45 protein-coding genes and 7 pseudogenes (1 of these 52 running past the window's edge) are annotated in these 57671 nt (G+C 70.1%); 14 read left to right on the plus strand and 38 right to left on the minus strand.

Annotation, left to right across the window (positions count from 1 at the left end; all coding sequences use genetic code 11):
- Positions 1-84 precede the first annotated feature (84 nt).
- Together ABT114_RS26105 and ABT114_RS26110 are read left to right on the plus strand one after the other, a co-directional pair.
- Positions 85-1263 (plus strand): HupE/UreJ family protein, encoded by a 1179-nt coding sequence (locus ABT114_RS26105; RefSeq protein ID WP_351145298.1) that lies wholly within the window; start codon positions 85-87, stop codon positions 1261-1263.
- Between the two features lie 735 nt (positions 1264-1998).
- A complete protein-coding gene (locus tag ABT114_RS26110) occupies positions 1999-2136 on the plus strand; it encodes a hypothetical protein (protein WP_351145299.1) in 138 nt (45 codons plus the stop codon).
- 75 nt (positions 2137-2211) lie between these two features.
- Here ABT114_RS26110 and ABT114_RS26115 read toward each other — a convergent pair whose 3' ends face one another.
- Positions 2212-2694, minus strand: a complete 483-nt coding sequence (locus ABT114_RS26115) for an SAM-dependent methyltransferase (RefSeq protein WP_351145300.1) — start codon at positions 2692-2694, stop codon at positions 2212-2214.
- Between the two features lie 267 nt (positions 2695-2961).
- Between ABT114_RS26115 and ABT114_RS50615 the strand changes: the two are divergent.
- A pseudogene (locus ABT114_RS50615) lies at positions 2962-3067 on the plus strand (IS5/IS1182 family transposase); the annotation flags it as partial.
- A 151-nt stretch (positions 3068-3218) separates the two neighbouring features.
- On the opposite strand, the gene ABT114_RS26125 reads toward ABT114_RS50615, so the two are convergent.
- Positions 3219-4646, minus strand: a complete 1428-nt coding sequence (locus ABT114_RS26125) for an MFS transporter (protein WP_351145301.1) — start codon at positions 4644-4646, stop codon at positions 3219-3221.
- Positions 4643-5908: a M20 metallopeptidase family protein gene (locus ABT114_RS26130; RefSeq protein WP_351145302.1), complete on the minus strand. Its 1266-nt coding sequence runs from the start codon at positions 5906-5908 to the stop codon at positions 4643-4645. The genes ABT114_RS26125 and ABT114_RS26130 overlap by 4 nt, the downstream gene beginning before the upstream one ends.
- 235 nt (positions 5909-6143) lie before the next feature.
- Here ABT114_RS26130 and ABT114_RS26135 point away from each other — a divergent pair, with 235 nt between their 5' ends.
- Positions 6144-7235, plus strand: a complete 1092-nt coding sequence (locus tag ABT114_RS26135) for an Lrp/AsnC family transcriptional regulator (protein WP_351145303.1) — start codon at positions 6144-6146, stop codon at positions 7233-7235.
- Between the two features lie 39 nt (positions 7236-7274).
- Here the strand turns inward: ABT114_RS26135 and ABT114_RS26140 are convergent.
- Positions 7275-7652: pseudogene (locus tag ABT114_RS26140) on the minus strand (transposase); the annotation flags it as partial.
- 41 nt (positions 7653-7693) lie between these two features.
- On the opposite strand from ABT114_RS26140, the pseudogene ABT114_RS26145 reads away from it, so the two are divergent.
- Positions 7694-8172 (plus strand): annotated as a pseudogene (locus tag ABT114_RS26145) (DUF899 family protein); the annotation flags it as partial.
- A 31-nt stretch (positions 8173-8203) separates the two neighbouring features.
- Here ABT114_RS26145 and ABT114_RS26150 read toward each other — a convergent pair.
- Positions 8204-8530 (minus strand): hypothetical protein, encoded by a 327-nt coding sequence (locus ABT114_RS26150; RefSeq protein WP_351145304.1) that lies wholly within the window; start codon positions 8528-8530, stop codon positions 8204-8206.
- Between the two features lie 262 nt (positions 8531-8792).
- A complete protein-coding gene (locus ABT114_RS26155; RefSeq protein WP_351145305.1) occupies positions 8793-9401 on the minus strand; it encodes a TetR/AcrR family transcriptional regulator in 609 nt (202 codons plus the stop codon).
- A gap of 121 nt (positions 9402-9522) precedes the next feature.
- Between ABT114_RS26155 and ABT114_RS26160 the strand changes: the two genes are divergently transcribed.
- Positions 9523-10293: an SDR family NAD(P)-dependent oxidoreductase gene (locus tag ABT114_RS26160; protein WP_351145306.1), complete on the plus strand. Its 771-nt coding sequence runs from the start codon at positions 9523-9525 to the stop codon at positions 10291-10293.
- A gap of 508 nt (positions 10294-10801) precedes the next feature.
- Here the strand turns inward: ABT114_RS26160 and ABT114_RS26165 are convergent.
- The 13 genes and pseudogenes from ABT114_RS26165 to ABT114_RS26235 form a co-directional block, all read right to left on the minus strand.
- Positions 10802-11128 (minus strand): hypothetical protein, encoded by a 327-nt coding sequence (locus ABT114_RS26165; RefSeq protein ID WP_351145307.1) that lies wholly within the window; start codon positions 11126-11128, stop codon positions 10802-10804.
- Between the two features lie 389 nt (positions 11129-11517).
- Complete coding sequence (locus tag ABT114_RS26170) at positions 11518-13281, minus strand: MOSC domain-containing protein (protein WP_351145308.1); 1764 nt, start codon at positions 13279-13281, stop codon at positions 11518-11520.
- 52 nt (positions 13282-13333) lie between these two features.
- Positions 13334-14203, minus strand: coding sequence for a DUF427 domain-containing protein (locus tag ABT114_RS26175; RefSeq protein WP_351145309.1), 870 nt, complete (start codon positions 14201-14203; stop codon positions 13334-13336).
- 18 nt (positions 14204-14221) lie between these two features.
- Positions 14222-14452 (minus strand): SDR family oxidoreductase, encoded by a 231-nt coding sequence (locus ABT114_RS26180; RefSeq protein WP_351145530.1) that lies wholly within the window; start codon positions 14450-14452, stop codon positions 14222-14224.
- Positions 14453-14465: 13 nt separating this feature from the next.
- Positions 14466-14975 (minus strand): annotated as a pseudogene (locus tag ABT114_RS26185) (SDR family oxidoreductase); the annotation flags it as partial.
- Positions 14972-15838, minus strand: a complete 867-nt coding sequence (locus tag ABT114_RS26190) for an alpha/beta fold hydrolase (RefSeq protein ID WP_351145310.1) — start codon at positions 15836-15838, stop codon at positions 14972-14974. The pseudogene ABT114_RS26185 and the gene ABT114_RS26190, both read right to left, overlap by 4 nt.
- A 309-nt stretch (positions 15839-16147) precedes the next feature.
- Positions 16148-16423: a dihydrofolate reductase family protein gene (locus ABT114_RS26195; protein WP_351145531.1), complete on the minus strand. Its 276-nt coding sequence runs from the start codon at positions 16421-16423 to the stop codon at positions 16148-16150.
- Positions 16424-16933: 510 nt separating this feature from the next.
- Positions 16934-18211: an MFS transporter gene (locus tag ABT114_RS26205; protein WP_351145311.1), complete on the minus strand. Its 1278-nt coding sequence runs from the start codon at positions 18209-18211 to the stop codon at positions 16934-16936.
- Positions 18212-18723: 512 nt separating this feature from the next.
- The gene (locus ABT114_RS26215; protein ID WP_351145312.1) at positions 18724-19113 is read right to left on the minus strand and encodes a hypothetical protein; all 390 of its coding nucleotides are present in this window, start codon (positions 19111-19113) and stop codon (positions 18724-18726) included.
- Between the two features lie 509 nt (positions 19114-19622).
- Positions 19623-19777 (minus strand): annotated as a pseudogene (locus tag ABT114_RS26220) (IS630 family transposase); the annotation flags it as partial.
- Between the two features lie 16 nt (positions 19778-19793).
- A pseudogene (locus ABT114_RS26225) lies at positions 19794-20702 on the minus strand (MFS transporter); the annotation flags it as partial.
- Positions 20703-20724: 22 nt separating this feature from the next.
- The gene (locus tag ABT114_RS26230; protein ID WP_351145313.1) at positions 20725-21462 is read right to left on the minus strand and encodes a hypothetical protein; all 738 of its coding nucleotides are present in this window, start codon (positions 21460-21462) and stop codon (positions 20725-20727) included.
- 120 nt (positions 21463-21582) lie between these two features.
- Positions 21583-21729 (minus strand): hypothetical protein, encoded by a 147-nt coding sequence (locus ABT114_RS26235; protein ID WP_351145314.1) that lies wholly within the window; start codon positions 21727-21729, stop codon positions 21583-21585.
- A gap of 245 nt (positions 21730-21974) precedes the next feature.
- Between ABT114_RS26235 and ABT114_RS26240 the strand changes: the two genes are divergently transcribed.
- The gene (locus ABT114_RS26240) at positions 21975-22118 is read left to right on the plus strand and encodes a hypothetical protein (protein ID WP_351145315.1); all 144 of its coding nucleotides are present in this window, start codon (positions 21975-21977) and stop codon (positions 22116-22118) included.
- 115 nt (positions 22119-22233) lie between these two features.
- Here ABT114_RS26240 and ABT114_RS26245 read toward each other — a convergent pair whose 3' ends face one another.
- Positions 22234-22995, minus strand: coding sequence for an SDR family oxidoreductase (locus tag ABT114_RS26245; RefSeq protein WP_351145316.1), 762 nt, complete (start codon positions 22993-22995; stop codon positions 22234-22236).
- Positions 22996-23178: 183 nt separating this feature from the next.
- Here ABT114_RS26245 and ABT114_RS26250 point away from each other — a divergent pair, with 183 nt between their 5' ends.
- On the plus strand, positions 23179-24048 hold the full coding sequence (locus tag ABT114_RS26250; protein ID WP_351145317.1) for a helix-turn-helix transcriptional regulator: 870 nt from the start codon (positions 23179-23181) through the stop codon (positions 24046-24048).
- 249 nt (positions 24049-24297) lie between these two features.
- Here the strand turns inward: ABT114_RS26250 and ABT114_RS26255 are convergent, their stop codons facing one another.
- On the minus strand, positions 24298-25179 hold the full coding sequence (locus tag ABT114_RS26255; protein ID WP_351145318.1) for a helix-turn-helix transcriptional regulator: 882 nt from the start codon (positions 25177-25179) through the stop codon (positions 24298-24300).
- An 89-nt stretch (positions 25180-25268) separates the two neighbouring features.
- On the opposite strand from ABT114_RS26255, the gene ABT114_RS26260 reads away from it, so the two are divergent.
- Positions 25269-25967 carry an SDR family NAD(P)-dependent oxidoreductase gene (locus ABT114_RS26260; protein ID WP_351145319.1) on the plus strand — a complete coding sequence of 233 codons (699 nt, stop codon included), beginning with the start codon at positions 25269-25271 and terminating at the stop codon, positions 25965-25967.
- A 374-nt stretch (positions 25968-26341) separates the two neighbouring features.
- Here ABT114_RS26260 and ABT114_RS26265 read toward each other — a convergent pair whose 3' ends face one another.
- A complete protein-coding gene (locus ABT114_RS26265; RefSeq protein ID WP_351145320.1) occupies positions 26342-26818 on the minus strand; it encodes an iron chaperone in 477 nt (158 codons plus the stop codon).
- A gap of 1010 nt (positions 26819-27828) precedes the next feature.
- Between ABT114_RS26265 and ABT114_RS26275 the strand changes: the two genes are divergently transcribed.
- The gene (locus ABT114_RS26275; RefSeq protein ID WP_502988387.1) at positions 27829-29223 is read left to right on the plus strand and encodes a hypothetical protein; all 1395 of its coding nucleotides are present in this window, start codon (positions 27829-27831) and stop codon (positions 29221-29223) included.
- Between the two features lie 300 nt (positions 29224-29523).
- Here ABT114_RS26275 and ABT114_RS26280 read toward each other — a convergent pair whose 3' ends face one another.
- The 5 genes from ABT114_RS26280 to speB form a co-directional block, all read right to left on the minus strand.
- On the minus strand, positions 29524-30972 hold the full coding sequence (locus ABT114_RS26280; protein ID WP_351145321.1) for a gamma-aminobutyraldehyde dehydrogenase: 1449 nt from the start codon (positions 30970-30972) through the stop codon (positions 29524-29526).
- A 98-nt stretch (positions 30973-31070) separates the two neighbouring features.
- Positions 31071-31460 (minus strand): YybH family protein, encoded by a 390-nt coding sequence (locus ABT114_RS26285; RefSeq protein WP_351145322.1) that lies wholly within the window; start codon positions 31458-31460, stop codon positions 31071-31073.
- Positions 31461-31514: 54 nt separating this feature from the next.
- Entirely contained in the window at positions 31515-32168 is a 654-nt protein-coding gene (locus ABT114_RS26290) for a cyclase family protein (RefSeq protein WP_351145323.1), read from the minus strand.
- Positions 32169-32175: 7 nt separating this feature from the next.
- On the minus strand, positions 32176-33717 hold the full coding sequence (locus ABT114_RS26295; RefSeq protein ID WP_351145324.1) for a purine-cytosine permease family protein: 1542 nt from the start codon (positions 33715-33717) through the stop codon (positions 32176-32178).
- On the minus strand, positions 33714-34679 hold the full coding sequence (speB, locus tag ABT114_RS26300; RefSeq protein ID WP_351145325.1) for an agmatinase: 966 nt from the start codon (positions 34677-34679) through the stop codon (positions 33714-33716). Before speB ends, ABT114_RS26295 begins: the two co-directional genes overlap by 4 nt.
- Positions 34680-34791: 112 nt before the next feature.
- Between speB and ABT114_RS26305 the strand changes: the two genes are divergently transcribed.
- Positions 34792-36252: a PucR family transcriptional regulator gene (locus ABT114_RS26305; RefSeq protein ID WP_351145326.1), complete on the plus strand. Its 1461-nt coding sequence runs from the start codon at positions 34792-34794 to the stop codon at positions 36250-36252.
- A gap of 240 nt (positions 36253-36492) precedes the next feature.
- Complete coding sequence (locus ABT114_RS26310; RefSeq protein WP_351145327.1) at positions 36493-37236, plus strand: dienelactone hydrolase family protein; 744 nt, start codon at positions 36493-36495, stop codon at positions 37234-37236.
- Between the two features lie 122 nt (positions 37237-37358).
- On the opposite strand, the gene ABT114_RS26315 is transcribed toward ABT114_RS26310, so the two are convergent.
- From ABT114_RS26315 to ABT114_RS26345, 7 genes are all read right to left on the minus strand, one after another.
- Entirely contained in the window at positions 37359-38690 is a 1332-nt protein-coding gene (locus tag ABT114_RS26315; RefSeq protein ID WP_351145328.1) for a cytochrome P450, read from the minus strand.
- 214 nt (positions 38691-38904) lie between these two features.
- Positions 38905-41904 (minus strand): carbohydrate binding domain-containing protein, encoded by a 3000-nt coding sequence (locus tag ABT114_RS26320; protein WP_351145329.1) that lies wholly within the window; start codon positions 41902-41904, stop codon positions 38905-38907.
- A 423-nt stretch (positions 41905-42327) separates the two neighbouring features.
- Complete coding sequence (locus ABT114_RS26325; protein WP_502988388.1) at positions 42328-42885, minus strand: DoxX family protein; 558 nt, start codon at positions 42883-42885, stop codon at positions 42328-42330.
- Positions 42886-43208: 323 nt separating this feature from the next.
- A complete protein-coding gene (locus tag ABT114_RS26330; protein ID WP_351145331.1) occupies positions 43209-43523 on the minus strand; it encodes a hypothetical protein in 315 nt (104 codons plus the stop codon).
- 105 nt (positions 43524-43628) lie between these two features.
- Positions 43629-44039: a hypothetical protein gene (locus tag ABT114_RS26335; RefSeq protein ID WP_351145332.1), complete on the minus strand. Its 411-nt coding sequence runs from the start codon at positions 44037-44039 to the stop codon at positions 43629-43631.
- A 267-nt stretch (positions 44040-44306) separates the two neighbouring features.
- A complete protein-coding gene (locus ABT114_RS26340) occupies positions 44307-44879 on the minus strand; it encodes a hypothetical protein (RefSeq protein WP_351145333.1) in 573 nt (190 codons plus the stop codon).
- 18 nt (positions 44880-44897) lie between these two features.
- Entirely contained in the window at positions 44898-45860 is a 963-nt protein-coding gene (locus tag ABT114_RS26345) for an NAD(P)H-dependent flavin oxidoreductase (RefSeq protein WP_351145334.1), read from the minus strand.
- Positions 45861-46441: 581 nt separating this feature from the next.
- Between ABT114_RS26345 and ABT114_RS26350 the strand changes: the two genes are divergently transcribed.
- Positions 46442-47266 carry an alpha/beta hydrolase family protein gene (locus tag ABT114_RS26350; RefSeq protein WP_351145335.1) on the plus strand — a complete coding sequence of 275 codons (825 nt, stop codon included), beginning with the start codon at positions 46442-46444 and terminating at the stop codon, positions 47264-47266.
- Between the two features lie 6 nt (positions 47267-47272).
- Here ABT114_RS26350 and ABT114_RS26355 read toward each other — a convergent pair whose 3' ends face one another.
- The 4 genes from ABT114_RS26355 to ABT114_RS26370 are packed head-to-tail and all read right to left on the minus strand — an operon-like array spanning position 47273 to position 57279.
- Positions 47273-51748 carry an AAA family ATPase gene (locus tag ABT114_RS26355; protein WP_351145336.1) on the minus strand — a complete coding sequence of 1492 codons (4476 nt, stop codon included), beginning with the start codon at positions 51746-51748 and terminating at the stop codon, positions 47273-47275.
- Positions 51745-54708: an SAV_2336 N-terminal domain-related protein gene (locus tag ABT114_RS26360; RefSeq protein WP_351145337.1), complete on the minus strand. Its 2964-nt coding sequence runs from the start codon at positions 54706-54708 to the stop codon at positions 51745-51747. The genes ABT114_RS26355 and ABT114_RS26360 overlap by 4 nt, the downstream gene beginning before the upstream one ends.
- Complete coding sequence (locus tag ABT114_RS26365) at positions 54708-55721, minus strand: AAA family ATPase (protein ID WP_351145338.1); 1014 nt, start codon at positions 55719-55721, stop codon at positions 54708-54710. Before ABT114_RS26365 ends, ABT114_RS26360 begins: the two co-directional genes overlap by 1 nt.
- Positions 55722-55752: 31 nt before the next feature.
- The gene (locus tag ABT114_RS26370; RefSeq protein WP_351145339.1) at positions 55753-57279 is read right to left on the minus strand and encodes a VMAP-C domain-containing protein; all 1527 of its coding nucleotides are present in this window, start codon (positions 57277-57279) and stop codon (positions 55753-55755) included.
- A 240-nt stretch (positions 57280-57519) separates the two neighbouring features.
- On the opposite strand from ABT114_RS26370, the pseudogene ABT114_RS26375 reads away from it, so the two are divergent.
- Positions 57520-57671, plus strand: a pseudogene (locus tag ABT114_RS26375) (aminoglycoside phosphotransferase family protein); its annotated part runs 787 nt beyond the window's last position; the annotation flags it as partial.

Consider the following 57671-nt stretch of genomic DNA (forward strand, 5'->3'; position numbering starts at 1 on the left):
GCCGCCCCGCACCCGCCCGGTCCGGGGCGGCGGGCCATGCCCTCCGTCCCTCCCTGATCACCAGACAGGAGAACCGAGCCCGCCATGCGTCCCACCGTCCCCGCGCCCGCTCCCCCGTTCCGGTCCGGCCGGCTGCGCGGCGCCCTGCTCACCGTCCTCGCCGCCGTGGCCGCGGTGCTCGGCGTCTGCCTCGTCCGGGCGGCCCCCGCCGCCGCGCACGACGCCACCTCGAACGCCTACGTCGAAGTCACCGGCAGCGCGACCCACCCCGAGGCCACCCTCGACCTCGAGTACGACCTGCTGATGAAGTCGGCCTGGCTGTACGCCGAGGCATACGACGCGAAGGGCCGCACCGAGCAGCTGCGTCAGCTCAAGCTGAACGCGGACGCGGTGTCCGAGTACGCCACCGGGCACTTCTCGATCGCCCGCGACGACGCTTCCTGTACCGCCCACACCGAGGGCGACGCGGACGTCCGCACCCGAGGCAAGCGTCCGTACGCCGTGATCACCCTCGCCTACACCTGCCCGGGCGGCGCCGATGGGCCGGTCACCATCAGCAGCGCACTGTTCCCGAGCGTCGAGAACTTCGTACACACCACGAAGACGATCGTGCACTACGACATCGACGGACAGCGAGGCTCCCAGATCCTCACCCCCACCGACCCCTCCGTGACCGCCGCCGCGGCGGACGGCCAGGAGACCCACCAGGTCTGGGAGTTCTTCCTCCTGGGCACCGAACACCTGCTGTTCGGCCTGGACCACATCCTCTTCCTGTTGTCGCTGCTCATCAGCGCCCGCGGTCTGCGCGACATCGTGCTCACCGCGACCACTTTCACCGCCGCACACAGCGTCACGTTCCTGCTGGCCGCGTGCGGCGTCGTCGACGTGCCCGCGGCGGTCGTGGAACCGCTGATCGCCGCGTCCATCGCCGTCGTCGCGATCGCGGGCTTCCTGCTGCGCGACCGCGAGGACAACGCGCGCTGGCGGCTGCCCACCGTCTTCGTCTTCGGCCTCGTACATGGCCTGGGCTTCGCGGGATCGCTCGGCATCGACGAAAGCTGGTCCGGGGAACTGCTGTTGTCGCTGCTCAGTTTCAACGTCGGTATCGAGGCGGTGCAGTTGGGCATCATCGCAGTGCTGTTCCCACTGCTGCTCGTGCTGCGTCGGTCCCCTGTCCACCGGTGGGTCCTGCCGGCGCTGACGGTGCCCGTCGTCGTCGTCAGCCTCTACTGGCTCTGGGACCGGGTGGCGGTCAGCGCCTGAGCTTGCCGTTCAATCCGTGACCTCGCACGGCGCCTCGCACACAGTCCCTCACCTGGGGATTCACCGGAGGTGAGGGTGGCCTCCGCCAGTCTGTTGGGGTGGGGAGCCGGGGTATTGAGGTTCCCCTTGCGCGGGAGGCGCTGATCAGCTGGCCGGGAGTCACCGGCAGTAGGTGGAGGAGGAGGAGGGGACGTGCAGTTCCCGGAGGACAGGCTCGTCCCCCAGGTGCGGATGGCGTCACCTGGGCCGGGTCGGGTCCGAGCTGCGCGGCGAAAGAAGCCGAGGCGGTCCGAAGCACCTCGTTCGCCGCTTGAGCTGCGCGTTCTCCTTACGCAGAGATGCGAGCTCCTCGGGGTCGGCGGTGGTCAGCCGGTCGTCGCGCTCGCCGGCATCGGCCTCGATCTGGCGGATCCAGGCCCGCACGCCTCTGGGTGGACCCCGGCGTCGACGGCCGGCCGCTTGGTCTGCGGCCTTGGCTCGGTAGTGCGGTACAGCCGCACCGCACGCTCACGCAACTCCAGCGGGTATTTGCTGGGGGCAGCTATGGTCACCGGTCCTCTCACGAGTTCCATCTGACCCACTGTCAACACCCTCAGCATCCCGGGGAGCCTCAGAGGGCGTTCAGCTCGTGGCCATGACTATCGGCTTCTCGGAGGTCATCACCGAGTACTGGGCCTGCGGATCGGTGTTCATTGCTCCGACCCATCCGTTGTAGAAGGGGTCGGCACGAAGTTCTTGGCCGGGAAGACCACCCGTACCGACCAGCAGCACCCTGAAGGGATCAGCACGGAGGACCTGGCCCGGGAGACAGAGCTGTCATCTGGGCAGATCGAACTCGGGATGATGTGGAAGAACCTCGACTTCCCGTGCTGACGCCAGCAGTTCGGTGAGGACGACGGACCGGAGTCCGCCGAGTGGAACCACCGTCAACTGGCGGCCGCCAGGTCGTCAGTAGTAGCGCTGCATGATGTCGGTTGCCCAGTCCGGCTGGGCGGTAGGGCCCTGCGGCCCGAACTCGTCCATGTAGGGCTTGATGTCGAGGACGGGGGTTCCATCAACGGCGTCCAGGCCCCGCACATGCACGTCAAGCCCGTCGACCCGCAGCAGACGGCATCGGGAGACGCCGAGGCGGTTGGGACGGTTCTTGCCACGCTGGGCGAAGATGCCGACCAGGGGCCACTCGGGGTTGCCGCGGGGTCGGCGGGCACCGGTCTCGATCCGGTCCACGGGAACACGGTCGAAGTGGTAGACGACCTCCAGGTGGGAGAAGGCATCGAGCCCGGCCAGCGCGTCCGGACCGAACTGCTCTCCGTCCAGCCGGATGACGGCCGTCTCCTCGCCCCACTCGTCGTCCCGGACCTCTGCGCGGCCGCCGACGACGTGGGCGACCGGGACCACGACCACTTGTTCGAGGGTGCTCTTCTCGGGCATGGATCACACCTTTTGGTTTGGAGACCGGGAGATCGTCGCCACCGTACCGGAGCCGTCCAACAGGCGCTGCGGTCAGGTGACTTGGGCACGACCGGCGGCATAGAGGGTGCCGTCGGAAATGCAGCTGCCCACCTCGCCGGCACTGGTCGACCTCCCTCCGCTGATCCACCCCCGGCAACCAGGTGACAGCCGGACAGGGGCGGACTCTCCCCGGGGTCTTCGGGGGCAGATCCGGCGCCTTTTTGGGCATGTCAGGTGGTGGGTTGCTCAGGCGTCACGGCCTGGCGCCGCCTGCGGGACGGGACCAAAGCCGGCGTCCGGTCTCGGCTGCACGTCGCCTTGCTCGCCGAGTTCCGAGCCGCTGGCCTGTTGGTGATGGACGACTGCGCCATCGACGGCTCGCACCTCCGCGCCCTCAAAGGGGGCTCCACACCGGCCCGTCGACCGTGGCCGTCCCGGCAGCAAGCACCGCCTGATCGGCTGCTCACTCCGGCCCCGCCGCCCGGTCCGCCGGGCCGGTCGGTTCAGTCGTTCTCGGTGCGACGGGCGATGCCCACTGTGGCCACCGCTGCGACCCCGGCCAGCGCGCAGAGCGCCCAGACCACGACGTAGCCGTTCTCGTCGGGGCTGGCCGAGGGACCGGTGGTGAACTCCGAGAGGAGCGCGGCCACCACGCCGCCGGTGACGGCACCGCCGACGGTCTTGACGTTGTTGTAGAGCGCCGAGGCCACCCCGGTGCGCGCCGGGTCGGTGGCCTCGACGATGACGGTGGGCATGGCGCCGAGCGCCGCGCCGATACCGGTGCCGGACACCAGTAGCGCCACCACGACCTGCCACACCGCCCCGTGGAAGCAGGCCAGCGCCGCGAAACCGGCCGTCATCAGGGCGAAGGCCGCCATGAGGGCGCGCCGGTAGCCGAGCCTGCGGGCGATCACCGCGGTGGCGCTGGAGGTGATCATCGCCGCCAGCGTCGCCGGCAGACTTACCAGGGCGATGCTCAGTGCGGGCAGAGCGAACCCGTAGCCGTCGGTGTCCGGGTCGGCCGCGAGGAACGTGGAGTTGGGGGCCTGGCTGCCGAAGTACATGACGCCGAAGAGGAACGACGTGAGGTAGAAGGGCGCCACCTGGCGCCCGCGCATCGCGCGCAGGTCCACCAGCGGGTCGTCGCTGCGCAGTTCGTGCCGGGCCCACACGGCGCCCGCGACCAGAGCGACGGCCACCGGGACCAGCACCCCGGCGGACAGACCGCCGTCCTCCTCCATGCGCGAGACGCCCACGAGGAGACACACCAGGGTGAGACCGAGAAGCACGGCGCCGGACCAGTCCAGGCGTCCGGCCGACTTCGGCACGCTCTCGGGGATGAAGAGGAAGCTCACCGGCACGCACAGCGCGGCGAGGGCGGCGGGCACGAGCAGCGCGAGCCGGATGTCCCCGACGGCCCTGGCGAGCGCCCCCATGACCACGGCGCCGAGCAGGGAGCCGAGCGTCAGCGCGCCGACCAGCCGCGCGATCGCCGAACGCGCCCGGTCCACCGGCAGCCGGTCGCGGACCAGCGCGATCTCCAGCGGCAGCAGCGCGACCAGGGCGCCCTGGAGCACGCGCCCGACGAGCAGCGCCGGGTAGCCCGGAGCCAGGGCCACGAGCAGGGTGCCGACGGCGACGGCGGCCAGCGCGATGCGCAGCATCCGTCGGTGACCGTGCAGATCGCCCAGGCTCCCGAAGACCGGGACGAGCACGGCACCCGACAGCAGCTGCACGGAGACGACCCAGTTGAGGGCGGAGTCGCTGACGCCGTGGTACTCGCCCAGCTCGGGCAGCAGCGGCATCACGCCGGTCTGGAGGAATCCGCTGGTCAGCTCGAAGAGCACGAGCAGCCCGACCACGGCGGCGACGGAGGCGGGGGCGTCCTGCCCGGGTGCTGCGCGGCCGGGACCGACTGCGGTGTTCGTCATGCGTCGCTCCGTGCGGTGTGTGGACGGGACGGGACGGCGGTCCCCTCCCCCGGGGCGGGTGCGGTGTCGGCGTACCGGTCGAGGGCCCCGGTGGCGAGCCGCGCGAGCAGGGCGGCCTGCGCCGGCAGAACCGCGTCGTCGAAGGCGGCCTGCGGGGAGTGGTTGACCGGGGCGGTGGCCGGGTCGGTGCCGGGCGGGCAGGCGCCGACGGCGACGAACGCGCCGGGCACCTCGTGGAGCACGAACGAGAAGTCCTCCGAGCCGGACACGGGTGTGGGCGCCTCGACGACCGCGTGCGGGCCGAACAGCTCACGCGCGGTCTCCAGCGCGAACTCCGCCTCCTGCGCGGGGTTGACGGTGGGCGGGTACTGGCGGCGGTAAGCTACGTCGACGTCCACGCCGTGGGCCAGGGCGATGCCCTTCAGCGTGCGCTCCACGAGCGCCTGCGCCGCCAGCCGGCCGGCCTCGCTGTACGTGCGAACCGTCGCACGGAACTCGGCCTGGTCCGGGATGACGTTGCGGGCCTCGCCCGCGTGCAGCGCGCCGACCGTGACCACGGCCGGGTCGTTGACGTCGATCTCGCGGGCGATCCGTGTCTGGAGCGCGGTGACCATCTCGCAGGCCGCGACGAGCGGGTCGCGCGTCAGGTGTGGCATGGAGCCGTGTCCGCCGCGGCCGGTGACCACAGCGTCGAACGCGTCGCTTGCGGCGAGGAAGGTGCCGGCGCGCGTGGCGGCCATGCCGCTCGGCAGCTGCGTGGAGAACACGTGCAGCCCGTACGCCGCGGCCACACGACGGCCCGCCGCGTCGAGCACGCCCTCCTCGATCATGATCCGGGCGCCGCCGTCGCCCTCCTCGCCGGGCTGGAACATCAGGACCACGTCCCCGGCCAGCTCCTCGCGGCGGGAGGCGAGCAGGCGCGCGGCACCGACGAGCCCGGCGGTGTGCAGGTCGTGGCCGCAGGCGTGCATGACACCGGGCACCCGGGAGGCGTACGGCAGGCCGGTGTCCTCGGTGACGGGCAGCGCGTCCATGTCGGCACGCAGCAGCACGGCGGGGCCCGGCCGGCCGCCCCGCAGGACCGCGGTGACCGAACTGAGGCGCTCGCCGGTGGTGATCTCCATCGGGAGACCGGCCAGGGCGTCGAGCACCTTCTGCTGGGTGCGGGGCAGGTGCAGGCCGAGCTCGGGCTCACGGTGGAGGCTGCGGCGCAGCTCGGTGAGGTCGTCGGCCAGGGAGAGGGCGTCGTCGTGCGTGAACATGGCGGGTATGGTGCACGGGGAGCCATCAGAACCATCCATGGCGCTGGGATCACGCATTCAGAAATGTTTTGGTGCAGGTATTCGCCACTCGGTGGCGGGCGGCACGCGAGTCGCCCGCGAGTGGTCGGCGCGTACGGGCGTGCGGTGGCCGGTCCGTACGCCGTCCGGGCCGGAGGTACCGGCACCAGGGGCGGCGCCGTGCCCGCTGTCCGGGGAGACAGGAGAAAGAAACGCCATGGCCGACGCCGTGCTCGACGAGGTCGACTACCTGCTGATCACCGCATTGCAGCACGCGCCGCGCGCCGACTGGCGGAAGGTGGGCGCATTCGTCGGGGTGGACGCGACCACGGCCGCGCGGCGCTGGGCGCGCCTGACGGGCGAGGGTCTCGCATGGCTGTCCTGCCACCCCTCCCCCGCCGTCATGGGCGACCTGGTGGTCGCGTTCATCGAGATCGACTGCGTACGGGGCCGACTGCACGAGGTGTGCGAGCAACTCGCCGACGACGCACCGCTGTTCAACATCGAGCACGCGACCGGCGCCCGGGATCTGCTGCTGACGGTGGTGCTGCGCAGCCGCGCCCATCTCGCGCGGTACGTCGGTTTCCGGCTGGACGGCCTGGAGGGGGTGGCCGCCACCCGGACACAGGTCGCCACCGCGCTGCACACCGAGGGCAGCCGGTGGCGGCTCGACCGGCTGCACGGCGTGCCACAGGGCACCTCCCGGCAGCCGGAGCGCGCGCCTGCGCCGGCGGCTGCGCTCGGCGAGGCGGACCGTGAGCTGATCATGCTGCTCGCACGGGACGTACGGCAGAGCGTGGACCGGCTGGCACGCGGCAGCGGGCTGAGCTCGACGACCGTCCGGCGCCGGCTGGCCCGGCTGGACGCAGCGCGGGCCATCTCCTACCGGTGCGAAGCCGCCCGCTCCGTCTCGGGCTGGCCGGTGAGCGCGACACTGTGGGGGACGGTGCCGGCCGCGGACACGACCCGGGTGGTGGCGCAGTTGTCGGGGATGCGGGAGACCCGGCTGTGCGCGTCGCTGTCCGGCCCGTGCAACCTTATGACGACGGTGTGGCTACGGTCGGTCGACGACGTCCAGCCGTTCGAGGCGTCGCTGGTCCAGCGCATCCCCGGACTGGAGGTCAAGGACCGTTCCCTGACACTGTGGCAACTCAAGCACGCGGGGCAGGTGCTCGACCCGGACGGCCGGCTGCTTCGGTCGGTGCCGCTGTCGGACCGGTGGGACGACAGCGACGCGGGCGCCGCCGAGGCAGCGCTGCTGGAACGGCTGCGCACCCCGCGCCGGCAGGATACGCAACCACGCACCTGAGAGGGCATTCGATTTAGGTAGATAGCCCTGTATGCCCTCGTAGCTTCCTCGCCAGGTGGATGTGATCTCGCCTGTTCTGCGCTTGGCGAGGTTGTCGATGGAGGCGATGTGGATCATGGTCTCGGAACTGGCGGAGAGGGTCTCGTAGTCGCGTGCCAGGCCTCGGCGCAGCATGAGCCGGCCGAGACTGCGCTCTACTACCCAACGCCTTTTGACAACCTGGAACCCGCGGATGTCGGAGTTTCTGTTGACGACTTCTACGTCGATTCCGAGGCGGGCGCCGTGCTCGACGGCGGCGTTCTTGAGGCCGGTGTCGACCCAGGTTGTGGATACGGTCGGGTAGGTGTTCTTGACGTGGGTGAGCAGTCGTATTCCCACGGCGTTCCCCGAGAGGCTTGCGGCGGTGACGGCGAGGGCCTCGTTGAGGTGTGAGCGGCGCTCGGACACCGCCGAGACGCTGCACCACCACGGCCTGGCACCTGCAGGACGCTGTCTACCTCAACGCCCGCGGCGTCTCGTTCGCCATCCTGACCACGGGCCGGTGGGACGAGGTGGCCTCCTACGTCGAGTTCATGGGCTACACCCAGCCCTGGTACTCGGTGCGCGACGTGGACACGCCGGTCGGCGGCCGCATGGGTTACCTCACTTGTTTCCTGCGCGACAGCGACCGCGTGTTCCTCACCTACTCCACGACGGGCCGTGGCAACGAGCGGGTCAACGGGTCCCTCGGCCTGCTCGACATGACGCCCTACGGCCGCGGCGAGGCGTGGGGGACAACCCCGAGGGCTGGCCCGAGGGGCGCAGCCCATGCCGGTCCTGGCGCTCGGACGCGGACGGGAAAGCCGCCTGGGGCCCGACCAGCCGCCCCGTGCCGCAGTGGAGCCGCCTCGGCGCGACCCCCGTGGAGACCCTCGGCCGGCTCGGCCACCACCACTGACGCGCCTTCGTCGACGGCGTCGGCAAAGGTGTTACGTGCCGGGCGGAACCTGCGGACGATGCGACGACCCCCGCGCGCTCGGTCGGTGGGCGGCATCCAGCTGGGCGAGTTTGTCCTGGGCTCCGGCCAGGCTGACCTCGAGTCCTTCCAACTCGACGAGCCAGCCTTCGCGTTCGGCCTCGACGACGCGGGCCAGGAGGTTGTCGCGAATCTCGACCAGTCGGCCACGCTGGTCGGGATCGGGGCAGAGCATGGAGCAGCGGATGCAGGCGTGTTCGTGGATGCAGGAGGTGTTGAACGCGCGGGCGCAGATGCCGACGGAGAGCTTGCGGCGCTCGAAGTGGCCGAGGAAGGCCACTCCTCTGAGGTGGGGCGCGGTAATCCTCGCTGGGGCGCAGCGCCCGGCGCCGGGCGCTGAACGCGCGGTGGGCCTCAATGACCTCGGCCGGGTAGATCGCGTTGTGGCCCACGGTGGTGTCGATGTCGGCGTGTCCGGCGATGACCTGCGCGGTTGCCATGATCCGAGGGCCGCTGCCGTGTAAGGCATCGTGGTGAGGCATGACCGAGTCTTCGTCCACGGCGTTGGCCGGCATTCTCGGCAGAACGCAGATGTCGGCGGCTCAGATCGCAGCGGAAGTGGCGTTGCGCAGCGTCATGATCCCCTCGTCGAGCGCCGCGTGGAGATGGGTGGAGAGACCGGTCGACAACAGGATCGACACCCCGCCCTGTACTCCCGCCAACAGCGCCGCTGCGGTTCGGTCGGCGTCAAGCGAGACAGGTACGTGTCCGCCGGACTGCATAGCCCGGATCCCCGTCGCCAGGTGCTCCTGCCACTGGCGCAGCAACTCGACCACGATCGCCCGCGCCCCCGGCGTGCGCCTGCCGACCTGCAGGAAAAGCGAACCGAGTGGGCACTGATCGCCCTGTGCTTCGTAGCGCTCAATGACCGTGTCACGCCATCGATACCAGGCATCCCACGAGTCCAGGCACCCAAGATAGGGCTGCTGGTCGTCGAGCACCTGGTCGGCCTCGAACTGCGCGACCGCCAGTAGCAGTGCGTCCTTGCCGCCGGGGAAGTAGTGGAACAACTGGCTCTTGCTCGTGCGCGTGTGGGCCAGGATGTCGTCCAGCGTCGCCATCGCGACGCCTTTCTCCCGCAGCACCGTGGCAGCCCCCTGGATGATCCGGCCACGCGTCGCTTGCCCCTTGGCGGTCAACGATCCACGCATCCCGCACTCCTCCCGTTGGACTACTCAGTCCAACTTAGCAAGATTGGACTTGCGGGTCCATTTTTCCGGAGTCACTATCGACCCCCAGAAGCCCTGCGGAGAATTTGGAGCACTGCGCATCATGAGCAACCGCCTACAGAACAAAACAGCCCTGGTCACCGGCGCCACCAGCAACATCGGCCGCGCGATCGCCCTGGCCCTCGCCGCTGAAGGAGCACACGTCGCGGTGTCCGGCCGCAGCCGGGAGCGTGGAGAGGAAGTCGTCTCCGCGATCCGCACCGCAGGCGGCAAGGCGGACTTTCTGCCCTCAGATCTCAACGGCAGTGCGACCGCCTCCCGCGCCCTCGCCGACGAAGCCTCCCGCGCCCTGGGCGGCCGCATCGACATCCTGGTCAACAACGCCGGCATCTACCCGAGCCCTTCCACGCCCGACACCGACGAAGAGACGTTCGACCGGATTTACGCGGTCAACGTCAAAGCGCCGTTCTTCCTGACCGCCGCGGTGGCCCCCGCGATGATCGAAGCGGGCGGCGGCACGGTGATCAACCTGGGCTCATGGATCGCCCGGCTCGGCATCCCGATCGGCGCCGTCTACGGTTCCTCCAAGGGAGCGATGGAAGCCCTCACCCGCGCCTGGGCAGCCGAGTTCGGCCCCCGCGGCATCCGCGTCAACGCCATCTCCCCCGGCGTGGTCCACACACCGAACCCGGCCGAGACCAGAGTCCACCCCGGCGACGTCATGATGAAGGGCACCCCGGCCGGCAGCTTCGGGCTTCCGGACTCGATCGCCCAAGCAGCGGTCTATCTCGCCTCCGACGAGGCGAACTTCGTACACGGCACCGTCCTCGACGTCGACGGTGGACGCACCGGCGTCGCCGTCATCGCCCAATAGCGCCGAACTCGAAGCTCGCGCCGCCCTCCGGGTCGTGCCGAGAGCGCAGGCCATGCATTCGAGTTGCACCTCGCACAACGGGAGTGATCACGATGCGTGCCCAGAGGCCCTGAGTTGATCTTGAAGTCGCCCCTGATGGGGCGTGGAGCTCGCCCGAGGAAACGGCACGACCACGAGACAGATGCCCATGGCCACAGACGTGAGACAACACGAGGAGCGGGCAGGCCACGGCGACGGGTCATGGCACAGAAGTCGAGAACCAGCACCACACCCCAGGACCCGCCGGCTTCCGCAGCAGCGCTGCACGTCGGCCTACGGCCGCCCAGCTGCCGGCATCGCCTGGAACCCGGCGCCCAAGGACTCCTCCGGTCAGCTACCCGACCACAGTGCGCCATCGCGGCTGTGACCTCCAGCGACAGGTGGCCAGATGCTGGGGAAAGCTCGCTGGTGAGCGGGCCGTACGCAAGGGTGGTTGGCCAGTCTGCTCAGTGATACCTGGCCATTTCGGTCACCGCTCCACGCTCCGGCGGCGCATCGGCGGGCGATCGACGATTTCGATATACATGATCCGGTTGTCCACGACGTCCAGGACCAGCGTGCCCTTCGAGGGCAGAAGCGGCACGCACCGATGGCCTACGCCAAACGGCTGTCCCGGCGGATGATCTTCCGTCCAGATGCTCTGGCAGAAGTCATCGCCGCAGCCGCACTCGCCAACCAGACGAACATCCCGCACGCTGACGGCCAGCTCGCTTTCCCCCTCCTCCTGCAGGAGAGTGGCCACCTCGGCAATGAGATCCGGGAAGACGTCGCGAACGAGGGGCTGGTCATGCTCCATGGGGGGACGGTAGCCGGAATGGCCAACTGGCGCTGCGCATGGCCACCTATCGCTGCGGAGTCGTACCACCTATGGCCTCCAGCGACCAGGCACCTGCCGGGCCGGTGGGTGGGCGCGGGCTCACCGTCGCGGGATTGCACGGTGGTGTGGCAGACGGCGGGTGGCCCAGTGGGCCGCCGCGCGCGCCGTCCGGACTGCGGCATGCCGGATCAGGCCGACGGTGCCCGCCTTGTTCGGTGGCCGGGGACGTAGATGGGCGGTGTCGGGCCGACGGCCGAAGTGACGGCGCCTAAATCCGTCCGGCCGGTGTGGCAAGGACGGAGCCGTCTGCCTGCCGCCGTCGGTTCTTGCCGGCTGCGAAGGTGGCGTAGTCACGGCGATTGCCGTTCTTACATGTCCAGGACGATGTCGCTGTCGGGCTGGGCGCAGCAGATGAGCACCTCGCCATCGGGTGGGAGCTCCAGCGGGGCCGGGGAGTAGGTGATGCCGCCGGACAGGATGCGGGTGGCGCAGGTGTGACAGACGCCGGTGCGACAGCTCCAGCGGGTCGGGACGTCGCAGGCGTCGGCGAGTTCGAGGACGCTGCGCTTGCCGTCGGGGAACGGCGCGGAAATGCCGCTGCGGGCGAAGGTCACCTGCGGGCCGGTGCCGGGCGGCCCTGGCGGCCGGTGGGGTGGCCGGGTGGACTGCCCGCTGAGGCCGGGGTTGATGGATGGCAGGGCTCCGAACAACTCGGTGTGGATGCGGGCCGGGGCGATGCCGGCCGTTGTGAGGGCGTGCTGCATGTCCGCCATGAAGGAGGCAGGTCCGCAGACGTAGGCGGTCGCGTCGGCCGGGAGGGACAGCGCGATCAGCTTGTCCTTGGTCAGGCGCCCGTCGGCGGCGTGGGCGCGGCGCCGTTCCTCGGGTGTGGCCGCGCTGTAGAACACGTGCTCATGGGCGTGCGGCAGTGAGGTGAGCAGGGCGTGCGCCTCGGCGGCCAGTGGATGTTCTTGCGGGCTGCGGGCGCCGTGGATCCACCAGACCTCGCGGTCGCTGCCCCCGGCGGCGAGCTCGTGCAGCATCGACAGCACCGGTGTGAGGCCGATCCCAGCGGAGACCAGGAGAACCGGGCCGGTGCCCTTGGCGAGGACGAACTCGCCGCGGGCCGCTGCGACTTCGAGGACCGCGCCCGGCCGCAGCCTCGTGGTCAGGAAGCCGCTCGCGGTACCGTGCGGCTCGTGTTTGACGCTGATCCGGTAGTTACCGGTATCGGGCGCAGAGGACAGTGAGTAGCTGCGCACCGGGGCCGGTTGGGCGGCGCCGGGGATCCGCAGCGTCAGGTACTGGCCCGCGCGTGCGGCCGGGAGCCGGGTCCCGTCCGGGGCGGCCAGGTGGATCGAGGAGACCGTCGTGTTCTCGGGGACCACCTCGGCCACCCGCAGCGCGCGGAAGCCGTCCCAGGCCGGGCCGGTGGACGCGGGCGCGGGCGCGGGCGCGGGCGCGGGCGCGGCGGAAGTGTCCGAACTGTCTGCGGCATCGAGCAGTTCACGGAACGAGTCCTGCCAGCCGGGGCTCAGGGCGGGAATCTGCATCGCCAGGCGCAGCTTGGCGAGGTCACGGCCGGGGAGGTAGAGCAGCGCGTCGGTGTCGGCCACGCTCAGCCTGCCAGGCCCGGTTCGGGTCTTCTCGATCTGGTCGCCGGCCTGGATGTGTCCCTCCTGGATGGCCCGCATGTAGAAGCCGGGGCGGTGGTGGCTGACCAGCAGTGCGGGCAACTCGGGTTCTCCGAGGCGCAGGCCGACGCGGTAGCAGGTGACCCGGGGCTGGGTGACTTCGAACTCGGCCTCGCCGATGCGGTAGCGGTCGCCGATGCAGACCTCGTCGTCGGGCAGGCCGTCGACGGTGAGGTTCTCCCCGAACTGGCCGTAGCCGAAGTCGTCGCGTCCGAAGTGCTGCTGCCAGTGCTGGTAGGACTGGATCTGATAGACCAGCACGGCCCGCTGCTCGCCGCCATGGCCGTTGGTGTCCCCCTGGCCGTCGCCGTCGATGTTGAGCCGGCGGACCATCGCCGGGCCGTGTACCGGGTACTTCCACACGCCGGTGTAGACGTTTCTGCCCTGCCAGGACACATCTTTCGGCATGCCGACGTTCACTGACAGCAAGATCGGCATCGGTTGCTCCCTCCCCCGGCACCGGCTGTTTCTGCGGGTACGGCGGTGCCGGTCACGGCTGCCTGACAGCGGTCGTTTCGTCGAGCGTGAGGTTGCGGTCGGCACCGTGCGAGACCACGGACTGGCCGGGCTCCAGGCTCAGTCGTACGCCGTCAAGATGCACCTCGATCTCGTCCGGCTCGAACGACACCAGCCCGGAGATGCGCCGTACCTCGGTCCAGGCATCCTCGTAGGACCACGCCGCGCGACGGGCGCCGGCGATGTCGTAGTAGCTGGCCAGGCCCTTGTACGGACAGAACGTCTGACCCTCGACCGGGGTCAGAGCGGATTCTTCGACGTCGTCGCGCGGGACGTACCAGCGGGGCGCGAACCCGGACTCGTACAGGACCAGCGGGCGGGTGGTGTCGGCGACAACCCCGTCGCCGCTGCGGACGAGCAAGTGGCGGCTGGTCTGGCGGATGTCGATGCGGTGGTAGCTGTCGGCGGCGTGGCCGACGATCCGCTCGTCCTCTTCGTAGAAGGCGTCCATCGCCCGCCAGGCGAAGGCGACCCGTTCCTTCAGGTCCCTGGCGTGGTCGGGCAGGTCGGTGTGCTGCCAGGCAGCGCGCTGTTTGCTCTGCGTCCCCGCGCGGACGGTGTACCAGGACGTCGGCCCGAGGTCACGGTGCCGGGTGGTGTGCTCGCCCGGCTGCAGGACGCCGGTGGTGATGTCGCCGAGCGGGAAGTAGGCCACCGGATAGCGGCCGGGCTCGTGCAGCAGGATCACGTCCTCGCTGTCGGCGATCCATGTGTCGCCGAACCGGACGCGCATGCGTCGGCGCAGTGGTTCGGCAAACAGCATCCTGGCGGGCAGCGGCTCCGGGACCAGGAACCGGCCGACCGCGCCCGGGGCGAGCGGTCCTTGCTGCCAGGAAAGGCCCATCGTTCCGTTCCTTTCGGCTCAGTCCGGTCCATGGCGGCTCGGAGGTGGAGCGAGGTCGGGTGAGAGGCTCACCGCCGTCGGTCGCAGCGTTGCGCCGGTCAGGAAGGTGCTGGTCATGGCGAACAGGACGGCATTGGCGATGTCGCTGGCGGTGCCGATCCGGCGTGCGGGGCTGCGGGCGCTGTTGTCGGCGCAGTGGTCCGCCCAGCCCTGCTCTCCCAGGGCGTCCCAGGCGCCGGTGTCGACCACCCCGGGAGATGGCGTCGACCCGGATCGGGGCCAGTTCCAGGGCGGGGGAGCGGGCCAGGATGTCGGCGGCGCCGTCGGTGATGGCCACGGCCAGGGTGCCGACCTCGATCTTTGCCGCGGCGACGCCGGAGAAGAGGGTGAGCGATGCGGTCTCGCTGATGCGGGGAGCCAGGCGCTTGGCCAGCATGAGCGGGCCGATCACCTTGGCGTCGAACGAGACCCTGACCGCGTCCCGGTCCAGGTCGGCGAGGCGGCCGCGAGCACGTGCCGAAGCGGTGGACACCGCACGGTCGACGCTGTCGAGTCGATTACCGAGGGCGGCGATGGTGGCTTCGGCGGTCAGGTCGACGGTCTCGGTGGTGATGTCGGGCTCTCCGGCGTAGGCGTCGGCGAGGGCGTACTGGTCACGGCCCGCCGCGATGACGCGGGCTCCCGCGTTCCGGGCGGCGAGGACGACCGCGCGGGCGATCCCGCCGCCCCACCCGATGACCAGCACGGTCTCGTCCTTGAGGGGTCCGATCATGGCAGTGCCCTGTCGAGGAAGCCTCGGATGCAGCCCGCGGCGGCGTCGAGATGGCTTTCGAGGAGGAAATGGCCGCCGTCGAGCAGGTAGATCTCGGCTCCGGGCGCGTCATCGGCGAAGGCGAGCGCACCTTCGGGGCGGAAGATCTCGTCGTTGCGGCCCCAGACGGCCAGCAGCGGGACCCGGCTGTCACGCAGGTAGGCGTGCAACTTCGGGTACAGCGGGAGGTTCCGGGCGTAGTCCGCGAACAGCCGCAGCTGCACCAGATCGTTCCCGGGCCGGGACAGCAGGGCGAAGTCGTGATACCAGGTGTCGGGGCTGACCAGGCTCTCATCCGCCACGCCGTGCAGGTACTGCCACCGGGTGACCTCCAGAGCCAGCGCCTGGCGCAGCGCCGCCTCGGTCTGCGGGCTCTGGTCCTGCCAGTACGCGCGTAGCGGCTTCCAGAACTCCTCCGCGAACCCCACCTCGTAGCCGTTGCCGTTCTGGCTGATGATCGCCGTGACCGCGCCCGGGTCCGCCAGGGCGAGCCGCCAACCCACGGGGGCACCGTAGTCCTGGACGTACAGGGCGAATCGCGTGACCTCGAGCTGCGCCAGCAGCTCCGCGGTCAGGTCGGCCAGCGCGTCGAAGGTGTAGCCGAACTCATCCACGGGCGGCGCGTCGGACAAGCCGAAGCCCAGGTGGTCAGGGGCGATCACGTGATAGCGGTCGGCCAGCAGGGGAATCAGGTTCCGGAACATGAACGAGCTGGTGGGGAAGCCGTGCAGCAGCACCACTGTGGGTGCCCCGGATGGCCCCGCTTCCTGGTAGAACAGCCGCTGTCCACGCACGGTGGCGTAGCGGTGGTGGATGGTCGTCATGGCTAGTCCCTTCGCTACCCGTGCCATGCCTTCAGCCTGCGGCCGCCGGGCAGTGGCCGCATCCGCCACTGGCTGGCCGGCACCGCCAGTGCGCCGGCCGAGGGGGATAACGCGGTGCCGTGCATGCGTCCGCGGATCCGCCGGGGTGGAGACGCGCGGCGGGGCTGACGGGTCACCGCGTCGAGTGCGGGGCGCTCGACCAACTGATCGGGGCCGTCCGCGCTGGTGAAAGCCGGGCACTGGTGGTGCAGGCGAAGCAGGTGTGGGCAAGACCGCGCTGCCGGAGTACCTGGCCGTGCAAGCGCTGGGCTACCGTGTGGCGTGCGCCCCGGCGTCCAGTCGGAGAAACTCCTCGCCCATGTCGTACATCACCCTGCCCATGACCACCGCTCCGGTGGCATCGAACCACTCGCGCATCAGCTCAGAGTCGCGATCGTCCTCCCCTCCGGTCATGCCCTGGCGCTGGCGCCAGCTCGCCAGGTTGTGGATCCACTCGAAGAGCGGCTCGGCGCCGTCGCCTCCCGGGTTGTCAATGGCGCCGTTGGTGCCGGCGACGGACCCCGACGTCCTCGCCGCCCAGTGCAACGAACACGCCCGCATCCGCAGTGAGAGAGGTATCCGCTGGGGCGTACTCCCCCTCACAACCGCAGCCTGAGCAACTCTGGCGCTGGCGCTGCTCGGTCTCGGACGGCCACGCCCGTGGCGGGTGGCGTGCTTGACGGCCTGCTCGTTCTGGTGCGATGCCCCGTTGCCCGGCAGCCGTTGTCCGGATCGGCGGTCGGGCACATTGCAGGCTCGTCTTCGCCACCGAAGAGGCAAGTATCCACCGTGCAGCCGCCGGCAAAGAAGGTCAGCGACAGCACGCTGCCGTGCGTGGCCGTCTCGTCAGCCGCGTTGAATTCGCCGGTTTCGCGGGGTCGTTGAACATCCAACGGCCGTCGTGCGCCGCGGAGGCGTGATCGCCGCGTTCTTTATCGAGTCCGCTCGAATGCACCCCCGGCAGCCCGGCTGGAGAGCCTGGCGTGACCAGCGGCCACCGCTGATCCGTGGGTGTCCTCAGACCCCCAGGATCACCGGTGGCCGCAGCCCAGGGACCTAACTGGCCATGTCCGTGGTCTCGACCGCGGTCGTGGCCGTGTGGTGCGAGTGTGCGCCTGCCGGCGGTGCCTGTCGCACGGCCCGGTTGGCCGTGGTGAGGATGGCCAAGGTGAGCAGCCACGCGCCGCAGAGCCAGACCAGGGGCTTGGCCCCCAGTGTGGTGATCAGCACACCGCCTGCGAGCGTGCCGACCGACAAGGCTCCGGTGGTGAGCGTCGAGACCGCGCTCGTCGCCCGGCCCCGCAACCCGTCGGGGGTGATGGCCAGTTGGTGAGTGGTCATGGCCACCGCGTACACCGGAGCGATCAGCGACTCGGCGGCGGCGACCGCTGCCAGCAGCAGCGGGTTGGGGGCGAGGGCATACAGCGGGAACATCAGCGCCTCCAACCACAACATCACCACGGCGATCCGTCCGAGCGGGAAGCGACGCGTGGCCCTGTCCGAGACCAGCGCCCCCGCCATCGCGCCCACCGCCGCGCCGCTGAAGATGACGCCGATCCACAACGGGGAGGCGCCGAGCTGCCGGGCGAGGGTGATGATCAACAGGTACCCGGCGCCGTAGCGCACCTTGTCAGCGGCCGATACCAGAGTGAGGAAGCGGATGACCGGCTGGCGCCAGAGCCAGCCGAGCCCCTCACGAATCTCGGTGGTGAGCCGGGCCCTCGTCCGCGCTGCCTGCCCGTCCATCTGGAACCGGGCGCGCATCAGGCGCAGTGACGCCGCGGACGCCGCAAAGGAGACCGCGTTGACGGCGAACGGCACGCCCCGTCCGAGAGCGTAGAGCACACCGGCGAGTGAGGCCCCGAAGATACCCACCGCACTGGCGGCGGACTGCGAGTAGCCGAGCGCAGTGGACAGTTGTCGCGGACCGACCACGTTGGGCAGCGCCGCAGTGTTCGCCACCTGGAAGAGAGTGGTCAGGACCCCGGCGAGCACGGCTGTCGCGTACAGCTGGGGCAGGGTGAGCCTGTTCAGCCACAGCGCGACGGCGACGCCGGCAGTGAGCACGGTCCGGCCGAGCTCGCACCAGATCATGGTGGCCTTACGGTCCCACCGGTCGACGAGGGCACCGGCGATCAGCCCGAACGCCAAGAAGGCAAGGGTGCCAAGGCCGAGTACGAACCCGGCTTGGGTAGCCGACCCGGTGAGGGCCAGCACGATCAGTGGCAGGGCCATGAACTGCGCCTGGTCACCGATGGCAGAGACCAGCTGGCCGCTCAGCAGCAGCGAGAAGTCCCGGTTCCGGAACAGGCCGGGACCGCGAAGAGTATTCACTGAAGTTACGCTCCGTAATAGCTCAAGGACACAAGGGTGACGTCGAAGCTGGTGTCCGAGCTAAGAAACGCGGAGCGTAGTAGACATGCGCGGACCGTACCTAGGGCATGGGCCGGACTGCAATCGGTTTTGTCGAGACAGCCGTTGCCGGTGATCCGGTTGTCGGCGTTCGTCTTCTTCCCCACGGGCAGGTCGCGGGTCCAGCGGAAGTGGACACGGCCGACCTTGGGGATGTTGCCATGCCCCAGCGGCACGTCTTGAGGACCGCCTGCGCGGGCGGGACGCCGAGCCAGTCGATCTCCTTGCGGGCCTGTCGGATCGCCACGTCGGCGGCGGCCAGTGACCGGCGTTCCCTGGGGAGCATCGTCCGCCCGCGTCCGGCACTGCCGGCTGCCGGTTTTCGGTGGCCGGCCGGTGCCTGCGCAGGCTGGCTGGACGGGCCGGGCGTCGGGCAGGGTGAGCGGTGTGGCGGCCGGAGACGGCGCGAGTTGTGACAGCACCGCCGGCTCTGCTCAACCGTGCGGGGACCGGCGCCGGACGTGGCGCTGTCGCACCACAACGATCCACCCGATCACCGGCAGCATCACCAGCCAGGCCGCCACCACCCCCACAGGCCCTCCCCACCCGACGCCTACGAGACAGGCCGGCCATGCCGCCAGCGCCGCACCGACCGTGGCCTTGCCCAACGGGACCAGGGAAGCGGGCAAGCCGCGCTCAGCGGCACGGCGCGCTCCCAGCAGCGCGCAGCCGCCGGCCCCCAGCAGGTACGTTCCGCAGGCCAGCGACTCCAGCGCCAGAGCACTGGCGGTATCCGGGTCACCAACGGGGTTGTCGTTGGTCTCCTGAGTAAGGCCGCCCCGGCTGACTGCGGTCGCATAGTGCCGCCACACGGTGACACTCACCTGGTCGCCCGGGTGCAACCGCTTCAGCAGTGGGCCCGCGGAACCCATATCAAGTGAACCGGACGCCGGAGCGGGACCCGACAACTCGAGCCGGTACGTCTCCTCTCGCCCAGAGCTCTGAATCACCGTCCCCGTCACGGTGGCCCGTACGGCGTGCAGACAATCCGCCCGGTCCGCGTTGGCTCCGGCCGCCAGGCACGGGACGGCCGAGAGAAAACCCCGTTCCTCCGTTACCGCCCCGGGCAGGGCAACGAAACGACCCACCGCCCACAGCATTGCGACAGCGCCCAGAAGCACCGCGCATAGCCCCCATGCACGATGCCACCATGGCCGACGCCGGAGGCCATCCGGGCGCGGCGGACCGTACCGGGGCAGCGGGCGCGAGACGGACCGGGGCAAGAACACCAGCGCACCGTACAGCCAACCCGCTGGAGACATCGACGCCATGTCCAGAAGCCGCCAGCCGCAGAGGCAGTCTCTTTCTCGGCTCCGGCCAGACCGAGTCCACGGCCTGATGACCTGATGTCGTCGACCACCCCCTCGGCGACCAGAAGTCGGCCGACCTGGCCAGGCTCCAGGTCGAGAACGGCAGGCCGTGCTCGGCCGGCTTGGACCTGGCGATCTTCTTGATCTCGCACCGCTCGGGCAGTGTGAATGTCGTCTTCGTCGTCCCTCGATGGTCAACGGAACGTTCGCATGCGCCACTTGAGCACCTCGTTGCTTCGATCAGCCGCGATCACACCGCGCAGGGGGAACGCGACGAGCAGCGCGACCAGGACGAGGAGGCCGCTTGCCCAGAGCGGGCCAAGGTCCCCGGCTTCGGTGCGGAGAGTACTCGCGGCGACGAGGGGTCCCAAGGCGGCGCCGACGTTGAGTGCGGCGGGCGCGTACGAGCCGGCCATGATGGGGGCTCCTGCAGCCTCGTAGAGGACCCGCGTGATCAGCGTGCTGCCCAGCATGAACGACAACGCGCCCTGCACGAACACGAGGCCGAGCAGAGCGACCGGCTTCTCGGCCAGCACCGCCAGGGCCGGCCAGCCGAGGAGCAGCAGCGGACCACCGGCTGCGACCACCAGGCCGGGGCGCTGGTCGGACACACGTCCGGCGATGGTGACACCGACAAAGGAACCGACACCGAAGAGCACCAGAACGACTGAGATCCACATCTGGCTCAGCCCGGCGGTGTCGGTCACGACGGGGGCGAGAAAGGTGAAGCTTGCGAAGGTGGCCGCGTTCACCAGCGCGCCAAGCAGCATGACCAGGATCAACCGTGGACTTTTGAGCTGCGCGAGCTCTGCTCGCGAGGCCGGGCCGCCAGTCGTGTCGTGCTCCACAGGTCGCGCTGGGATTCCCTTGAGGATGCCGATCGCTGCGAGCAGGCAGAGAGCGGTGACAGCCCAGAACGTGGCCCGCCACCCGAGGAACGTGCCGAGTACCGATCCCCCTGGGACCCCGGCGATCGTCGCCACCGTCGTGCCTGACAGCAGCACGGCCAACGCACGTCCCTTCTGGTCGGGAGAGACCAGCGTGGCGGCAGTCGTCAAAGCTACGGCGAGAAATCCTGCGTTCGCGAGGGCGGCGACGATCTTCCCGCAGTCAGGCGGTGTTTCTTCAATCGGCGATATCGGAGATCACTGAGACAACCCCTGGACGTGTCGCCCGCCGCTCCAAACGCCAGCGCCGCCAGGCGAGCACAAAACCAACTCCGGCTATCAGAGCGGGAGCAGCCAACTCCATGGACAGTGAGGCCACCCAGTCAGGGTTCATCTGCCGCGTCAAGCCGCTGGTGTACTGACAGGTCGCCTGGGGTGGAAAGAAGCTGTACTCCAGCGTCCGTGGCGTATTGGTTCCCCAGTCCGCTCCCGCAGAGCAGACCGACGACGGCCCTGTGAACAGTCTCCACCCGGCCAACGCGTAGAACATGAGGAACACAGAGCCGGCCACGAAGAATGCCGCCCCCGTGCGACGCAGCTTCTCAGCCCTGGACATCGGCACTACCAGGTCGCTACCAAGGCGCGGTTCGAGACACTCCGCGATCAGCGCCGCGAGCAGGCAGAGGACCAGGGCCGACAAGCTGACCCAGAGCAGCGCGCTGAGGACTCCCGAACCTCCGACAGAGGAGACCTCTCCCCGCTCGAACTCACAGATGGTGGCCGGCGGAAACGCCTGATCCCGTACCCGCAGGAGTCGGCCCGGCCCCTGCGTCAGCCCGTGCATGCACCGCTCGTCAAACTCGAGCATGCCGAACAGAGCGAGCCCCGAGCCAAGCACCACAGCACTGAACGAGATTCCTGCCGCGGCCCACAGGCCGCCTGTCCGGTAGCCGCCGTGCGTACGTGCGTTTGACATCCGCGCACAGTAACCGACCGCAAGGCCATTCCTTACGCGATCGGAGGGACCCGACGGGCTGGAGGCCGCGTTCACGGTCAGCGTGCTCGCCAACCACCTGTTCGTACATCTGCTCCAGCATCACTTCGCCACTCCCGCCCGGATCGTGATCACCGTCAGCAACACCCACTTCGGCGACTTCAGGCACAACATGGGCAGGGTGCCGGGCCCGGCCTGCACCTTCCCGGACACCCTCGCCCGCACCGGCGCCTTCGCCAGGCCGGGCACCCCGCCGGGCGCACCGCGTACTCGACGAGCAAACCGGCCGCGATCTACCTGGTCCACGAGTACGCGAGCCGCCTGCCGGCCGGGATCGACGCCGTCATCTACAACCCGGGGTTCGCGCCCGGCACCGGTCTCGCCCGCAACGCCGACCCGGTCTCCCGGTCCGCGATGCGGCGCGTCCTGCCACTGATGGCCCTCCCCCCTTCGCCACCAGCCGCGACGCCGCGGGCCGCCACCTCGCTGACATCGTGCTCGGCACGACCCCGGCGCCGACCGGTTATGTCGAGCGCGACCGCGTGGACCGCTCGTCGGACGAGTCCTACGACCCGCGGCGCGAAGCCGAACTCCAGGAGGCCGCCGAGCGGTTCACCGCGCACGCCGCCGATTCGTAGAGCTCCACCGGAGCCTTCTTGCCGTACCGGCGGCAGGACCTGATGCCCGGGCACAGGGCTACGGGCCCTGCCGCGGTGGAAGCGGCAGGGCCCGTACGGTGTGGCGGGCGGGGTGTCAGCTCTGGCGGCTGGGGAGCATGGCCAGCGCCTGGGCGCGCTGCGCGACGAGGTCGTCGTAGGTGCCGTCGCGCTCGGCCCACCGGTGCACGAGGACACCCTTCACGAGGACTTCGCGGGGAGTGGGCTCCTGCGACAGCAGGTCCATGACCTCGGCGGCGAAGTCGGCGAGCGGCAGCGCGTGCGGGTTCACCTTCTCCTGACCCGCCGTGGCGACGGCCGGGGGAACGAGCTCGACGACGTCGACACCGGTGCCGTCGAGTTGCGCGCGCAGGGCCTCGGAGTAGGCGTGCACCGCCGCCTTCGAGGCCGCGTAGGTGGGCATGGGCGGGAACGGCAGGAAGGCGATGCCGGAGGTGACGGTGACGAAGGTGCCGGCGCCGCGCCCGACCAGATGCGGGGTGAAGGCGTCGACGACCCGGATGGTGCCGACCAGGTTGGTGTCGATCGTCGTCTGCGCCGCCTCGAAGTGCGCGGGATCGCGCAGGTCCTCCAGCAGCATGACACCGGACATGGTCACCACCGTGTCCAGCTCGGGATGCTGTGCGAGCACAGTGTCACGGGTGGATGCGACGGAGTCGTGGTCCGTGACGTCGACGCTGAACGTGCCGAAACCCTCCCCGGCGAGTTCCGCGAGCGCCTCCGGGCTGCGACCGGCAACGGCCACGGTGCTGCCGGCGGCGGCGAACCGCCTGGCCAGCTCCCGCCCGATGCCCGAGGTCCCGCCGACGATGAGAACGGTGCGGTTGGAGAGATCCATGAGATCTTCCCTTCGTTTCAATGTGCCGACGGTGTGAACCACGGCGCAGACAGTGGTGTTCCCTGTCTCTCGAACAGTGCTTTTGCAGTCTCGACGACACCCGCAGAATGTGGCAGGGCCCCCCTTTTCCCTGGTCCTGCCAGGGCCCCCTCTGCGACACACGCACGGCGTTACGGTGTCGGTATGAAGGATGAGGAATCCGACAACCGGCTCGGCAGCTACCTCCGCGCCCGGCGCGAGCTGGTCTCCCCGGCGCAGGCAGGACTCCCGCCCGGTGGCAACCGGCGTGTCCCCGGCCTGCGGCGTGAGGAGGTCGCCCTGCTCGCCGGGATCAGCCCCGACTACTACCTGCGCCTGGAACGGGGCCGGGACAAGAACCCCTCCCCCCAGGTCCTCGAATCCCTCGCGCGCGTCCTCCAACTCGACGACGTCGAACGGACGTATCTGCTCGGCCTCTCAGCCGCTCGACCGAGGACACCGCGCCGCAAGCGGCCCGAACACCTCCCGGCACGTGCCCACCAACTCCTCGCCCACCTCCAGATACCCGCGTTCGTGGAAGGCCGCGCGTTCGACGTCCTGGCCTCCAACCCGATGGCCGTCGCACTCTCCCCGCGGCTGCGGCCCGGCCAGAACCGCCTTCGCTCCTTCTTCCTCGACCCGGAGGAACAAGCCTTCCACCAGGGCTGGGAGGAGGCCGCCGCCGATTTCGTCGCCACGCTCCGCACCACGATCGGGGACGACACCGACGACCCCCGGTTCGTCGAACTCGTCGGAGAACTCGCCCTGTCCAGCCAGCGGTTCCGCACCCTGTGGGCCCGCCACGACGTCCGCGTCCTCGACGGAGGCACCACCACCGTCCACCACCCCGTCGTCGGGGAACTCCGCCTCCACCGGGACAAACTCCCCATCGACGACGTCATCCTCGTCGTCTACTACCCCGACAAGAACAGCGACAGCGACGAGAGACTGCACCTCCTCGCCGCACTCTCCCGGTCCGAACCCACCGGCACGGCACGCAGCAACCCGGTGGACACCCCGCGCCAGACGCCCTGACGGGAACGAGCGAGGCGGGCAACGCAAGCGACGACGTGCAGACGGTGTACGAGCGGCCCCGACGACGGACTTCGGCCGGCCGCCTTGGAGATCTTCTCGACGACATTGGCCTCGAATTGACGCCCAAGTGCCGCGTTCCCCGGTCGATCCTTTTCAGGTCGGACCCCACACCCGGACCGGCCATGGAAAACGACGTGCGAGGTGAGGACTTCTTGGACGAGGTCGGTGATAAGGGTGTGGGCCGTGTGGTCAGAAGTCAGGCGCGGGTGTGCTGTCGATGTCGGCAGCCATAGCGAGCCTCAACTTCGCCTCGTCCGCGCTGCCGGGCAATGCAGTCAAGATCACGATCTTGAGGTCGGAATCGCCGTCGGTCAAGACATCGCAGTCCACTTCGACGAGCCCGACCTTGGGATGCTCGATCGTCTTGCGGTCCTCACGGTGCGCGGCCACCGTACCGCTCGCCCACAGCCGGGCAAATGTTGGATTGCCTGCGGTGAGCACCCGGATGAGCTCTGCCAGGCGTGCGTCATGGGGAAAGCGTCCGGTGGCGCGGCGTAGGTCGGACACGATAGCGAGGTCGGAGCCGTCGCTGTTCTGTGCGAACACCGGCCACGAGGCGATGTGTACGTCGTCGAAACCGACCGGGAATCTCTCACGGGCGAAGTTGCGCAGTTCCGGTGGCGAGGTCGAGGGGTCGCCGAGAAGCGCCGCCCACCCGGGGTTCCACCAGATCATCTGCCAGTCCGCGGCGAACACGGCGACCGCGACGTCCCCGAGCCGGTTCAGTACGCGGTGCACGCCCGGCGGGATGCGATCGGGGATCGGGTCGTCATTCGGGGGAACCAGCCCAGCCAAGCGGTAGAGGTGGTTGCGCTCGGTGGTGGTCAGTCGCAGGGCGCGCGCGAGGGAGGCGACGACCTGGGCCGAAGGTGCCGTGGCCCGCCCCTGCTCCAGGCGCACCACGTAATCGACCGATACACCGGCGCGTTCGGCGAGTTCCTCGCGGCGCAGCCCGGTCGCGCGACGTGCCCGGCCTGACGGCAGCCCCACAGTCGACGGGGACAGCCGCTCTCGCCAGGCGCGGATCGTCGCGCCCAGTCCAACCCCCACTTTCGTAGCCACGTCGTCCATCCTGCCGCATCCCTCTGGGTCGTGGTACTGCCGTTCCTACGGTCAGAGCGTCCCTGGCAGGGCGCCGGTGCAGCGTCGACGATCGATGCATGACCACCACGTTCATCACCGGAGCCAACAAGGGTCTCGGCTACGAGGCCGCCCGACGACTCATCGAACTCGGTCACACCGTGATCATGGGAGCCCGCGATCCGGGACGGGGCGCTGCGGCCGCCGCCACGCTGGGCGTGCGATTCGTCCGTATCGATGTCACCGACGACGTCTCCGTCGCCGCCGCCGCGACGGACGTCGCTGCACACGAAGGCGTGATCGATGTTCTGATCAACAACGCCGGCGTTCACGGTCCGCACGGCGATCCCAGCGACCTGACCGGTGCAGACGCTCTCAGCGTGTTCGATGTCAACCTGTTCGGTGTGGTCCGGACGACCACCGCCTTCCTCCCGCTGCTGCGCCGGTCGCCGGACCCGGTCATCATCAACGTCAGCAGCGGAATGGGGTCGCTTGCCATCACCCACGATCCGTCGCGGACCGAGTCCTCCGTCGTCGCACCTCTCTACACCGCTTCAAAGGCGGCCCTCACCATGTTGACCACTCAGTACGCCAAGGGGCTGAAGGACATTCGCGTCAACGCCGCCGATCCCGGCTACACGGCAACCGATCTCAACGGCCGCAGTGGGCCACAGTCCGTCACCGAAGGCACCGACGCGATCGTCCGCCTCGCAACCGAAGAGCCCGGCGCCGGCTCGGGACGCTTCATCGACCGCACCGGCCCGATCGACTTGTCCTGAATCCGACATCGCAACGACACGTCCGACCAGCCGAGGACGCTACCGGCTGATACCGCAGCATCCACGTCGCCGTGCAACGCCGCGACCGCTGGTGACGGGCTGGTCGCAGTACGGGCAGTTCCGGACAGCCGTGGGGCGTCGGTGTTCTGGCGAGCATCGCGGGCATCGTCTCCACGATCGTCGCGCTGCTCGACTGCTGCTTCCCACGCGGCTGACCGGCCGGCGGGCGTCGGCGGCCGACAGGTCGCCTTGCAGAGAGACTCGACCGAGACCACGGGCCCCGGCCGCAGCGGCGAGATGTCGTCACGCCGCGTGCTTCACATGTTCTCGCCGTCAGCGGCACTTGGAGGCCGGCCCCCGACCACACCGCCGCCCTAGCTCACCGCCCGCTCGATGAGTGCGCCGATCCGCGCCTCATCGTCGGCGCTCAACTCGGTCAGGGCATAGGCGGCCGGCCACATGGTGCCATCGTCGAGCTTCGCCTGGTCGCTGAAGCCGAGCGTGGCGTACCTCGTCTTGAACTTCTGCGCGCTCTGGAAGAAGCAGACAACCTTGCCGTCCCTGGCATACGCGGGCATGCCGTACCAGAGCTTCGGCGAGAGGGCCGGCGCGCTTGACTTGACGATGGCATGGATGCGTTCGGCGAGAACGCGGTCCGCTTCCGGCATCTCGGCGATCTTCGCACGTACCTCGCTGTCCCCGTCCGCCTTGGCCGCACGCGAGCCGCGGCGCGCGGACGCCTTCAGCTCGTTGGCGCGCTCCTTCATCGCACTCCGTTCCTCGTCCGTGAATCCCTCGTACTTCTTGTCGGCCGCGCTGGTGCTCTTGGTGGACGTCTGCTCGCTCTTCATTGCAAGTTTCCTTTCCTGCAAGGCTTGTTCGGGGTCATCTCATGCTACGGATCCGCCCCGGCGGCAGGCTTCTCCGAAACTGATCGGTTGCCCCGGTGAGCACGGTGACGGTGCACAACCGGCATCTACGCACCGGTCTCGATGCGTGCGCCGGAGGCCGCGGAGCGCACCCGAGCGGAAGCGCCGGCACCCGCCCCCATGGCCAACGAGACGCACGGTGCACTCGGTGCGAGGTCAGTCCGGCTAGGCACACCCCGGCCGTGGTGGTGGTCGGCGGTGGCGTGCCCATCAGCCCGGCACTCGGCACCGCCCCCGAGCCCGGGGGCGAGCACGGCGGCCGCGCCGGGCAGGCGGCGGTGACAGGTCAGGCTGCGGGTGTCGGCTTTGTGGCCTCCCAGGCGAATAGCCATGTGCCCTTCAAGCAGGGCTTGAGCCCGGCCATAGGAGAGGATCCCCGCGGAGTTGGTGCCCTGGCGGCCTGTCTGCCCGCACGAGATCGGCCTGACCAGTCTGACCCCACAGTGGGCAGAAGGCCGTCCCCGCCTGCTCAGTCCTGACGACAAGAACGAAGCAGGCGTCTCCCTGGGCACCGTCGCCAACGTGGTCAACAGGCCTCGCCTCGTCGCCACTTCCACCCGGGCCCGCATGGAAGTCGCCATCGACCGCCCCGGACAGATCGAACCTGTACACCACTTCCCTGGACGCAACCCAGCAACCGCCCGATGATCTGCTCCAAGTCCTCGACAATGTGCTCCACATGCCGTCCAGCAGTAAAATGGCTTTCCGGGCGAGACCTTGTTGTGCGGAATGAGCCGCATGTTCCGATCGGTTGCCCAGTCGGTCGCGGTCATTAGCTGCTGCGGACCCCCGAAGATCATCTGTCGGCCGCTGTTCGCCTGCCGGACCCGTGACCGCGGTCCGCCGTTGGGCGGCACGTTGAAATCTGCTCGACGGCATCCAGGCCGTCTGTGACCGGATGCGCCGAGCCGTGTCGCCGAAAGGAACCGACCGTGCACTCCGTACCCCCTGCCTCCCCGCTGTCCGTCCGCAGGGTGGCGCTCGCCGCCGCCACCGTGCTGCTGTCGTCCGCAGCAACCGCTGCGCCCGTGCACGCCGCGAGCTACGGCACGCCGACGATCAAGCTGTCCACGTCCTACCTCTCCGGCGCCGTCGGCGCGACCGCCGACCCGACCGTCATCGTGACCGTCGCCCAGAGCGGCGCCGACGCCTCCGCCCTCACCGTCGCCGTGTCGAAGACCAGCAAGTCCTCCGTCGCCGCGGCCAGCGACGTCACGGTCACCGGGACCGCGGGCACCCGCACGGTGGCAGTGACCGCCCAGGGCCAGGGCTACACCGACCTCACGCTGAAGGTCACCGGCCTGGGCGGCAAGACCGCGACCACCACCCTGCACTACGCCGCGTCGCCCGCCGTGCAGGACTCCGCCGACGCCCGCTACCTGACCGGCGCCAGCGACGCCTCGGCCGCGGTCTCCGTGGGCGGCGGCTACCTTCTCGTCGCCAACGACGAGGACAACGCCCTGCGGCTGTACGACGGCAGCGTCTCCGGGGCTCCCGTGAAGACCTGGGACCTCGACGACGCGCTCGACGCCGACAAGGAGGTGGACATCGAAGGGGGCACTCTCGTCGGCGACACCGTCTACTGGACCGGCTCCCTCGGCAACAACAAGGACGGCGAGTACAAGGCGGACCGCAACACCGTCTTCACGACCAAGCTGACCGGCTCCGGTGCCTCCACCGCGCTGACCTTCGGCACCGCCGGCCACACCCTGCGCGACGACCTCGTGGAGTGGGACGAGGACAACGGCGACCGCTTCGGCTTCGCGGACGGCACCGCGGACGGCTCGATCCCCAAGGCGATCGACGGATTCAACGTCGAGGGCCTGGAGTTCGCCACCGGCAGCACCACCACCGCCTACGTCGGCTTCCGCGCCCCGCTGGTGCCGCCGCAGAGCGGCGGCAAGGCGCTCGTCGTGCCGGTGACCAACATGAACCAGGTCGCCACCGGCGCCCACGCCACGTTCGGCACACCGATCCAGTGGGACCTCGGCGGCCTGTCGGTGCGCGACATCCGCAGCAACTCCCTGGGACAGGTCCTGATCCTGGCCGGTTCCTGGGCGGCCGACGACAACGCCGACCCCTACGCGCTGTACTCCTGGGACGGCGTCGCCGCGGACCAGCCGGTGAAGGTCCTGGACCTGCCGACCACGGACGCCGGCGCCTGGGAATCGATCGTGTCGGTCCCCGACCTCACCCAGTCCGGCGCCCGCGTGCAGCTGATCACCGACGACGGTGCCGCCGACCTGTACGGCGACGGCACCGAGGCGAAGGATCTCGCGTACCCCGAGTGGCAGAAGTCCCGCAGCGCCTGGTTCACGCTCGGCTGACCGGTCGGTGCCGGTCCCGCCACGGGACCGGCACTCTCTCGGGCCCCACCGTGCATGGCTCGTCGGCGAGATTCGTTCACGGTGGTACGGGACTGCCACCGTCGACGAGCACAGCGGCGCAGGCCGTCGCTGCCAAGTTCAACAGCCACCCACCGCCCACGCAAAACGCTCGACCGGGAAACCCCAGTCGAGCGTCTGTGCGAACTGCTCGCGGCCTGATCAGCTCACCGCGTGTTGCAACGGCCCCTCGGATCTGCCGACCGCCGGGGCCACTGCAGTCTCGGCCGCGGACGCTGTAGGTCAGAGGGCGGTCATGACGTGCTTGATGCGGGTGTAGTCCTCGAAGCCGTACGCGGAGAGGTCCTTGCCGTAGCCGGACTTCTTGTAGCCGCCGTGCGGCATCTCGGCGACGAGGGTCATGTGGGTGTTGATCCAGACGCAGCCGAAGTCCAGGGCCTTGGACATCCGCATCGCCCGCGCGTGGTCCTTCGTCCATACGGACGAGGCGAGCGCGTACTCGACACCGTTCGCGTACGTGACAGCCTGGTCCTCGTCGGTGAAGGACTGGACGGTGATGACCGGGCCGAAGACCTCGTTCTGGATGATCTCGTCGTCCTGCTGCAGGCCGGAGACGACCGTCGGGGCGTAGAAGTAGCCGCGCTCACCGACCCGGTGACCGCCGGCCTCGACCGTGGCATGGCCGGGCAGGCGGTCGATGAAGCCGGAGACCTGCGCGAGCTGGTTCGCGTTGTTGAGGGGGCCGTAGAGCACGTCCTCGTCGTCGATGCTGCCGCCGGTCTTCGTGTCGGCGGCGGCCTTGGCGAGGGCCTTGACGAACTCGTCGTGGATCGACTCGTGGACCAGGACGCGGGTCGCCGCGGTGCAGTCCTGCCCGGCGTTGAAGAATCCGCCGATGGAGATGCCTTCGACGGCCGCGGCGATGTCGGCGTCCTCGAAGACCACCGCGGGGGCCTTGCCGCCCAGTTCGAGGTGGACGCGCTTGACGTCCTTCGCCGCGGACTCGGCGACCTGCATGCCCGCGCGGACCGATCCGGTGATGGCGGCCATGGCGGGGGTCTTGTGCTCGACCATGAGCCGGCCGGTCTCGCGGTCGCCGCACACCACGTTGAAGATGCCCGCCGGAAGGTCCATCTCCTTCAGGATGTCGCCGATGATCCCGGCGAGCAGGACGGTGGACGCCGGGGTGGTGTCGGACGGCTTGAGGACGACCGTGTTACCCGCGGCGATCGCCGGGGCGAACTTCCATACGCCCATCATCAGCGGGTAGTTCCACGGTGCGACCTGCGCGCACACGCCGATCGGCTCGCGCCGGATGATCGACGTCATCCCCTCCATGTACTCGCCCGCCGACCGTCCCTCCAGCAGACGCGCGGCACCGGCGAAGAAGCGGATCTGGTCGACGATCGGGGCGATCTCCTCGGTGAGCGTGATCGCACGCGGCTTGCCGGTGTTGCGGCACTCCGCCTCGGCGATCTCATCGGCCCGGGCCTCCACGGAGTCCGCGATCTTCAGCAGCAGCTTCTGCCGGGTGGAGGGCGTGGCGTCGCGCCAGACGGGGAAGGCCGCTGCGGCGGCGTCCATCGCCGCGTCCACGTCGGCTGCGCCCGAGAGGGGCGAGTGCGCGTACACCTCGCCCGTGACGGGGTCGGTCACATCCAGGCGGCGTCCGTCGGCCGCATCGACGTACTCGCCGTTGATGTAGTTGCGCAGCGTACGCAGCTCGCTCATCGCTCTGTCCTCATCGTCCCTGCACCGCCGCGCTTCGCGCCGACGGCATATCCGTTTCCGTGGTCGTCCGGGGGTTCGTGGCCTCGCGCCACGCGGGGTCAGGCGCCGGCCGCTGCCGAAAGGTGTTCGTGCACGGCGAGCCAGCGGCCGGAGTCCTGGCGCTGGAACACGATCGTCTCGCGCTCGTGGAGGGTCTCCTGGCCTGCGGTGGTGCTGACCGTGGTCTCGACCTGGTGGCTGAACACGGCGGTGTCACCGAGGAGCTGCACCAGCTGGCCGGTGGACGTGCAGGCGAGGACGCGGAAGTCGTCCTCGGCGACCCAGCGGTCCCACAGGGCGCGGTAGTCCGCGGTGGAGGTGAGGCGCTCGGGCGTGGTGTGGAAGACGAACGTCGCGTCGGGCGCGAACGCCGCGAAGTAGTCGTCGAGGCGGCCTTCGCCGAACGCGGACACCAGGGCGTCTGCGGCCTTCAGAACCTCGTCGTTCATCGGGGGTGCTCCTTGCGTGGGGGGGTTCAGCGAGTTCAGGTGGTTCAGGGGGGGTCAGCCGATGCGGGCGACGGCCCGCACCGGGGCCCCGTCGGCGGCGGGCAGCCGCAGCGGCAGCAGGGAGACCTCGATGGGCTCCCCCGCCGCCTGCGCTTCGAGCAGCGGGGCGAGACCGGTGAGGTTCTCGGCGATGACGGCGTGGGCGCCGCACAGGACCTGGTGGGCGAGAAAGTCGTCGCCGGGGGTCGGGTCGACGCTCAGCGCGTCGATGCCTACGGTGCGGACTCCGGCGGCGACGAGGAGCTCGGCCGCCTCCCGCGTCAGATACGGGTGCGCGAGATAGTCGTCCGTGCCCCAGTGCCGCGACCAGCCGGTGGCCACGAGCACGATCACCCCGGCCCGTAGACGGCCTTCGAAACCTTCGAACAGGGACGGTCCGAGCGCTGAGCGGGGCCGCGCGTCGCGGGCATCCACGACGACGGCCTCGCCCACGAAGCGCTCCAGGGGCAGCTGGTCCAGGGTCGGCAGTGCGTCGTCGATGTGGAACGGTGCGTCTACATGGGTGCCGGACTGCGAGCCCATGTCCAGGTGCAGGACGTTCACACCATCCGCGGCGACGCTCAGCGCCGGGGTGACGGCCACCGCAGGGTCGCCCGGGTAGACAGGCATCCCGGTGGCGATCTCCACGGAGAGGTCGACGAGCCGCACGGCGCCGTCACACCCCTTCGGCCATGGCGACCACGGGCGCTCCGGTCTCCGTGGTGATCGGCGGAACCGGCGTGTCCGAGGAGCGGACCAGGCGCGGGCCCTCGGGCCCGTAGACCTCACGCGGCTCGGGGAAGATCCACAGCAGCGCCAGGTAGAGGATCGCGGCGACGCCCAGGCCGACCGGCAACGAGAGGTCGACACCGCCGGCCAGGTCGCCGAGCGGGCCCACGAACTGGCCCGGCAGGTTGACGAACGCCAGGGCGAGGAGCGCCGAGGTCAGCCAGGCGCCCATGCCGCGCCAGTTCCAGCCGTGGTTGAACCAGTAGCGGCCGCCGCGGTGGCGCCGGTTGAACACCTGGAGCGAGTCCGGGTCGTACCAGCCGCGACGGGTCACGAAGCCGAGCATCATGATCACCATCCAGGGGGCGGTGCAGGTGATGATCAGCGTCGCGAAGGTGGAGATGGACTGGGACAGGTTGGCGGCGAAGCGGCCGACGAAGATGAACCCGATCGACAGCACACCGACGAACAGCGTCGCCTGCACCCGGCTGAACCGGGTGAACACGCTGGAGAAGTCCAGGCCGGTGCCGTAGAGCGAGGTGGTGCCGGTGGACATGCCGCCGATGAGCGCGAGCAGGCACACGGGCAGGAAGTACCAGCCGGGCGCGATGGCCAGCAGGCCGCCCACGTAGTTCGGGGCGCTCGGGTCCATGTACTTCGCCGCCTTCTCCGCGATGATCGAGGCGGTGGCCAGGCCGAAGAAGAACGGCAGGATGGTGGCGATCTGGGAGGCGAACGCCGCCGTGATGACCTTGCGGTGCGGGGTGGCAGCGGGGATGTAGCGCGCCCAGTCACCGAGGAAGGCACCGAAGGACACCGGGTTGGACAGCACGATCAGCGCCGAGCCGATGAACGCGGGCCAGAATCCCGCCGCGGACGTCGAGTGGAACGCTCCCTGGTAGCCGGGGTCGAAGTCCCCGACGAAGGCGAAGAAGCCGAGGACGAACAGCAGGGAGGCCGCGATCACCGCGATCTTGTTCACGAAGAGCATGAACCGGAAGCCGTACACGCACACCGTCAGCACCAGCAGCGCGAAGATTCCGTACGCGATCGCGAACACGCCGTCGTTCTGCGGTACGCCCATCAGCCGGTGTGCGCCGCCGACGAGCGCGTCGCCGGAGGACCACACCGAGATCGAGAAGAACGCGATGGCGGTGAGCAGCGACAGGAAGGAGCCGACGATCCGCCCGTGCACACCCAGGTGCGCCGAGGACGAGACCGCGTTGTTGGTGCCGTTGCGCGGACCGAACACCGCCAGCGGTGCGAGGATCAGCGCGCCCGCCACCAGGCCGAGCACGGTCGCGGCCAGGCCCTGCCAGAAGGACAGCCCGAACAGGATCGGGAAGGCGCCGAGCACGCAGGTGGCGAAGGTGTTGGCACCGCCGAACGCGACCCGGAACAGGTCGAGGGGGGTCGCGGAGCGGTCCGCGTCGGGGATGCGTTCGACACCGTACTGCTCGACCTCGGTCAGAGCGGGGGAGTCACTCATCTGTCCTCCTTGAGAGCGAGCAGGCTGATCAGGTCGTAGGCGACATGCGAGGCCGCGACCGAGGTGATCTCGGCGTGGTCGTAGGCGGGTGCGACCTCCACGACGTCGGCGCCGACCAGGCGGCTCCCGGCCAGTCCGCGCAGGATCTCCAGGAGTTCCCGTGAGGTCAGGCCGCCCGCCTCCGGCGTGCCCGTGCCGGGGGCGTGGGCCGGGTCGAGGCAGTCGATGTCGATGGAGATGTACAGCGGACGGTCTCCGATGCGCTGACGCAGCTGGTCGGCGACTTCATCGGCGCCGCGCCGGTACACGTCGGCCGAGGTGACGATGCCGAAGCCCAACTTCTCGTCGTCGGTCAGGTCCTGCTTGCCGTACAGCGGGCCGCGGGTGCCGACGTGCGAGAGGGCGGAGGTGTCGAGGATACCTTCCTCCACGGCACGACGGAACGGAGTGCCGTGCGTGTACTCGGCGCCGAAGTAGGTGTCCCAGGTGTCCAGGTGCGCGTCGAAGTGGAGCAGCGCGACGGGGCCGTGCTGTGCGGCGACGGCGCGCAGCAGCGGCAGCGCGATGGTGTGGTCACCGCCGATGGTGACCAGCCGGGTGCCGTCGGCCTGAAGGGAGGCCGCGGCGTCCTGGATGGTCTCGATGGCCTCGTTGATGTTGAAGGGGTTGCAGGCGATGTCGCCGGCGTCGGCCACCTGCTGGGTGGCGAACGGGGAGACGTCCAGTGCCGGGTTGTAGGGGCGCAGCAGCCTGCTGGCCTCACGGACCGCGGTGGCGCCGAAGCGGGCTCCAGGGCGGTAGGAGACGCCGGCGTCGAAGGGGACGCCGACCACCGCCACGTCGGCGCGGGCCACCTCGTCCAGGCGCGGCAGCCGGGCGAACGTCGCGGGTCCCGCGAAGCGCGGCACCCGGGAGGAGTCGACAGGTCCACGGGGATCGACGGAACCTCGGGCTTCGGTCATTGCCTGATGCCTTCCCTTCTCACATACGCCGGGACAGCCCGGCACGGCTGAGTCTCCGCGTGTGTCGCGCCGCCGGACAATTGTGGCAGGCACAGACAGTTAGGCTGGCTTTGTGGACGGGAACAAAAAACGCGGGGTCAGTGTCCGGGAGGTGCTGTCGTATCCGGCACTTCAGCTGCGGCTGCTGGCGGGGGGAGCCGGCCTGGACCGCTCGGTGTCCTGGGCGCACGCCAGCGAGCTGGAGGACCCCACCCCGTGGCTGCTGGGGGCCGAGATCATCATGACCACGGGGCTTGCCCTGCCGCGCTCGGCCGCCGGGCAGCGTGCCTACCTGGAACGGCTGGACGACGCCGGGGTGGCCGCCCTGGCCGTGTCCGTGCAACTGCACATGCCGCCGCTGCGGAGGGCGTTCTTCGACACGGCGGAGGAGCGGGGCATGCCCGTTCTGGAGGTGCCGCTGGCCGTGCCGTTCATCGTGGTGGCGCAGGAGGTCGCGGCGGCAGTGCAGGAGGACTCCAGGCACCGGCTCGGGGCACAGCTCCAGGTGTTCGGGGCACTGCGCTGGCTGGCGGCGGAGAACCTGGACACCACGACGCTCTTCCGCCGCCTGGAGAACCTGTCCGGGTACGACGTCCGGCTGTGCACCACCCAGGGCCGGCCCCTGCTGCCAGGGGTACCCGTCCCCGAGCCGTCGCTGGTCCCCCAGTCTGCGGACGCCCCGCCGACCATCCCCGGCGGATTCGTCCTGCCGGTGCCCTCGCCGGGCGGCGCGGCCGGCTTCCTGATCGCGCTGGAGCGGGACGGCGCGCGCCCGGCCGGGCTGGCGGTGGTCCAGCACATCGCGACGGTTGCCGCCCTCCAGCTCGCCGTGATCCGCACCGAACGCGAGACGCTGCGTCGTGAGGGCACCGAGATCCTCGCCGAGATGCTCCAGGGAACCCTGGACCAGGAGGCCGCCGAGCGCCGCCTGCTGCGCCACTCCCTCGAGGGCACGACCGAGCTGACCGTGGTCCGGGGCGTGACCGAGCAGGCGCTGCTGCGTGCCCTGGACGACGAGCCGTTCCTGCTCCTCAACCGCGGCGAGGACCGCTACCTGCTGGGCCCGCCCCACCTGGCCGACACCGTCGCGGCTCTGCCCGGCGTCGCCGCCGGGGCCAGCCGGCCCCTGCCCTGCGGCGCGTCCCTGCGCATCGCCCAGCGCGAGGCCCGGTGGGCGGTCTCCCAAGCCGCCGCGTCCGGCCGCCCACTGGTCCGTTACGGCAACGACCCGGCCGGCCGCTGGCTGCCCGACGACCCGGCGGCCCTGAACGCGCTGGTCGAGCAGGTCCTGGGTGAAGTGCTGCGCTACGACGCCGCCCACGACGCGCAGCTGCTGCTGTCGGTGCGCACCTGGATGGAACGCGACCGGCGCACCGACGACGCGGCCGCGGCCCTGCACATCCACCCCAACACCCTCACCTACCGGCTGCGCCGCTTCAGCGCGCTCACGGGCCGCGACCTCACGGCCACCGGGGCCTTCACGGAGGTGTGGATGGCCATCCGCTCCGCGTTGGAGCTGGGGCTGCTGGACTGACCCGGCGGACGCGGCGTCGTCGGCAAGCCCTGCCTGAGCTCATCACCGGCAGGTGATTGAGCTGCCGCATCGGAAAATGTTCGCCCCGGCGAGAAGCGGGTCGTGCTACGTTCTGCGTCGCCAGGTGCTGCTGCGAACCGAGGAGGTGAGACCGATCAACGCTGTAACAGGTCGGGGCTCCCTCCCTTGCATGGGCTAGGGAGTGCCCGCAGAAGGCATCCCGAAAGGCTTGAAACGCACATGCGCTTCACCTCCCGGACGTCGTCCGACGGCGTCACCGAACAGCTCTTCACCCTCCCCTTCACCTTTGGTGAGATCCCCGGCGTGCTGTGGACGCCGGACGGCACCGCCGGTACCCGCCCGCTGATCCTGATGGGACACGGCGGCGGCCAGCACAAGAAGGCCCCCGGCATCGTGGCGCGTGCCCGCCGCTTCGCGGCCGAGTGCGGCTTCGCGGTGGCGGCCGTCGACGCGCCCGCCCATGGCGACCGGCCGCGAACCGAGGAACACCACCGGCTCATCGCCGAGATGCGGAACCGCATGCAGACCGGCGGGGACGTGGCTCCGGTGCTCGCCGAAGTCCACACCCTCATCGCCGGCCAGAGCGTCCCGGAATGGCGGGCGGTCGTGGACGCGGTCCAGGAACTCGACCACGTCGGCGCCGGCCCGGTGGGCTACTGGGGGCTGTCGCTGGGCTGCGGGCTCGGCGTCCCGTTTGTCGCCGCCGAGCCCCGCGTCCGCGCGGCGGTGCTGGGCCTGAACGGGGCGGAGACCTCGGCCGAGGCCGCCGCGCGGATCACCGTCCCGGTGGAGTTCCTGGTGCAGTGGGACGACGAGCGGGTGCCGCGGGCGGCGAGTCTGGCGCTGTTCGACGCCTTCGCGTCGGCGGAGAAGACGCTGCACGCCAACCCCGGCAACCACGGGGAGATCCCGGCGTTCGAACTGGACAGTTCACTGCGGTTCTTCACCCGGCACCTGAGCTGATACCCCTGTCGTCCGCGACGCGCTGATCGGGTTCCGCGCCCCGATCAGCGCGTTCAGCGCACACTGGCCGACGTAGCCGTCCGAACGAGTTCGGGCCGCTCAACCTCGCACCATGATGCGCCTCAGGTGAGTGGCGGTTCCAGGGTTGCGGGGGTGGGGCCGTCGGGGCGGACGGTGATGCCGTACACCGCCTTCATGGGGGTGGAGGAGAAGGTCAGGGTGTGGACCGGCAGCAGGTGTTCAAGCAGGACGGTCGATTCGCGGAGCGCGAATTGCAGACCGAGGCAGGCGCGGGGACCGATGCCGAAGGGGAGGTAGGCGCCCGGATGGGTAGGTCGGCCGTCCGGGGTGATGAAGCGCCGGGGGGCGAAGTGCTCTGGGTCTGGCCACAGTTCGGGGTCTCGGTGCGTGAGGTACGGGCAGATCAGGATGTCGGTGCCCGCCTCGACGGCGTAGCCGGCGAGGGTGTCGTCCTCGGTGGCATGGCGGGGCAGGATCCAGGCGGACGGGTAGAGCCGGAGTGTCTCGTGGACCAGGGCCTGGATGGCCTGGCGGCGTTGCGTTGAGCCTTCGCCGCCGGCGGCGAGAGCTTGTTCGCGGGCGGCGGGGTACCGGTCAAGGAGCAGGTAGAGCCAGGTCAGGGTGGTGGCGGTGGTCTCGTGCCCGGCCGCGAGCAAGGTGACCAGCTCGTCGCGGATCAGCCGGTCGGTGTACTCGGGGCGCTCGGTGGCGGCGTCGATCAGGACGTGCAGCAGGCCCGGGCCGTCGGGGCCGGCCGCCCCGCTGCGGGCGGCCTCGATGGCGTGCCGGGCGACCGCATCGATCCGGGCGAGATCGGCGGCAACGGTGTTCTGGGCGTCGGCGGCATCGGCGGGCAGGGTCGGCAGGGCTTCCGCCACGGTTGCCACGGCGCCCAGTTCGCGCTCGGTCCCGTCATCAAGGGGGTGCCCGGTGAGGGAGCGCCAGATGGCGTCCAGGGCGAAGCGGCGCATCTCCCGCCCGACATCAAGGGTCTGCCCGGTACGGGCGTACGTGTCCCAGCGCACGGCAGTGGTCCGGGCAGCCTCGGTGATCCGCTGTTCGTAGCGGCGCATCCCGGTACCGGTGAACTGGGACTGCAACAAGCGACGTTGTCGCTTCCACGCCTCACCGGTGGCGGCGAGGACGCCGTCGCCGATCAGCAGCCGGGCGCGGTGGGAGCGCTTGACGTACCGCTCCGGGTGCCGGGCGAGTACGTGCTGGACCGCCTGCGGGTCGGTGACGAGAACGGTGGGAGCCGGCCCGAGGCGGAAGGCGGCGATGCCGCCGAACCGCTCGCGCACCTGGGACAGCAGCTCGACCAGTTCGCCTCCCCCTGAGCGCCACCGTTCCACGAGTCCAGGCTCGGCTTCGGGCACCGGCCGTCCCGGTCCGGGAACGCGCGGAAGGGAGCTGAGAGTGGCTTCGGTGTCCATGTTTCTTCTCCTGGTCAACCGCTTATCTTGGCCGCGACGGAGCGCTGACCCGACGGACTGTACGGGAGCAGACACATTTGGTGACAGTCCGCCCCTCGCCCGAAGCGACTGTGGTCCTGCTCAGGGAGGAGCCGGTCAGGTGCGGACCGGCCCTGCGGGCGTTTGGTGAAGCCGGTGTGCCCCAAGTTCTCAAAACCTGGGGCACACCCGGGTGTTACTTCAGGTAGGGGCCGTCGCTTCCGATTTTGCCGGGGCCGTTCAGTACGTACACGCGCAGGTTGCCCTTTCCGGGGGCCGCTACGGACAGAGAGCCGTTGGTGACGGTCTTGACGTCGCCGGTGACGGCGTCCCGGTAAGTTCCGTTGGGGATGCCGGTGTACGTGGCGCTGCCGGTGACGGTGACGAGTGCGAAGCTGTCCGTACTGCCGCTGGTGTAACGCCGTTTGAAGGCCATGTCGCCGCTGATGCCGTCGGTGGAGTACTGGCCCATCTGGAGGGCCGGGACTGCCCGGCGTATCTGGTTGAGCCGCTGGAGGTGCTTGACCAGAGGCTGGGAGAGGGTGGTGGCGACTTCGCCGCTCGCGGAGTCGACCTTGCCGAAGTCCGAGACGGTGACGGTCCCGGTCAAATGGTCGCCGTAGTAGGCGCGTCCCGTGGAGGCCAGCGGGCAGGTCGGGCCGCAGTCGATCTGCTTGCCCTTCTGGAACTCGATCTCCGAGCCGTAGTAGAGGGTCGGTATACCGCGGAAGGTCCACATCAGTGCCATGTTCTCGGCCCAGGCGTCGGTGCCGCCGCTGTAGCGGGTGCTCGACTTGTTCGGGCCGTAGTCGTGGCTGTCGACGTAGACGACGTTGTAGGTGGCGTCGTTGACGCTGTCGTCGGAGTCCTTGCCGTTGTTGTAGGCGTTCTGCGCGTCACCGAAGTTCATGTGCATGCGCATGTCGATGATGTTCATGCCGGAGAACTGACTGTGGTCCGGCGTGTGGTAGGTGTTGCCGTCGAGGAAGGCGTTGGCGGAGGTCGGCTGATTGCCGGTGCCCAACTGTTCCTCGTAGTTGTACTGCTCCAGGGCCGCCGCCTCGTCGTCGGCGCTGTATTCCTTGCGTTCCTTCCAGGTGTAGAACTGCGCCGAGTGGTTCACCGAGCCACGGTTCCACTTGTCGTTGACGAAGGCGCCCACCTCGCCGAAGACGAGGAAGTTCTGGGCGGCGTCCGCGCCGAACTTCTGCGTGACCCGTTCCTGGATGGCGGGCAGGAATCGCCGGTTCCAGGTGACCCGCGGAATGTGGACGGCCGTGTCGATACGGAAGCCGTCCACCCCCATGTCGATGTACTTGTTGTAGGCGCCGATCAGATAGTTCTGTACCGGCGTCGACTCGGTGTTGAAGTCGGCCAGGTCCTCATGCAGCCAGCAGGAGCGGGAATCCTCTCCCTCCCAGTTGCCGATCCAGCACTGGTGGTAGTACGCCTTCGGGAACATGCCGGAAGTGGGGCTGGGCCACTGGCAGTTGTAGATCGTGTAGCCCTCGGCGCTCTTGCCGCCGGTGGGCTTGCCCCAGTTGAGACAGGTGTTGCCGGCCGGTTCGGCGGTGGACCACAGGTCGCCGTTGTAGTACGACTTCCCGGACTTCGGTTCGACGGTCAGGCCGTCGTACTCGAAACCCTCGTTCTTCTCGTCGTAGTACCAGCTCCACTGGCTGTCGCGGACGCCGTACACGGTCGGGGTGAACAGGCCCTTGGCGCCCCAGCGGGAGCTGTGGTTGTACACCACGTCCTGGTAGATCTTCATGCCCTTGGCGTGGGCCGCGTTGATGAGATCCTGGTAGGAGGCACCCGCGGACTCCAGGCGCGGGTCGACCTTGTAGAAGTCGTAGCCGTGATAGCCGTGGTAGTCGTAGTCCGAGCGGTTCAGGACCACGGGGGTGATCCAGACGGCTGAGAAGCCGAGGGCCTTGATGTAGTCGAGCTTGTCGACCAGGCCCTTGAAGTCCCCGCGGAACATGGGGTCGTTGTTGGCGGCGTTGCCGGACTTCACGTCCTGGCTGCCGCCTCTGTTGTTCGAGCTGTCTCCGTCGTAGAAACGCGCCGTGAGGACGAAGTAGATGGGGTCCTTGCGCGGATCGGTGCCGAGCGGGGTCCCGGATGCCGGCTCGGGCGCCTGCTCACCCGTGGTGGCGGTGACCGCGGCTGAGGCCGGGGAGGTGTTGCCGGCCGCGTCGACCGCCTTCACCGTGTACGTGTAGGTGGTCTTCTCCTCGAGTCCGGTGTCCGAGAAGACCGTGGAGCCGACGTCGCTGACCACCGTGCCCTTGGTGCCGCCGGTGCGGGTGACCTGGTACTTGACCACGCCCTTGTTGTCGGTCGCCGCATCCCAGGCCACCACGACGGAGGTGTTGGTGGCCGTCGCCGTGACTTCGGTGGGCGCGCTGGGGGCTTCGGTGTCCGGCTCCTCGGCGGCGCACGGGTCGGCAGCGTCCTTGGTGACGGTCCTGTCCGCGACCGTCACGGTGCCGGTCGGGATCGTGTAGTCGGCGCTGTTGTTGTTGTCCCAGACACCGTTGCCGTTGTTGAACGCCGCCTGCAGGGAGGTGGCCGTGCCGATGTCGAGGGTCTTCTTCCACCAGCCCGTACAGGCGGCTTCCATGCCGACGCCGGGGACCGTCGTCCAGGATCCTCCGGCGGGCGCGTAGTGGATGTTGGCCGTGGTCCAGCCGGTGGTTGCGGTCGAGTAGTAGACGGTGGCCTGGTTCCCGGTGCCCGTACCTGTGTCGGCGCACGGGTCGCTGTGGGCGATGACGCCGTCCTTGACAGTGATCGTTCCCGTGCCGAGCGCGTAGTTGCTGCCTGCGTTGTTGTCCCACGTGCCGGAGCCGTTGTTGAAGGTGGCCTGGAGACCGGTGGCCGTACCGAGGTCGACGGTCTTCTTCACCCAGTCCGTGCACGCGGCGTCCATCGCCACACCGGGAACCGTGGTCCACGAGCCGCCGTCGGGGGCGTAGTGAAGGTAGGTGGAAGACCAGTTCTTGGTCTTCGTGTAGTAGAAGACGGTAGCCGTGTTCGCCGTGTCGGCCGCGGTCTTCAGTGCAACGGGGTCGGAGTCCGGCACGCCCGTCAGCAGTCCTGAAAGTCCGGCGGCCGCCACACACACCGCGAGCAGGCGTCTCAGGCGGCGTGACGGTTTCCCTCTTCCACGGCTCGTGGGCACGGGTTTCATGGCCTCCCCTTGTACTGCAAAAAGAACCGGCAAGTTCCTGAAACTTCTTGCAGCGGAAGCTACAGGTGCATGACAGTCATGTAAATGGATCGCGCGACGCTTCCCGCAGAACGTGCATCCTTGTCCGCGTCAACTCGCCGATGCCGGGCTGGGTATGGCAGGGGAGCCCGAGGGCCCCGCCCGTCACCAGCAGCGGCCCGGGCGAACCAGGTCAGCCGCTGGGGCACGTAGATACCGAAGCAGCCGCAGTTCGTGACGGTGAGCCCTTGCGCGTACGCCCGTACGGCCAGCGGCGCCCAGACCGTCGCGACCGCGGTGAACACCCACACCGGCGCGGTCGCCCACGAGAGGGAGCCGTGCACGAGCCAAAGGTCCTTGGCAGCGGCGCGTTCGGCCAGGCCTCGCTGCGGAGGCGCCTCATGTTCAAAGGCTCAGTGTGATCGCAGCGCCGACACCGCCCAGGCCCAGGGCGACGATGGCCGCGCCCCAGCCACCCGAGCCCCAGCGGAAGAACCGGTCGACGGCGAACCGACCCGGGCCGATGGCGGCGATGGCCAGGGCGACCACGGCGATGCTGACGCTGTACTCGACGCCACCGTCCGTCTCCCACAGGCCGTGGGCGCCGGTGACAGTCGCCATGGCGTTGATCATCACGCCGACGATGGCGGCGGCCGCGAGTGGGGTCAGCAGGCCAAGGGCCAGGCCAAGGCCGCCGAGGAGTTCGGACAGGCCACCGATCACGGCGAAAAGCTTTCCCGGGCGGAAACCGAGGGCTTCGAACCCCTTGCCGGTGGCCGTCAAGCCATCGCCCCCGAAAAGCCCGAACAGCTTCTGTGCCCCGTGCCCGGCCATCAGCAGCCCAAAGGTCAGTCTGATCAGCAGTAGGCCCCAGTCGGCGGCGGACGACGTTGGCACGGCGGTGTCGTGCGCCACCGGATCCTTGGGCTTCGAAAGGCGGTACAAGTTGTGCTTCGTAGGCATTTCAATGCCTCCGGTAAGAGCACCGGATCGAGCGTTGCCCCCAGCTCGGACAAATGCCGAGGCACTGGTCGCGGTGAGCTCTGCGCAGCATCGCAGAGCTCAGACCACCCCTACCGATCCTTCCGCAGCAGCCATGACCACGCATCTGGGCGCTGCCGGTCGAGCAAATGCGGCGCACGTTCGAATTCACGACCTCTTCGATTCAAACGCTGCGCGACTCACTGTCGGTGACCGCCAGCGGTATGAGGCCTCGCATGAACTACCACGGCCTGCAACCCGGAAGCATGAGGCCGGGCACTCACGATCACTGATCGCCGGCAGCGTCACGCTCCTGCAGCGGCGGCGAGAACCTGTCGGAGCAGGCCGGGGTCTGGCGCACCACTGACACCGCCTGGTGTGCGGTAAATCCGGCAGGAGAGGGATGGCGCGGCATCGGCCTCACCAAAGGGGTCACGGCCATCGATGAGGATGGTCGGAGATCCGGTGAAACCGGAGCGCTCAGCTTCGGCCTGATCAGCGATCACCCGGGTGGTGAAAGGCGTAGTGCCCAGCTCTGCCTCGTCCAGCGCCTGGCGCAGCCGCTCGACGGCGAGCTGCCGGTTGGAGCAGTCGCGCACAACCAAGATCTCGATCTCCATGTCTCCAGGATCCCTCCTCAGACCCATGTACGGGACCTAACCGACCATCGCTCGCATTTCACCAACTTCAACAGACACGCCGAGGCGGGACCTGGTCGGCTCGCATCATGTCTGATGCATCGCCTCGAGGATGACCAGGAGCACGGTAGCGCCGGCACTCATCCCGTGGGCGACGACAGCGGTGAGAGGGAAGTGACGCTCGGCGGCACTGCCCCCGTGGGAGTGCCGCCCGGGACTCGGCAGCCAGCGCAGCAGCATCATGAAGCCGAACGCGGCCACGATCAGTGCGACCGCGCACGCCGCCCAGGCCGAGCCTTTGACGCCGCCCACCAGATACACGCTCCAGGCGGCCAGCCCAGCGACCGCCAGCGCCACATGGCCCACCACCAGCCACAACGGCAGCCGCGTCACACCCGGCGTCCGCTGCCTCAACCCGCCGTGACGGATCCATACGGTGGCGAGGTAGCCGCCCAGGCCGGCGGTGATCAGCCATGCACAGAGCACGAACACACGCATGTGGCCCGTCCCCCTCCGTCCCGTCCCGCACGTCGTGCCCAGCACACCGCATCCGCCAGGGGGTGATCCGGACATCCGTCCAGAAATTCACTCGCAGGCGTGAAAAATGGTGCGAATCCCATGCGCGCCTGCACTTGGTGTGCCAGTGGCCTTGACCAAGATCGGCGAGCCCGGAGCCGTGGGAGTCCAACCTTGACGGAGAGCAGAACCCCGACGGCGCATGCCGTCGACGACAATGCGTCGTGCTCCTTTGCCGCCCAGCTGCGGTCAATGGCCGCCGGTGGGACGGTCGCAGCCGGGGTGATCGGGGTAACCGCCGAAAGCGTCCGCCTGGGTGACGTCGCGGCTCATCGTGCCCTCCACGCACAACGGGAAGGCGTCGATGAGGAAGCTGACCCCGGTGGGGCCGTTCTGGTACGACTGGACGTTCCCGGCGGAGTAGCCGAGACCGGTGAGCGCGTCGCGGGTACTCTCCGGGGAGAAATCGCCGCGCTTACGCAGCGGTTCGAGAGCGCCCTCGACACGCCCGACGGCCGCGAGCCCGTCGCAGCGGTGCTGGCCGTGCAGCGGGAAGGGAACCATGAAGCCGTGGTTCTCGGCGTAGTGGTCGGTGGGCGGAGCGGCCGGGCCCGAGGTGTCTGCCGTCGTCGGTGGCGTCGGCGTGGGGCTCTCGCCGGGGCAGGGGAAGTCCACCGGCGTGCTCGGCGTCGCCGCCGCGGTCCGCGAGGGACCGTCCGCACCAGCGTTGTCCCCTGGCCGATGCGTTCCGCACCCCGCCGCCAGCATGGCCAGCACCGCCATCGGCAGCATCCCGAGCCGGACCCCCGTCGTCCTGATCATCTCTGGCAAGCCTTCCGGTTATTGCCTGCCGGCTCGGGCCAGAGCTTTCTCCGCCTGCTCGGCAAGAGCGCCGACGAGATCGGCGGCGGATGGCAGGTCGTTGATGAGGTCGACGCCCTCGCCGGCCCACACCGGCAGCGGAGGGATGTCGCCTCGCGTCACGGCATCGCGGTAGTCGTGCTGGGCGCGGTGGTCGGCGGCGAGTTCGGCCTCTCGGCCCCGCCATTGGTCGAGGAAGGGATGGCCGAGGGTGCGGGCGGTGTAGCGGGACGGCCATGAGGAGCCTCGGGCGATGTCCAGCACCCGGTTGCGTTCGGTGTCCTGCCCGCGCCCTGCCAGGATCGCGTTGAGGGCCGTGGGATCGGTGAGTGCCTCGTGCGTGGCCTGGAAGCGGGTGCCGATGAGTGCCCCGACGGCGCCCAGGGCCAGGGCCGCGGCCACACCGCGCCCGTCGGCGATCCCGCCGGCCGCGAGCACGGGCACCGGTGCTGCCAGGTCCACGACGACCGGCACGAACGGCAATGTGGACCGCCCGTTCCGCGCGCCGTGCCCTCCGCTCTCCGTACCCTGCGCCACGATGACATCGGCGCCCAGGTCCACCGCCTGCCGGGCCTCGTCCAGATCGGTGACCTGAATGATCAGTGCCGCGCCCGCTGCCCGGATGCGCTCGGCGAACGGGCTCGGGTCACCGAAGGACAGCATCACGGCCCGGGGCTTGTACTCCAGCACACGGTGGACTGCGTTCACATCGATCGCCCAGGTCTGGAAGCCCACACCCCACGGCTTCCCACCACTGTCCGCGAGGAGCGGCAGTTCGCGGGCCAGCCACTCCGGGTCGCCATTGCCTGAGCCCAGCATCCCGAACCCACCGCCGCGAGAGACGGCCGCCGCCAGCGCACCGCCGGCCGATCCGCCCATCGGCGCCAGCGCAATCGGATGCCGCACCCCGAACAACTCAGTGAACGCCGTTGTCAACGCCATGAAGGACATCATCGCCCCTCACCGGCGTGCCGGGCATCAAAACAGGGCAACCGGTTGCCCGGCCCACGACGCCCAGGCAGCCGTCGGACTCATCGGCTCCTGCGCCGACGGCGACAACTTCCGTGCGTCCCCTACCAGTTCACTCATGGCTCGCGCATCGCGCGATCCGCGTGATGGGTCGTAGTGGTCCGACACCAGTACGACGGAGCTGCCGATGGACCGCGTCCAGCAGGCGAGCGAAGTGCTTCTCCCAGTCAGCGCCGGGGCCAGGCGCGTGCCTTCGGCGGCCTGAGCAGTCGCCGCGACTCGTCTTCGAAGCACAGCCAGGCGTCTTGGCCCCTCACCGCCGCTGGTCCTCCCCCAGCCATGCGCGGCCGGTCCCTTTTCGAGTTCCGCGGTCGACAAAGCCCGCCAGTGCGGTGTCATCCGTGACGGCGCGTACTTGCTCCTGCCGTCCTCCAGTACCCCGTCAAGTCGCGCCGTGGACCCGAAGCGTGCTCCCGGATTCGACCGCTGCCGCCGTCGCCCGTACCCTACGCTTCCCTCGGGGCGCGGCGTCCGTGCCGGACGGGGGCGGCAAGATGATCGTTGGAGTCCACGGCATCCGGTGCTACCGGTACCTGGCCGAGGCGGGCACCGTGGCACTGGCCGGTCGGGCGATCGCCGCCGAGTGGACGGCGGCGCTCGGGCTGCCCCACGACCCCGGGACGTTCCAGGCGGCGTACTACGCCCAACTGCTGCACCTCGGAGCGACCCAGGGCTCGGACGACCCCGAACTGCTGCCCTCAGGGGCCCAGCGGCTCCTGGTCGAGTGGGTGTCCGCCTTGGGCGCTCCGACGGAAGTCACGATGGGCACGGGCACGCTGCCCGTGCGGCAGGCAGCCAACTGGATCGCCGAGCGGTTCGGTTCCGTGGCGCGGATGTTCGTGATCCTGTTCTGCCGTGAGGCGGACACCTACGTCTCGGATCCCGACTCGCCTCGGCGTGCCGCGGTGCGGGAGGAGGTGCAGCGGGTGCTGTCCGAGCGGCGGCCCCGAGCGGTGGTCGCGCACTCGTTGGGCTCCGTCGTGGCCTACGAAGCGCTGTGGCACCGGCAGGTCGAACTCGACCTGCTGGTGACCCTGGGCTCCCCGCTCGGCATGCCTCAGGTCGTCTTCGAGCGTCTGTCGTTGGGCGCGGGCAACGAACAGTACAAGGGGTTGCGGCCGCCTGGGGTGAGGCGCTGGGTCAACATCGCGGACGTGGGCGACATCGTGGCAGTGCCGCGCGACCTGCCCAGCCGTTTCCCGGGCATCGACGCCCACTACGAGGTCTCCCTGGGGCTGGTGGCCTCACACAAGGCGACACGCTATCTGGCCCAGCCCGAAGTGGCCCGCGAACTGGGCCCGTTGCTCTCCTCCGGCTGAGGACGGTCAGTTCTGCCGGGTCTGTGTCCGGCGCAGCACCACGACCTCCCACTCGCAGCCCAGGACGAGCTGCTGGTCGCGAAGGAGCAGTGCGGGCACGGTCCCGGGGACACCGATGTTCTCGCGCAGTCGGCCCGACGCGAGGTCCCAGACACGTACGGCGCAGTCGTCGGCGGCGACCACCACCGGCGTTTCCCCGACGACGCCGCACGCCACGGCGTTGACGCCGCCCGTCACGGTCAGCGGCGAGGCCAGGGCGGTACCGTCGGCCAGATCCCAGACACGTACGGTGCCGTCCTGCCCGCCCGTGACCGCCGCCGCGGTGCCGTCGTCCAGCACCGTGCAGGCCAGTGCCGTGGCCCAACCCTGGTGGGCCTCGACCGGGGCTCGCGCGGCCAGGCCGGTCCGCAGGTCCCAGATCCGCAGGGTGCCGTCGTCGCCGCAGGAGACGGCGGTGGGCCTGTCGCCGATGTCCACGCAGGCCACGGCGTTGACTCCACCGTGATGGCCGGCGAAGGGCAGCCCGCGCTGCCGGCCGGACTCCGCGTCCCAGCACAGCAGCAGCCCGTCCGCCCCGCCCGACAGCAGGACGGGGCGGCCGTCGAGGCCGGTGGCCGCGAGGGCGTGCACGGGTCCGCTGCCGGTGGTGATGGGCTTACCGTGCGGAGTTCCGTCGGCGAGGTACCAGCGGTGGATGCGGCCGTCCGCTCCCCCGGATGCCAGGACGGGGCGGCCGTCGAGGTCGGTGGCCGCGAGGGCGTGTACGGGTCCGCTGCCGGTGGTGATGGGCGTGCCGTAGGGAGTTCCGTCGGCGAGGTGCCAGCGGTGGATGTGGCCGTCGGCTCCCGCCGAGGCGAGCAGGACACGGTCGGGAAGCTCGGTGACCGTGAGAGCGTTGACCCACGAGGTGTGTCCGACGGGCGTGCTCGTGCGCTGCCTGTTCCACGGCACGTTCCACACCCGCAGCACCGAGTCCGTCCCGGCGGACACGACTACGGGCGGGTCGGACTCCGGATGGGCGAGGGCGGTGACCGCGCCCATGTGGCCGATGAAGCGGTTGACCTCCGACAGCTCCCCGCCGTCCTCCTCGGGGTCCCAGCTGCGGATCGTGCCGTCGCTGCCGCCGCTGAGGATGCGGACGCCGTCCGTCCCGGTGACGCACGTCAACGCGTAGACCGGACCGTCGTGCGGTGTGGCCGACCGCGCCGTCAGCGCGTGGGTGCGGACGTTCCACAGCCGCACATGTCCGTCCTCTCCCGCGGTCACGACCTGCGGCGCGCCCCGGGCCGTGAGGGTGACAAGGGCGTTGACCCGGGTCGGGTGACGTATACCGGGTCCCCGTTCCTCCTCGGTGACCAGCGACCAGAAGCGGACGTTGCCTGCCTCGTCGGCGACGATGGCGAGGGCTGTCTCGTGCTCGTCCCGCGCCTGCGCGAGCGCGGTGATCCGGTCCGGACTCCAGGGCAGCCGTAACGGACTCACCGGCTCTTCGCCGTGGAGATCCCACAGCAGCAACCGGCCCGACTCGTCCGCGGTCAGCGCCGTGCGGCTGCCCACCACCTCGCCGCACGTGAGGCTTCGCACCGTCGCGGTGTGCCCGTCCAGCGGCAGACTCCTGGCGGCCAGCCCGGGCAGATCCCAGAGCGTCAGGGCGCCGCCGCTGCCCGCACCGAGCAGGACCGGCGCGCTGTCGACCTCCGTGCAGACCAGGGCGTGGATCTCTCCCACGCGGGGGTCGGCCGACGCGCGCTGCCGTCCGGTGCGGGTGCTCCACACGCGCACCTTTCCGTTCCTGCTGCCGGTGACCACGAGCGGTCCTTCGTCGGTCGTCGCCGCGGCCAGGGCGGTCACCCGGTCGTCCGGTACCTGGAGGGTGAAGGAGTGGGCCGCACTGATCCGGCTGCCGGTCGCCCAGGACGGCCGCCAGAGCATGGGAGATCCGGTGCCCGAGACGAGATCGGCGAGCCGGTCGGCGAGAGTGTGGGCCTCGTGCCGGACTGCGTCCAGCGCCAGGATGTGGCGCCGCTGCCCGGCCTCCACCCTGCGATGCAGATGAGCGCTCGTGCGATAGACGGCCGCCGCACTCCTCGCCCGCTCCGACACTGCGTGCCGCAGCTCGGGCACGAGCCAGTCGGGGTCCGCGTGCACCAGGAACTCCGGCTCGGTGCACAGCTCGTCGAACCGCCCGGCGTCCACGGCGTGTTGAGCCAGGTGGCGACGCGTGTAGCCGTCCATTGCATCCCACGCCGGAGGGTCGTCCGAACCGTCCCGCAGGGACCCCACCAACGCCTCGTACACCAAGGTCTCGGGCGCCGAGGACAGCGGCTGGTCCGCAGGGACCGGGCGTCTGCGCAGCTCGTCCGCGACGCTCTGGTGGAGCAATCGGTGCAGCATCGTGCCGTCCCGGTCGGGCACAGAGCGGAGGAACGCCCGTACGTCGTCCAGGAGTCGGCCCACCGCCGAGGCGTCGACCGGCACGGAGCCGGGCGCGACCGCCCCTGCCACGGCGGTGACCGCCGACACCGGCATCCCGTCGCCCTGTGTGAAGGCGAGGGCGGCGAGGACCGGACGCAGCAGCTGGTGGGCGTGGTCCTGGCCGAAGCTCAGATCGAGGAGGCCGGGAAGCGTCAGCGGCACTTCCGCGCCGAGTTCCCGAGCCGTCGCGGGATCCGTGAGCCGGGACCGTACGCCGTCCTGCAGTGTGTACGAGGCGTACAGCGCCGCCATGAGATAGGGGCCGGTCGCGGCACCGGCCAGCGCCCCGGCCGTGGCGGCGGCGAACCCGGCCACGGCCTCCTGGCCGTCGGCTGCCGGATCCGGCAGCGCGGCCGACAGCAGCTTGACGATGTACTCTCCGAGATCCCGCTCCAGATCCTCGGGCCGTGTCTCGTCGAGGTCGATCAGGTCGCCGGCCGTCCGCGCCGCGTCGACGAGCGGCGAGAACGGCTCCTCGTCACGAGCGCCCAGCAGGAGCCGGCACACGGGTCTGCCGTCAGGTCTGACCGCGGTGGTGAGCGGCTGCAGAAGCGTCTGTACGGCGTCACGCGCGTCTCGCATCTCGTCGAGCGCGTCGATGACGACCACCGCAGGCGGCCCCGCCGACCGGCGCAGCGCGTCGAGCAGGTGCTCCACGCTCCAGTCGGTGGGCGCCTGCGCGTTCGGTCGGGTCGGCCGCAGGTCCAGCTGCCTTGCCAGCGAGTCGACGATCTCCCGGACCGTGCGCTGCCGGGCGTGGACGGCGGCCGGCGGTGCGCTCGCCGCGACGGGCCCGCCCAGCGGCTCCCAGAGCGCTTGCGTCCGCTCCCGCAGCTGTGGATGTGCGGCGCACAGCATGACGCCGATGAGGGCCGACTTGCCCGCTCCCGGACTGCCCGTGACCACACAGACACGGGAGGCGGTGTCGTCCGCCAGCCAGTCGGCCAGGAGCGACGTCTCCGCCGCACGGCCGGTGAACAGAGCCCGACCGCCCTCGGCAGGCGACACCTCGGGAAAGCCGGAACCGCCCTGGGCGTGGCGTCGGAAGTGCGTCAGATCGGCGATCTCGTCGAGGAACGAGCCGAGCTCACTGCCCAGTTCGGCTCCGACCTCGCTGCGGACCCGGTTGAGCGGACTGGAGTCGTGGTACGGGTTGGGCAGAAAGGGCAGTTCGGGAGCGGGCGTGTCCAGGGCGATGGCGGCGACCCGTTGCGGCAGGCCGCCGCCGGCTCGGGCGAGGTGATTGACCCGCTTGCGGACCTCGTGCACGAACCAGGGGTAGTCGATGAAGCGGTGCCCGTGGTCGTACTGGAGCCGCTTCTCCGCGAGGTCGTTCAGCACCTCGGTGACCGCCTGGGTGAACCGCCCGCCGATGGCGAGTTCCGTGTCGCCCGAGGCGGCCAGCACCCAGGCGCGGTTCGAGCCGTGCGGCGTGCGCAACTGCCAGTCCTGCCGGGCGGCCTGTCCCGCGTGGCACAGGTCGAGGAGGAAGAGCACGGCCGGGCGGCCGGGGAAGTCCTCGACCGCCGCGAGCCATGCTTCCACCGAGGTCTCCGGCAGGTGGGCGCTGTCCGATCCGAGCGCGTACAGCCCGGTGGTACGAGGTACGCCGTGACTGAGCACGTGCACGATCAGTATGTCGTCGCCGGGCGACTCCGTCAGGGCCTGGCGCAGCACGGCACCCAGCGCGACGGCGGTCGGCCCGGGATCCTCCTGCGTGCCCGTGCTGGTGAGCGTGGTGCAGACGTAACCGAAGGCCTCGTGTTCGAGGGCCTTCTTCAGGCCCGCCACCCGGTCTTTGGCGAAGGGCAGGTCATCGGGACCTTCGTCCTCGAGCCCGTACTCGGGGTGGGGCGCGAACCGGGAGACGCCGATACTCAGGGCCCTGCGGCGGAGCGGGCGAACGGCCTCGTGGTCCGATGGCGCGTCGGACGGACCGCCCTGGGGCGGGGGCGGTGACCCGTCCGGCCGGGCGGGTGCGGACGGTCTCCCGGGGGTGACTGTCACGTCCCGCCCGGTTCCTGCCGCAGCCAGCCCTCGGGGCCGGTGCGCAGTACGGCCGCCTCCTCCTCGGCGCCGCACTCCTGCAGGACGTCCGCGAGCAGCGCCGCCAGCGTCTCCACGCCGTGGTGCTCGACGCCCGCGGTGGCCGCCAACCGCCGCAGGGCGAGCGTGCCGAGGGCCCGGCAGCCGGCCGTGTCGCCGCAGGCCCGCAGGTAGCGCAGCTGTCGCAGCACGAGCTCGCGGATGTCCGGATCCTTGGCGCCGAGGGCGCCCACCGGGTCCAGATGCCGGGTCAGCGCGCCGAAGCGCGACCACAGCGCGGGAACGTCCGGGACGTCGGCGCCGAAGAGCTCGACCATCCGGGCGCGTACCGCCCTGCGGGCGACGGCCGGCTCGTCCCCGGTCATCCGCGCCAGACACGCGCGCTGGACGACGGAGTGGACGAAGGTCCGGCCGCCGCCCGGCTCCCCGTCCCGCAGCAGGGCGAGCCTGCGCAGCGCGGTGAGCGCCGGATCGGCGTTCTTGCCTGCCTCCCGGTCGGACAGCAGCACCACGGGTACGGGGCCCGGGGCGAGCACGGCCAGCCGGTGCAGGACGTCCCGGGCCGACGGTTCCTCCCGTAGGACGTGGTCGAGGGAGATCCCGCACGCCTCGACGGCCGGGTCGGGCGCCGGGGATCCGGCTGAGGGGGCGTCAGCCGGCCCGAGCCGGTCGAGCCAGGCCTCGGGCGGCTCACCGGTGACCGACAGGAATGTCGCCGCCAACTCCAGGGCGAGGGGCGAGCCGTCGAGCCGTTCCACGAGTCGCGTGGCCTCCGAGGCGCCCAGCGCCGGGGCGTGCATGCGCGCCAGCGGGATGGCCTTGCGGCGCCTGGGGGCGGGCACACGATGGACCGTGAAACCTTCGGGCCAGTTCGGGTCCGCCGAGGTCACCAGGGTCGAGCGGCGGCCGGCCGGAAGGATCGGCAGCTCCTCGCCGGGTGGCGCACCGTCCAGGACGAGGAGCCAGGAGGGCTCGGTGCCCTGCTCGGTCCGCCGCGCCAGTTCGCCGGCCAGGCGGGCCAGGTCCGCGCCGCCGACGGTGGGCGATCCCGCGGACAGCCACAGTACGAAGTCGAACTCCGAGCCGTGGGTGTGCGCGTACTCCACGGCGACCGCCGTGGCCCCTCCGCCTTCCGGCGCGTACAGGACATGGGTCACGTCCTCGTCGCTCGTCAGCGCCTGGTGCAGTTCTTTCAGCAGCGTCTCCCGGTCGAACAGTTCGGCCGCCCGTGGCGGCGGCGTACCCCGCACAAGGCGGGCGCCTTCCGTCGCGTCCGTCGCCGCGACCGGGGCGGGGGCGGGGGCACGTTCCAGGCGCTGCGCGATCGTCTCGTACTTCGGGCTGATCAGGCGCAGCACCTGTGCGGACACCTCGGCGAACGGCTGGTGCTCGCGAAGGTGTGCGACGGCCGTGTCGTCTCCGTGCAGCAGTGCGGGGAAGTGGACCGGAGAGTCGTAGCGTTCGCTGAGGTACGTGGAGACAAGTTCCAGGATGCGCCGTGCGGCCTTCCGGCCGAGTCCGTCCTGCAGTGCCTCGCGCACCCCGGGGAGGAAGTCGAACACGATGTGGTCGCCTCGCGCTCCGGCGCTGTCCTCGGTCCGCACCAGAAGACCGCTGAGCTGTATCTCGGCGAGCTGGGACGGATGCGGGTCGGGCAGCATCAGACGCTGCACGATGCGCATCACCGGCAGGCTCAGCGGCACGGCGGACAGATACACGGTCAGCTTGAAGGCCTCGTCACTGGCGGAGCTCCTGAAGTCCTCCAGCAGTTCGGTCGGGGAGGGCTTCGGCGACGCCGGGCCGGCCGGGCGCACAGGCCGTGCTGACCCGTCGACCAGGGTCACCAGGGCGTCGAAGTTCGACGACTCCCCGCTGGTCAGCGACGCCCACGGGCCGAGCGAACGCGGGTCCAGCATCAGCAGCGGTACGGGCATTCCGGCCACGGGAGCATCGGGGCTGAGCCGGGACGTCGTCGCCAGCCGGGCGTTGGCGGCGCCCGGGGCGTGCGAGCGCAGCTTCACCTCGTGCAGGTTCAGCCCGCAGCGGTCCCACATCCTGCGGGGCAGCGGCTGGACGATGGCGACCGGCCCGGTGCGGCCCCAGAGCCGGAGCAACTGGTCGAGGGTGCCGTCGGACCACGGGGGGCTGATGCAGTCCGAGACCACGAGGACCACTCGCCGCCCGTTCGGATCGACGAGTTCGCCGGGGCTGCTGTAGGTGGCCGAGGGGGCGGAGGGCAGTCCCCGGCGCAGGACCACCCCGAGGGAGCGGGACTGCTCCGAGGGCAGGGTCCAGTCCTGGACCGACCGGAAGGCACCGGCCGTCTGTAACAGAGCCCGGAACTCGCTCACCGCGCGATCCCACACGGCCATCGACACGCTGTCGTCGACGACGAGCGCGACATCGAGCCAACGCGTCGGCGCGGGCCGTAGCACCGGAAACCAGAACCCGGTGTCGGCGACGCGGTCCACGGTGGCCTCCTCGTCCAACTGCAGCGCGGGCCGGAGCCCGGGGGGAGTCCGGCGTCCCAAGGGGCGCAGCGCCCTGCGCAACGCCAGGGCGCCCGGCAGGGCGGGCGTCGTCGGCAGCAGGACCGGGATCGCGTTGCCGACCGGGTCCTGCCCGCCGGGCAGCGAGAGCCTGCGCGTATCGGGCAGCACGTCGGCGGAACCCTCCGGGTACGGCCGGTGCGTCCCCGGCCGTGGTGGGTCCGCTCCCGGCGGCCGGAGCCCGGCCGCCGGGCCCGACTCCGGCTGTGACCAGCTGTCCAGCTCCTCCGGTGGGCCGATGGGCTCGGCGCCGGGGCGGCCGTCCGACGGCGGCGGGAGGTGCCCGGCCAGCCACAGGGCGTCCGCCAACTCCTCCCAGGTCGGCCGGCTTTCGGCGGGCCGCAGGAGTCTCGCGATCAGGTCGTCGGTCATCAGAACCCTGAGTCCAGACGCCTCAGTACGGTGCGCAGCACGTCATCCCCGCGCCCGGTCTCGCCGAAGCCCTCACCGGTACCTTCCTTGAGGAGCAGGTACACCGCGTTGAGCAGTTGGTCCGTGGCGAGCGCCTCGGTGGGCCTGCGCCGGACGAACTCCTCGATCAGCGCGGCGCCCCGCGTCACCGCTTCCCGTCCGAGATGCGCCTCGACGATACGGAGCAGATGGTCGAGGCCCGGCTCGGGCAGGTCGAGACGCAGACAGCGGCGCAGGAACGCCGGCGGGAACTCGCGCTCGCCGTTGCTGGTCAGCACGGTGAACGGAAAGGCCTCGGCGCGTACTCGTCCGTGGAGGATCCGTACCGTCTCGCGCGGGTCGTACGTCTGTACCCGTGCTTCCGGTTGGTCCAGGCGGGCCAGTTCGGGGATGACGAACTCGCCCTCCTCGAAGATGTTGAGCAGGTCGTTGGGCAGGTCGGGATCGCTCTTGTCGATCTCGTCGATGAGCAGCACCCGGGGGACGCGGCTCGGCAGCAGCGCCGTGCCGAGCGGGCCGAGCTGCACGTACCGCCCGATGTCCAGGGCGCGCGGGCCGTCGACGTCGCGCGACTCCACCGCCAGGTTGGCGTCCTGGAGGCGGCCCAGCGCGTCGTAGGTGTACAGACCGTCGCGCAGGGTGGATCGGCTGGTGATCGGCCAGCTCAGCACGCGGCCCAGCCGCAGTTCGAGGGCGACGTGGTACGCGAGTGAGGATTTACCCGAGCCGGGCGGGCCGGTGACCAGCAGCGGGCGCCGCAGATAGAGGGCGGCGTTCACGACGTCCACGATCTCGGGCGTGACCTGGTACACGGCTCCGCGCCGCCAGGTGTCTGTGGCCGTGTGGTCGTACGGCGCCTCGGCCATCGACGGGTCGCGCCAGGGCGGAGGCGCCGGCAGCAGCTCGATGCCGTTGTGCGGCACTCCCGAGCCCCGGTAGACGTGCCATGCGTGAGAACCGGATGTCGTCGTCACTTTTCGTCGCCTCTCCTTCGTTCTTGTGGCCTCACAGAGGCGCCCGGAACGTATCCGCCCGCACCGGGGAGTGCTCCGGGTCGTCCCACAGCAGGGCGACATGGGCGAACGGACGGTACGCGTCGTCTCGCGCCTCGGATCGCCTGCGCAGGTCCAGGAGGGTGTGCGGAAGTATGGTGAGCTCCGCCGCGTCGGCCAGTCTGGGAGCGAGCTGCTCCCGGACGAACCAGGAGGTCTCCGGGTCCCCTCTGCGGTCCCACAGCATGATGGGAACGCCGGACTCCACAGCGCGTTCCAGATACTGCGGGAGGGAAGCGCCCTGCTCCTCCCGGGCAGACGTGCCGCCCGCCAGGACGGTGAGGGCCGATTCCAGCCGGCGCTCGAGGTCGTAAGAGCCGACGGACGCGTCCCGCGCGTCGAGCAGCAGGGACGACGAACGATCGATGTGTCCGGACCACAGCCGCCGCCACTTCTGCTCCCACAACCCGCGTCGGTACGGGTCCATCTGACGACCCAGATCGCGTACGACGACGGGACACAGACACCCCAGCGGCCGCTCGGGACCGTCCGGGTCCGTCCGCACGAGCCACTGGTCCACGGGCAGGTTCATCAGTTCACGCGGCAGCATGAACTCGACGCGGTTCGGCCCGGCACGGTCGTACTCGTACGCCGTGGACAGGAAGTCCGTGACGCGGGCGGAGATCTGGTCGACGCGCTGCGGCTCGTCGTCGTGGACGAGGGGGATCCACTGCCGGTCCCCGTGGCCGAGCCACACCGACAGCAGGTACTCCGGCCGGGCCGGCAGAAAGAGCTGCAGACGCAGGACCAGGGTCACGGTCTCCCGCTGTCGCGCCCGGTCGGGGGCGGCGGGGTCGTCCAGTCGGTCGGCGGGGATCCCCAGGCGGTCGGCGACCGCGAGTGCCCACTCCCGCAGGCGCCGACGGTCCTGCGGGGCGGAACGGTCGGCAAGGGTGAGGACGAAGCGGACGAGCGGGGGGACGTTCCCCCGCGGCCGGATGAGGTCCTCCAAAAGCTCCAGGGCGTGCGGCAGGTCCTGCGGCCGCTCCGGCACCAGCGCCGCCACCCGGGCGTAGGCGCTGCGCCAGCCGTCGTCCTCCCTGGAGCGCAGCATCCGCAGCAGCGCGCTTCGCTCCTCCCCGGTGAGCACGGACGGGAAGGCGAGCCGGGGTGCCAGCTCCTGGAAGCGGACCGTGTCGGCGCTGTCCCCGTGGAAGTCGCGCAGCAGGTCCACCAGGGCGGGCATCACGTCAGGGCGCCACGCGCACTGGCGGATCAGGGAGCGTGCCTGCTGAACGGGGTGGGCTCCGGTGATCTCGATCTGCTCACCGGTCTCCGCGGCGAGTTCCTCCAGGAGTACCTGGCGCGTCTGTTCGTCCCGGAAGCCGTCGAGGCGCAGCAGGATCCGGGTCAGTTCGTCCAGGACGGCATCCGGGCCGTTCAAGCGGGCGCCACGGTCGAGCCGGCTGACGACATCGCGCCTCCAGGAGGGTCCGCCTGCGGTGGAGTGGGGGCCGGGGATGGCCAAGTGCAGGGTCATGATACGGAGTTGACGGCGCCCGCACCTGCAACTTCGCATGACTGACGTCCGCGCGGTGCGGGGTCGGCCGAGCGTCGTGCGAGGCCTGCGCTACCAGGCCCTTCATGCTGTTCTCCTTCGTGACTCGGCATCTCGAAGATCACCCCGCACCCGCTCGATTCTGCTGGCCGAGGACGCCGGGATGGGTCATGGGTACCGGCTCAACGGCACTGGAACTGTGGCTGCGCGTAAGGTGCCCGGATGATGGTGGTACCAGACGTGTTCGCGCAGAGCACCCTCGAGCGTGAAGGAGGGCCCGGAGCGGCATGGCTCGCCGGCCTGCCCGGGATCGTGGACGAGTTGCTGGAGCGTTGGGAGTGCGTGCCGGACGGGGAGGTCCTGTACGGGGGTGT

The organism is Streptomyces sp. NPDC002088, assembly GCF_040296605.1.
Taxonomy (GTDB): Bacteria; Actinomycetota; Actinomycetes; order Streptomycetales; family Streptomycetaceae; genus Streptomyces.

Coding starts and splice junctions, on each gene's coding strand:
- ABT114_RS26360 (WP_351145337.1), bottom strand. CDS start 54,708: ATGACCGACGACCTGATCGCGAGACTCCTGCGGCCCGCCGAAAGCCGG.
- ABT114_RS26265 (WP_351145320.1), bottom strand. CDS start 26,818: ATGAAGAGCGAGCAGACGTCCACCAAGAGCACCAGCGCGGCCGACAAG.
- ABT114_RS26190 (WP_351145310.1), bottom strand. CDS start 15,838: ATGACGACCATCCACCACCGCTACGCCACCGTGCGTGGACAGCGGCTG.
- speB (WP_351145325.1), bottom strand. CDS start 34,679: ATGACCGAAGCCCGAGGTTCCGTCGATCCCCGTGGACCTGTCGACTCC.
- ABT114_RS26245 (WP_351145316.1), bottom strand. CDS start 22,995: ATGGATCTCTCCAACCGCACCGTTCTCATCGTCGGCGGGACCTCGGGC.
- ABT114_RS26280 (WP_351145321.1), bottom strand. CDS start 30,972: ATGAGCGAGCTGCGTACGCTGCGCAACTACATCAACGGCGAGTACGTC.
- ABT114_RS26315 (WP_351145328.1), bottom strand. CDS start 38,690: ATGGACACCGAAGCCACTCTCAGCTCCCTTCCGCGCGTTCCCGGACCG.
- ABT114_RS26115 (WP_351145300.1), bottom strand. CDS start 2,694: ATGCCCGAGAAGAGCACCCTCGAACAAGTGGTCGTGGTCCCGGTCGCC.
- ABT114_RS26340 (WP_351145333.1), bottom strand. CDS start 44,879: ATGATCAGGACGACGGGGGTCCGGCTCGGGATGCTGCCGATGGCGGTG.
- ABT114_RS26135 (WP_351145303.1), top strand. CDS start 6,144: ATGGCCGACGCCGTGCTCGACGAGGTCGACTACCTGCTGATCACCGCA.
- ABT114_RS26325 (WP_502988388.1), bottom strand. CDS start 42,885: ATGCCTACGAAGCACAACTTGTACCGCCTTTCGAAGCCCAAGGATCCG.
- ABT114_RS26165 (WP_351145307.1), bottom strand. CDS start 11,128: ATGGAGCATGACCAGCCCCTCGTTCGCGACGTCTTCCCGGATCTCATT.
- ABT114_RS26160 (WP_351145306.1), top strand. CDS start 9,523: ATGAGCAACCGCCTACAGAACAAAACAGCCCTGGTCACCGGCGCCACC.
- ABT114_RS26105 (WP_351145298.1), top strand. CDS start 85: ATGCGTCCCACCGTCCCCGCGCCCGCTCCCCCGTTCCGGTCCGGCCGG.
- ABT114_RS26335 (WP_351145332.1), bottom strand. CDS start 44,039: ATGCGTGTGTTCGTGCTCTGTGCATGGCTGATCACCGCCGGCCTGGGC.
- ABT114_RS26295 (WP_351145324.1), bottom strand. CDS start 33,717: ATGAGTGACTCCCCCGCTCTGACCGAGGTCGAGCAGTACGGTGTCGAA.
- ABT114_RS26125 (WP_351145301.1), bottom strand. CDS start 4,646: ATGACGAACACCGCAGTCGGTCCCGGCCGCGCAGCACCCGGGCAGGAC.
- ABT114_RS26260 (WP_351145319.1), top strand. CDS start 25,269: ATGACCACCACGTTCATCACCGGAGCCAACAAGGGTCTCGGCTACGAG.
- ABT114_RS26175 (WP_351145309.1), bottom strand. CDS start 14,203: ATGGGCCTTTCCTGGCAGCAAGGACCGCTCGCCCCGGGCGCGGTCGGC.
- ABT114_RS26230 (WP_351145313.1), bottom strand. CDS start 21,462: ATGTCAAACGCACGTACGCACGGCGGCTACCGGACAGGCGGCCTGTGG.
- ABT114_RS26330 (WP_351145331.1), bottom strand. CDS start 43,523: ATGGAGATCGAGATCTTGGTTGTGCGCGACTGCTCCAACCGGCAGCTC.
- ABT114_RS26345 (WP_351145334.1), bottom strand. CDS start 45,860: ATGGCGTTGACAACGGCGTTCACTGAGTTGTTCGGGGTGCGGCATCCG.
- ABT114_RS26310 (WP_351145327.1), top strand. CDS start 36,493: ATGCGCTTCACCTCCCGGACGTCGTCCGACGGCGTCACCGAACAGCTC.
- ABT114_RS26370 (WP_351145339.1), bottom strand. CDS start 57,279: ATGACCCTGCACTTGGCCATCCCCGGCCCCCACTCCACCGCAGGCGGA.
- ABT114_RS26255 (WP_351145318.1), bottom strand. CDS start 25,179: ATGGACGACGTGGCTACGAAAGTGGGGGTTGGACTGGGCGCGACGATC.
- ABT114_RS26320 (WP_351145329.1), bottom strand. CDS start 41,904: ATGAAACCCGTGCCCACGAGCCGTGGAAGAGGGAAACCGTCACGCCGC.
- ABT114_RS26170 (WP_351145308.1), bottom strand. CDS start 13,281: ATGCCGATCTTGCTGTCAGTGAACGTCGGCATGCCGAAAGATGTGTCC.
- ABT114_RS26285 (WP_351145322.1), bottom strand. CDS start 31,460: ATGAACGACGAGGTTCTGAAGGCCGCAGACGCCCTGGTGTCCGCGTTC.
- ABT114_RS26130 (WP_351145302.1), bottom strand. CDS start 5,908: ATGTTCACGCACGACGACGCCCTCTCCCTGGCCGACGACCTCACCGAG.
- ABT114_RS26350 (WP_351145335.1), top strand. CDS start 46,442: ATGATCGTTGGAGTCCACGGCATCCGGTGCTACCGGTACCTGGCCGAG.
- ABT114_RS26250 (WP_351145317.1), top strand. CDS start 23,179: ATGAAGGATGAGGAATCCGACAACCGGCTCGGCAGCTACCTCCGCGCC.
- ABT114_RS26155 (WP_351145305.1), bottom strand. CDS start 9,401: ATGCGTGGATCGTTGACCGCCAAGGGGCAAGCGACGCGTGGCCGGATC.